Here is a 57,671-nt window from a genome sequence, read left to right on the forward strand (position 1 = left end):
TAATAGTTTTCCAAACTTATTACCAAATAGCATACAAACACTTTCATACATATCTGCATCAGGGAATCGTTTTAAGAAAAGCCACATTAGTAAAATAATAAGCTGAATCGCAAGCCCGGCGATGAGCGCGGAAATCCATCCACCACCTTTTGCTATTGGGTGAAGACGGTTAGGCAGGGAAAGTATACCCACTCCAATTTGGCATTGAATAACGAAAAAGGTAAATTGAACGAGCGAAATTTTACTTTGCGTGTTTGTCACCGTCCTCATCCTCTCTCGTTACATGTTGGCGCTGCATTTTTTTCGGTTTTGGATCATGTGGTCGTTCCCAAAATGACCAAATTGGTAGTCTTACAAAAGAATCTTTCATATCTTTAATCCGCATTGGTGCAACAGGAGAAAGATATGGTGTATGAAAAGAATGAAGCTGACATAGGTGAACGAAAGTTATAATTAGACCGAATGATATTCCGACGTATCCGAATATAGCAGCAAGAATCATTAATGGAAAACGAAGAATTCGAACTGCTGAACTCATATCGTTTGATGGAACGAGAAAAGATGAGATGGCAGTTAAAGCTACAACGATAATCATTGTGTAAGAAACGAGTCCAGCTTTTACAATCGCATCACCAATTACTAAACCACCTACAATACCGATTGTTTGTCCAACTCGGCTTGGCAAGCGAATACCAGCTTCCCGTAATAACTCGAAAATTAGCTCCATTAAGAGAGCTTCAAAAATAGGAGGAAGTGGTACTTTCTCTAATGAAGCTTTAATTGTATACACAAGTTCAAGCGGCAATACATCAGGATGAAAGGCTACGGTTGCGATATATATAGCTGGTAAGAGAAAAGCAATTAAGAAACTCACTAAGCGAATCATTCGGACGAAAGATCCAACAATCCAGCGGTTATTATAATCATCTGGTGATTGATAGAAAGCGAATAACGTAACAGGAACGATAAGCGCTGTGGGATCTCCATCAGATAAAATAGCAACTCGTCCTTCCATTAAATTTGCAGCGGTCCTATCTGGACGCTCTGTATTTAATTGCTGCGGAAATGGTGAGAAAGACGTATCCTCTATAAATTCTTGTATATATCCTGGAGGCATAAGTGCATCTGTCTTAATCGTTTCTAACCTTCTTTTTACTTCTGTAACTAAATCGTCATTCGCTATGTTTTGCATATAAGCAATTGCCACTTTCGTATGCATTTCTTCACCAAGTGTGAAATATTTAACGACGATATTTGGACTTTTTATGAGCTTACGAATGGAAGCTAAATTAGTTGCTAGATCCTCTACAAAACCAGTATGTGGACCGCGCACAATCCCTTCATTATCAGGCTCTGCTATATCTCGCTTTAAAGATAAAGCTGTTTCGAAAATAAAAAAACTGTCGACGTGTTCATGAAAATATAAGGATTTACCTTGTAATAAAAGCTGCACACCATAATTTAAATTCGTTTCTTTTTTCATATTTAATGTGGCAAAAGCTTTATCTAAAGCCAAATCCGACCGAGTTAATAAAGGCTCAAGAGCTAATTGGTGAATCAAATTTGGGTCTGCTAAAGATTCGATATATAAGATTGTTCCTTTTCCGTTTTGAAATGGGACATCTAATTTTTTTATATCATCTGAGTGACATAGCTTATTTTCAATGTAATTAATATTTTCCGGAAGTGATGGAAACATATGCTTTTGGCCCGTACTCTCTTGTTGTTCTTTTTTCTCTGTCATAATTTCCACCTCTTTTAGATAAAGTTACTTCTGTTAATTTTTGCTTTTTGTGAGAAATTTATGCTTGGATTATTTTTGACAAAGTAGCTTGAAAGTTACGTTACGTCATCTTTTATACTATAGAAAATAGGGTATAGGGGATGATATAAATGACTTTGAGGGATATGTGGGGATGGAAAGAAATTTTATATTTATTTATGTTTGTATTTGTTATTGTTCCAGTAACTGTTGAATCTCTTTTTTATAAATATATTTTAGAAATAATAGGTAACTCACTATATGCTGGAGTATTAATGGGCTTTATAATGGCAGTGATATTTACTACTGTAGTTTATCTTTTTTGTATCAAAAGATATAAACTCTCGTGGAAAGATATTGGAATTCGGAAGCTTTCATGGAAAGATCTTTTATGGACAGTTGGAGCGGTTATTTTCTTAATTGTAGCTAGTATTGCTGTATTAGTGATAATGGAGAAAATGGGTATTTCCTTTGAAAATAGTAAGACGGAGACGGTCCAAAATGATAAATCAATCTATTCATTCTGTATCGTGGTAATTGGAGCAGCAATTATATCACCAATCTATGAAGAGATTTTATATCGAGGTGTTTTTTATACATTTTTTCGTGATAGATATGGCATGTGGGGCGGTATGTTTATTAGTTCCATAATATTTACCGTTGTCCATATCCCTACATATAACACATTACTGGTGAATTTTTTGAGTGGGGTAGTATTTGCATGGTTATATGAGAAAACAAATTCTATTTTATCAGCTATGATTGCCCACGCATTATTCAATTTCATAGCAGTACTTCTAACATTTGTGTCGAATTAAGAAGATATATAGGAGGGATATATATGGAAATAGCTGTAGAACGTGTTTTTACGAAAGAGATTTTAAAAAGAGCAGCGAATTTGTTTCATGTAACAGTAGAAGAAAAGCCACTTGGAGATTTTGAGAATTATATTTTTAAGGCGAAGGGTGATAATGATGAAGATTATGTATTACGTTTAACACATTCTTCTCATCGTTCTAAACAAGAGGTAGAGGCTGAACTAGATTTTTTACGATATGTTGCGGAGAATGGGGCAAAGGTAGCAGGACCTCTTTATTCAACGTCTCGAAATCTCGTAGAAGAAATCGTAGCAGAGGATGGGACTTTCTTTTTCGCTTCTTTATTTATATATGCAAAAGGTGAGCAAGTAAAAGGAGAGGAATCACCATATTGGGGAGAGGCTTACTTTGAAGCATGGGGAAAAGCGATTGGACAACTGCATCGTCTAACAATGAACTATCCTAAAACGGATCATCGTGATATGTGGGAAGAAGATGAGAGTGGGATTGTTAATGAATTAGAGGATAATCAAGTGAAAAAGATTGCTGCGGTATTAATGGATGAGATAAAGGCTCTTCCAATTGAAAGAGAAACATTCGGCCTTATGCATGGTGATATTCATCCAGGTAATTTTCATTATGATGGAAAAGAGCTAACAATCTTTGATTTTGATGATGCGGCTTATAATTACTTTATACACGATTTAGCAATGGTTCTTTATTACTCTGTTCTATTTACAACGTGGACAGCGGAAGAGAAGACAGACTTTGCTCGTAAACAGTTACAAGTGTTACGGAAAGGCTATGAGTATGAGCACAGACTGGCGGATAGCTGGTATGAATCATTACCACTATTTTTACGTTTGCGTGACATAGGTCTATACGGCACGCTCCAAAAGAAATTTAAAGGGAAAGATATGCCAGATAACTTCTTGAAATTATCAGAAGAGCTATACGAAAGAATTATAAAAAGAGAAGCAATTGTGAATATATAATACATTTAGTTCAAAACAAAGTATATAAAACAAATATATACTTTGTTTTTTTATACAAAAATATGTTTACTTTATTAAAATAATATTGTCCTAGATTCGGTATACACTTATAATTTTATATATATTCTGAATATTCTTTATAAAAGAGGAGGGGGAATGTTGGAAGCTTTCGTAAATTGGTTAAATAATATTGTTTGGAGTCCAGCACTTGTTTATTTATGTTTAGGAGTAGGTTTATATTTTTCTATTCGAACGAAGTTTTTACAAGTAAGACATGTAGGAGAAATGGTGAAGCTGACATTTCAAGGAGAAAAATCAGAAGCTGGTGTTTCTTCATTCCAAGCGTTAGCACTTTCGTTATCAGGACGTGTTGGAACAGGGAATATCGCTGGGGTAGCAACAGCGGTTGCATTCGGTGGACCAGGAGCTGTATTTTGGATGTGGGCAGTAGCCTTTTTAGGAGCAGGATCAGCTTATGTAGAATCAACACTCGCGCAAATATATAAGACGAAACATCAAGGGCAGTTTCGTGGTGGACCTGCTTATTACATTGAAAAAGGTTTAGGTGTGAAATGGTATGCTTTAGTATTCGTTGCAGCGACAATTCTTGCAACAGGACTTTTACTACCAGGTGTACAAGCAAATAGTATTGCTGTAAGTTTAGAAACTGCTTTTGGTATTAATACTACCGTATCAGGGGCTATATTAGTTGTCGTATTAGCTCTTATCATTTTCGGTGGAGTAAAGCGAATTGTTAACGTAGCGCAAGTTGTCGTACCGTTTATGGCAATAGGCTATATTTTAGTAGCTTGCGTCATTGTTGCTATGAATATTGAAAAATTGCCAGAAGCATTTATGTTAATTATAAGAAGTGCATTTGCATTAGAAGCTGCTTTCGGTGGTATTATCGGTTTAGCAATCTCTTGGGGGGTAAAACGTGGTATTTATTCCAATGAAGCAGGACAAGGGACTGGACCACACGCAGCAGCTGCAGCCGAAGTATCACATCCAGCTAAGCAAGGTTTAGTACAAGCATTTTCCGTTTACATTGATACATTATTTGTTTGTTCAGCAACAGCATTTATGATGATTATTACAGGCATGTATAACGTATTTGATGCAAGCGGAAAAAACTTTATCGTTAATAAACTAAACGGCGCTCAGCCAGGACCAGGATATACACAGGCGGCGGTAGAATCTGTTTTCCCTGGATTTGGAAACGGTTTCGTTGCAATCTCGTTATTATTCTTCGCGTTTACAACAATTATGGCGTATTACTACATTGCAGAAACGAATATCGCGTACTTAAATCGTGATAAAGATCGCCCTTGGATGTCCATGGTACTAAAGTTTGTATTTTTAGGAGCTGTATTCTACGGCTGTATAAAAACAGCAGCAACGGCTTGGGCTTTAGGCGACATTGGGGTAGGAATTATGGCATGGGTAAATATCATTGCGATTTTATTGTTACAAAAACCTGCATTAGTCGCATTAAAGGATTATGAAAAACAGAAAAAAGAAGGAAAAGATCCAGTATTCGATCCAGGGCCATTAGGAATTAAAAATGCTGATTTTTGGGAGCATGAATACGGGAAAGATAAGAAAGAAGAAGTATCTTAACTTAATAGAATAGAAATGAAAAAGCAAAGGGAAAATGCCTTTGCTTTTTTTTATGGACAAAATGAGGCTGGAAGTTATTTTTTTGCCTATTTTTGAATATAAAAAGAATGTACATGCATTGTTAGGGGAAGGGGGAGTATGTTGATAGAATTTCGTAATGTAAATAAATATTATGGTAGCTTTCAAGTTTTGAAAAATATTAATATGCAAGTGAAAAAAGGCGAAGTGGTGGTAGTTGTCGGGCCTTCAGGATCAGGAAAAAGTACATTGCTTCGATGTATAAATCAATTAGAGGCAATTACAGATGGAGAATTAATTGTACAAAATACAGAGGTACACAATAAAAAAACGGACATGAATGAATTGCGGCGAAATATTGGGATGGTCTTTCAACATTTTTATTTATATCCACATAAAACGGTTCTTCAAAATATTACATTAGCACCGATTAAAGTAAATAAAGTTTCCAAAGAAGAAGCAGAGAAAACAGCAATGTTTTATTTAGAGAAAGTAGGAATCCCGGAGAAGGCTAACGTATATCCACATCAATTATCCGGAGGACAACAGCAACGGGTGGCAATTGCTAGAGGACTTGCAATGCAGCCGGAAATTATGCTATTCGATGAGCCTACGTCTGCTCTTGATCCAGAGATGATTGGAGAGGTACTTGATGTTATGAAAGCACTGGCTAAAGAAGGGATGACAATGGTCGTTGTCACGCATGAAATGGGATTTGCGCGAGAAGTAGCAGATCGGATTTTATTTATGGATGATGGTCAAATTATTGAAGATACAACACCAGCGCACTTTTTTGCAAACCCTGAACAAGAAAGAGCTCGTTTATTTTTAAGTCGGGTGCTAAATCATTAGAGGAGGAATTTCATGCTTAAAATGAAAAAGTTATTTACTTTAATCGTATTTTCATGTTTATTCGTGCTTGTTGTTGCTGGATGCGGAAGTAAGAAAGATGAGGCAAAGGAAACAAATACGAAGCAAGGCGGGGCTGTTGAGCAAATTAAGAAACGAGGGAAATTAGTAGTTGGGGTGAAGAATGATACGAATTTATTTGGATTAAAAAATCCTTCAACAGGGCAGGTAGAAGGATTCGATGTTGATGTCGCGAAGGCACTGGCGAAAAAGATTCTTGGAGATGAAAAGAAGCTAGAGCTGAAAGAAGTAACGTCTAAAACACGCATTCCAATGCTGAAAAATGGTGATATTGATGCAATTATTGCAACAATGACAATTACGGAAGAACGCAAAAAAGAAGTGGATTTTTCAGATGTATATTTTAAAGCAGGACAATCGTTACTTGTGAAAAAAGGAAGCAATATTAAGAGCGTCGATGATATAAAACAAGGCATTAAAGTATTAGCTGTAAAAGGATCAACATCTACAAATAACATTCGTCAAAAGTCACCAGAAGCGACTGTATTAGAGTTTGAAAATTATAGTGAGGCATTTACAGCGTTAAAGGCAGGTAAAGGTGATGTGTTAACGACAGATAATGCGATCCTTTACGGAATGGCAAAACAAGATTCTAATTATGAAGTAGTAGGAAAAATTTTCACAGATGAACCGTATGGAATTGCAGTGCAAAAAGGGGCAGATGATTTAACGAAAGAGATTAATACTTTAATTAAAGACATGAAAGCAAGCGGGGAGTATGACAAATTATATGAGAAGTGGATTGGACAAAAACCAGAAAAGTAGATAGTAAAAGTGAGAGGATGAGAGTACTCATCCTCTTCTTGTAAAGAAAGAGGGGAGAATATGTGCCTGATTTTTCTATATTAACGAATAACATTGATATGTATTTAGAAGGGTTTAAATATACAGTTATGTCTAGTGTAATTGCATTGATAGGTAGTTTTATTTTAGGAGTAATTTTGGCAGTAATGCGTATTGCACCTATTCGCATTTTAAATTGGATAGGATCAGCTTTTGTGGAGTTTGTAAGAAATATTCCACTTGTATTAATTGCATTTATATTCTATTTTGCTTTACCTGTAATAGGAATTACTTTAAATGGTTTTATAGCAGGAACAGTTACGCTTACGGTATACACGGCAGCTTTTATTGCAGAAGTAATTCGCGCTGGTATTTTATCAGTTGCGAAAGGGCAGATGGAAGCTGCTCGCTCTTCAGGGCTAACGTATGTGCAGGCGATGTATTATGTTGTCTTACCCCAAGCAGTGAAAATTGTAATTCCCCCTTTAGGAAACCAGTTTCTCAATTTAGTTAAAAACTCCTCAATACTTGGAATTATTGCTGGTGCTGATTTAATGTATCAAGGAGATTTAATTTCAACGAAGACGTTTGTTACGTTTGATGTTTATATATTTGTCGGGATGTTTTATTTAATATTAACAATTCCGCTCAGTATGCTAGTGCGTTATTTAGAAAAACGCTTGGCAAAGGAGGCGGTGTAAATGGATTTCAAGGGAGCAATTACAGGAGATCATATTCTATTTTTATTAAAAGGATTACTTATAACATTAGAGGTAGCGCTCATAGCAATTGTACTTAGTTTTATTATTGGAAGTGTAATCGGTATATTGCGCTACACGAAAATACCTGTCGTCTCACAAGTATTAGGAGTTATAGTTGAAGTGATTCGAAACTTACCACTACTGTTAATTATATTTTTTACGTATTTTGCACTTCCAGAAGCAGGCTTGAAATTAGAAATTATAACAGCTGCAATTGTTGCTTTAACAATATTTGAGGCAGCAATGATATCTGAAATTGTTAGAAGTGGTCTATTGTCTATTGAAAAAGGGCAGGTTGAAGCTGCAAGATCTTCGGGATTAACGTATGTTCAAGCGCTTTGGCATATTATTTTGCCACAAGCATTAAGGAGAATGGTTCCGCCGCTTGTCAGTCAATTTATTTCATTGCTGAAGGATACGTCGCTAGCGGTTGTTATATCACTCCCTGAGCTTATGCATAATGCTCAAATTATTAGCGGGCAAAATGTGAATTACATGATTCCGACGTTTATAGTAGTAGCTTGTATGTACTTTATCGTAAATTATAGTTTATCAATTTTATCGAGAAGATTAGAACTCCGTTGACTCTTACAATATATGTAAGGGTTTTTTCCTTGTTTCTCCTTATTTTCCTCTAAATAGAATCTAAATCTTGCAATAATTCGATTTTTATATTGTTTTATCAGAAAAGTTTTAATTTTATATAGAAAATGTAATCGCTTTCGTGTATATTTTTATTATCAGAAAATTTTAACAGGATATAGGGGTATGGTAGGGGGAGGATTTAGATGCAGCAACCAACGAATGAGAAATTACATCGTACGATGAAGAGTAGACATTTATTTATGATCGCACTTGGTGGTGTAATCGGAACTGGTTTCTTCTTAGGTTCAGGTTACACCATTAATCAGGCTGGACCAGGGGGAGCCATCCTTTCATATTTAGTAGGCGGATTTATTATGTATTTAACAATGCTTTGTCTTGGAGAGTTAACGGTAGCGATGCCGGTTTCAGGATCTTTCCAAAAGTATGCGACGAAGTTTATTGGACCAGGAACGGGCTTTATGATTGGCTGGTTATACTGGCTCGGCTGGGCAGTAACAGTGGGTCTAGAATTAACGTCAATCGGTTTAATGATGAAAAGATGGTTTCCAAATGTTGATGTTTGGGTATGGTGCCTTGTATTCGGCGTTATTTTATATGCTTCAAACGCAATTTCGGCGAAAAGTTATGCTGAATTAGAATTTTGGTTCTCTAGTATTAAAGTAATTACAATTCTTGCATTTGTTGTGCTTGGTGGTAGTGCATTATTAGGATTTATATCATATGACGGAAAAGAAGCAGCACCTCTTTTCTCTAACTTTGTAAGCGATGGTGGACTTTTCCCGAATGGACTAGCTGCCGTATTACTTACAATGATTACAGTTAACTTCTCGTTCCAAGGAACAGAGTTAATCGGAATTGCAGCGGGAGAAAGTGAAAATCCAGAAAAAACAATTCCACGTGCGATTCGTAATACAGTATGGCGCATTATGTTATTCTTCATTTTAACAATGACGATTTTAGTAGGATTAATTTCTTGGAAAGAAGCAGGCGTAATTGAAAGTCCATTCGTAGTCGTATTTGATAAAATTGGTATTCCATACGCAGCTGATATTATGAACTTCGTTATTATTACTGCGTTATTATCTGTAGCGAACTCTGGATTATATGCAGCGACGCGTATACTATGGTCACTTGCAAATGAGGGAATGGCACCAACTTCCTTCCAGAAAGTAAATAAGCGTGGTATTCCAATTACAGCGCTAGTCGTAACGATTGCGGTAGCTGGATTATCTCTATTCACAAGTTTCCTTGCAGAAGATACAGTATACATGTATTTATTATCGATAGCTGGTTTATCGGCTGTTTCAAGTTGGATCATTATTGCTCTATCGCAACTTCGCTTTAGAAGTCAGTATATAAAAGGCGGAGGAAAGTTAGAGGACTTAAAGTATAGAACACCACTATACCCAATTGTCCCGATTTTAGCCTTAATTACAAATAGCATTGTTGTTATTAGTTTAGCGTTTATTCCTGAACAAAGAATGGCGTTATACTGTGGTATTCCATTTATCATTTTCTGCTATATATATTATTATATTAGTAAGAAACGGCAGAAACCGATGAAAGTGGAGATGGAAAAAACAAATGAAACTAACAATCAAACACGATGATATAGAAGCAGATTTATCGTATGGTCAATTAGCGATTGGAAAAGAAAACGGGTATTCACCGTTACAATTACTCATTTCTTCTATCGCAGGATGTAGTGCAATTGTCTTTCGAACAATTTTAGAAAAGAAACGTATTACATATGATACGTTTACAATCGAAACTGAAATTGGTAGAAGTGAAGCTTTATCGAAGCCAGTTGAAAGTGTTCATTTGCACTATAAAATTAAAGCAGAAAACATTACAGAAGAGCAGCTGGACAAGGCGCTGCAACTTGCAGTGAAAAATTGTACGATTGTTCAATCTGTAAAAGATAGTATAAAGGTTACGGAAACAATTGAACTAATAAAATGAAACATAAAAACGTGAGAATACGGCTCTCACGTTTTTATGTTTTTAATAAAGGGAGAAAGTATGATGGAATGTTTAGGTTGTAAATTAGCAAATGAAGAGGAAAAAATATATAAAATATATGAAGATGACTATGTAACATGTTTTTTAGATCATGAACCTTTCTATACAGGACATACTTTAATTGTGCCAAAGCAACATGTTGTAGAAGTAGACGAATTAGATGATGTTGTAGCAAAATCCATTATGGATGCTTCTAAGCTGATTGCAAAAGCGATTAAGGTATTATATAAACCTGACGGAATTACGATTTGTCAAAATGGTGGAATCTTTAATGAACTTACGCACTATCATATGCATGTTGTACCGAGATATAAAGAGCGTTCATTTGCTGAGTTTTATACGGTACAATCGGGAGAAAAGAAGAATCATAATTTGGAAGAAATAAAGACGTTGTTAAAAGAAGAGATAGAGCAAGTGTTGCTGACTGAAAAGGCATAAGAGGAATGTTCTTTATGAAACAGTCAGGAAAATTCGAATAAACAAAAGCCCGATTTCTTAGTTAAAATAGAGAAATTGGGCTTTTGCTTATTCTATTATTAAATTTTATCTATAAAAAGATTTTGCAGTGTCACAAAGTATAGCGCTCATTCGTTATATAGAGTGAGAGGAGGAATTATATGAAAGTTACAAACAACGATTATGAAAAGATGGAAGAGCTATATGAGTTGTATGAACAAAAGATTTATTATGTAGCGTATTCTATTTTAAATAATATTCAGCAGGCCGAAGATTCGGTTCAAGAGACGTTTATTACTCTTTATAAGAACTTGGAAAAGCTCTATAGCTTGAGTACTGAAGAGCTTAAACGCTACATTTTGAGGGTTGCGAAAAACAAGGCGATTGATAGTTACCGGAAAAATAAACGACATGAAACGTTTTTAGAAGAATATGAAAGAGAATCAACAGAAACAGTAGATGAAAATATTGAAGAGTGGGAAAAACGTGTAATGTCCGAGTTTCAAATTGATGCATTGTTAAAAGAGTTAAATGAGTCTAATAGACAGGTGTTTAAGTATAAAGTCTTCTATAACTTAACGTATCAAGAAATTTCAAGTGTCATGGGGATAACGGAGGCCAATGTCCGCAAGCAGTTTGAGCGTGCTCGAAAACGAGTCCAAAATATGATAGGAGGTATACAACATGACGAATTCAAAGAACTCCAAAGAAATATATGAACTTGCTGAAAAAATTGCTTTAGATGATTTTGATAAACTCGAAGAACAACATGAATTTTCACATACATATACGCGCAAAAAGAAATTGTTTATGGAAGAAATGAAGCTGAGAGGCGAGCGACCACAGAAAAAGCGTAAAAGACATCGTATGTTAATCGCTGCTGCCTGTTTATTAATTGGTATGCCAACAACTGTTTTTGGTGCAGTAAAAGTCTATAATATGATTGTTCAAAAACAAAATTACGAAGTAAATGTTTCCTTAACAAATAAGGATTCGAAAAAGAGTGATCAGTGGTATAAGTTGAAGATTGGTAAATTGCCAGAAAATATGGAAGCAATTGATGATAGTGCTATGAAATATTCATTTAAAGATAACTATGCAAATGGAGGCTTTTCATTCGTTCTTTGGAGAGTAGGGGGAAATTCAGATTTTCCAACTCTGTACTCGAAAAGTTATGAAGAAAAAGAGATAAATGGTAAGAAGGCAGTAATTGTCCATAGAGAAAATGGTAATAAAGATTTAATGTTTAATAGAGTAATTTTTCTCTATTTTGAGGAAGAAGGAATTATGTTACAAAGTTATATTGGAAATGATATAAACGAAGAACAAATGATAGATGTGCTAGGGAGCATTTCACTTGAGCCCACGTCAAAAGAAAAGTCATCATATATAAGCGATTATGATAAAAAGTATTTTAGCCAAGAAAGTAAAACAACTAAGGTAATTCCTTTGAAGAAGGATAGCAAACGACTATTTCATATAGGGCAAAAGGTTCCAGTAACGATATCTATGGATAACAGTCAAATTGAATATGTGATAGAAAAAGTTGAAGCCTTTGATTCAATCAAAGATTTTAAACAAGAGAACTTTAATGAAATGGGCTTAGGAATACTAAGCAGGAATCAAGCTTTGGATCAAGCTGGACAATTGATACCATATAGAAGGGATAAATATAAAATTGGAAATGGTAAAGATTCAATTGATCAATTAGTAGAATCAAAATTAATTCATCCTAAATTTGTCTACCTGACAACAAAAGTGAAAAATATAGGTAAACAGGCGACAGAAGAAATCTATATGACTCCATCTATAAAAGTTCTTGAAGATAAAGGAAATGCATGGCAGTATGCTGGGAAAGATGGAATCGCAGAAAAAAATATTATGACAGGCGAAGTTGATTATCTAGAGCCTCATGGAGATGGAAAAAGCTTTTACAATATTGGCAGTATCACACCAGGAGAAACGGTAAAAGTTAATTTAGGTTATTTTGTAGATGAAGATAAATTAGATTCAATCTTTTTGGATGCTTTCAATTACAGAGGGATTGGTGACACTGAAAATATGAATTCGAAAAATCGTTGGTGGTTTGATATTCGTCAATAATAAAACAATAGGAACAACAGGACAAAGAAGCTGCTTATATTTAGCAGCTTTTTTCGTCTTCATACATATGTAAAATTTCTTTCGCACGCATACGTAAACCATCTATCAATTCTTTCGGTTCTAAAACTTTTGCATCTTTTCCGAGTCTATAAAATAAAGGCGTAATAAAATTAATTTCACCTTTATCAATTGTTGAATTTATATATCCTGTCCCATCCTCGTTTACTATAACGAATTCCTCAAGATAAGGAACGCTTTTACATTGGCGTACGCCTTCTGTTGTCAGTAAAACATGTAACTGAGTAGGGATGTGTACTACGTTAGAGTTAGAGGCAAACCACTCTTCTAAATTCATGAATGTATCCTCATTTTCTTCCGTTGATAATATGGAAAGAATACGATCGATGCGATACAGTAATACTTTTTTCCTGCCATAGTCATAGGACGGTAAGTACCATAGCCCGTCATGAGCATATACACCGATAGGATGAACATGTTTTGTTTTTATCCCCGTTTTAGATTCGTATTGAAAGTGTAAATTTTTATTTTCAATAGCCGCTGTTAACACTTCGTTTAAAAGAGGTGTATCAATTGTGCGCTTCGGATTCCAAAAAGCGATGTAAGAACGTATTTTATCAACTTTCGTTTTTGCATCATGTTGTAGGGAGCTATACAGTTTATGTGTAACGGAATTGATTTCTGTGTTAAAAGGTAAGTCGCGATAGTAACTTAAAGATTGAAAAGCAAAAAAGATAGAGACTGCTTCTTCTTCCGTAAATAAAATAGGCGGAATTACTCTATTCGTTAATACTTTATAGCCGCCGTTACGACCTTGTTCTGCGTAAATGGGCAACCCCATATCACTTAAATCTAAAATGTATCTATGGACAGTACGAACGGAGATATTAAATTCATCAGCTATTTCTTGCGCTGTAAATGTCTTTTTGGCAGAAGCAAATATAAGAATATCTAATAAGCGTTTAGCTTTTGACAAATGTATCACCTTTTTTCTTTTTAAACATGACATAAATTGTCGTGTTTTATTGTTAGTATATTGTTTACATCATATGTTATCAAGATGAGATGCAAGGAGGAAAAGATATGTCACGTGAAATAGTTTTATTTATTGCGGCGAGCTTAGATGGATATATTGCGAAAGAAAATGATGATTTAGAGTGGTTAATGGAAACGGAAGGAGAGGGAGATAACGGTTATACAGAAATGTACGAAACGATTGATACAATAATTATGGGAAAAAGAACGTACGATTATGTAGTAGAGCATACGGAAACATTCCCGTACTTAGATAAAGCATGTTATGTTTTTTCTCGTTCAGAAAAAGGTTCAGACGGAAACGTAGAATTTGTAAATGAAGAGGTAGTGGAGTTTACGAAAAGGTTGAAAGAGCAAGAAGGATCTAAAATATGGATGGTCGGTGGAGGGAGTCTACTGAGAGAATTCTTTAAGAATAATCTAATTGATGAATATGTTGTCACGATTACCCCTCACATATTAGGTTCTGGAGTCCCATTATTTCAAGACAAGAACCCAGAAATTAATTTAACTTTAACGGATACGAAACGTTTTGGGCAATTTGTAAATTTATATTATAAAGTAAAATGATAAAGTGAAACTTTAATCAGTGGGGGTTTTGTTCATCTCCCACTGATTATTAGTTGAACCAATCGGGCTTTTACGGGCAGTTGATCCCCCACCTAACTTCTTTGCTTCCGCTGAATTTTGATGTAGGGGTCTTACTGCCCGTTAATGCGGGATAAAGAAACACGACTACTGATGGTAGTCGTGTTTCTTTACAGATGGTAATGAAATGATAAAACAAGATCCATGATCAACTTCACTCGTGACAGTAATCGTCCCGCCGTGTAGCTCTACAATTTCTTTCACGATAGATAGTCCTAAACCAGTTCCACCTGTAGCTCGTGATCTTGCTTTATCAACTCGATAAAAGCGTTCGAAAATGTGAGGGAGGTCTTCAAGCGGAATACCTTCGCCTTCATCTTCAATTGCAATGGAAATATGTTTATGTTCTTCTGTAACAGAAATGTTTATATGAGAATGCTCTTTTGAATGTCTATAAGCGTTATTTAAAATATTCACAACAACTTGTTCGAATCGTTGTTCATCTAAGTTTACTAGCAGTGTAGGAGGACAAGAGAAAGAAACTTTAATGTACCTTTCTTTATACATGGCGTTTACTTTTTCACATATACGCGTAAGGAAGGTGTGTAAATGCACTTCCTTTACTTGAATAGAAAAGTTATGTTGTTCCATTTGTGCAAGTGAAAATAAATCTTGAACTAAGTTTGTAATGTAATCAGACTCATCTTTTATAATTGATAAATATCGCAAACGTTGTTCAGAAGGGGTGCTTTCTTTTAATGCAATGTCAGCATAACCTCTTACGTATGTTAACGGTGTTCGTAATTCGTGAGCAACACTTGCTAGAAATTCACTTCGCTCTGTTTTCATATAATGTAGATCATTTGCGAGCGTCTGAATAGATGATGCTAGTTCACCAATTTCATCATTTCGAGTAGTTGTTAATGAAACAGATAAATCACCTTTACTCATTTTTTCAGTGGCATGTTTCATGTGTAACAATGGTTTTGTTAATAATCGAGATAATAGGAAAATTGTGATGACTGTGAGTAGAAACGTGATGGCACCAGCAATAATGAATTGTTTCGTTAATCCATTAACTAACTTTTCAATTGATTCTGTTCCAAGAAACATGTACACATAGCCTTCATGTTTTCCATCTACTACAATGGGGCTAACTGTACATATATAATTAGATGTTTTCCAATGATTTTCTATAATCGCTCCATTATGGTCTGTTCGAGTTTGCATTTTACTAATATGATCGTTTATAGTCGTGTTTATTTCGTTAGATTTAGCTAGTATTTCTTTATTTGCATTTGTAATAACGACAGTTGTTTCAGCTTCAGATTCCATTAATGCTACGTGAGAGATGGTTTGCTCATCGTAATATTTTTCAAGTACATCTCGATGACTATTTCCTCGCTTTAATAAAGCTGTCATTTCTTCATTTACTCTAGTGTTTACAAGACTATAATAGAGCAAAATAAAGAGAACACTTTCAATTAAAAGTGTAACAATTAAAAAATAAAATCCGAATTGAATTGAAATTCGTTTCATCGTTTTGCCCCTTACTGTTCAGTATTAATCCATCGATAACCTACTCCATACACGGTTTTTAAATGATGATCAATAGGGAAATTTGCTTTTCGCAATTTATCACGTAAATTACGAATATGTGAATCGACTGTGCGATCTTCTGTATTTGTGTTTAACCCCCAAATTCGTTCGATGAGCTGATCACGGTTTAATACGTAGTTCACATGGCGTAAAAATAATCCGAGTAAAGAAAATTCAATTGGTGTGAGAAGGAGTTCTTCATTATGGACAGAAACGAAGTGTTTTGTTTCATCCCATACAATACCGTGATATTGGATTTGTTTATGTTCATTTGTACGTCTTAAAACGGCTTCAATTCTTGCGAAAAGTTCTTCTTCATGGAAAGGTTTCGTTACGTAATCATCGGCTCCAATTTTTAATCCTTGAACGACATCTACTGTTTGATCACGAGCTGTAACCATAATAATAGGAATGTTACTAAAAGATCGGATTTTTTTGCACGTTTCCCATCCGTCCATCTTTGGCATCATAATATCGAGTAAAACAAATTTAAAGTTTCGATTTTCTATATGTAAAATAGCTTCTTCTCCTGAAGTCGCACATACGCAGTTATATCCAATTGGTGTAAGATAAAGCGTTAATAATTCAAGCATTCTCGGTTCATCGTCTACGAGCAGTATATCAATCATAGAGAGCCCTCCATATTTATAATCGTTACTTAAAGTGTAATGCAAAATCATGAAGAAATGGTGCAGATTATGATGTGTCTGCATAATTTCTTCAGAATTGCTTGTTATTGTGGAGTTGAAATTACATTTTAGGTAATCATATTGGCTCAAAAATGATTAATACGGAGGCGGTATAGTGAAAAAAATGACCCGAATTTTTGGGATAACAATAATTACAGCAGTTGGTCTTGCTGCATGCGGACAAACGAATACAGACCATAAAAACCATGAATCTACAAAAGAGAAGAAAATAGAGCAAAAGGAAATGAAAATGAATCAGGAGGTAACGGCGCCAAAAGAAATGAACCAAGGTGCATCTAATGATTTATTAACGACAAGTTTAAAAAATGTAACGAGATTAAACACAAACGACCCTTTGCAAATGGCAGTATTAACTTCACAAACGATATGGCCAGCAACTCATAAGGAGAACCAGCCAGGTGCTGTTATTTTAGTACCAGCAAGCGAGTGGCAATTAGGTATTGCGAGTGCAGACCTTATTCATCATCCGAATAACGGGCCGATTTTATTTATAGAAAAAGAAAAGATACCGGAAATGACGTTAAAAGAAATAAAACGATTAAATCCAATCGGAACGAAAGATGGAACACAAATTATGGTGATGGGGGATGTAGGTACTAGCGCGCTTGAGCAATTAAAAGGTTATAAAGTAAAACAAATAAAAGAAACAGATCCAGCTATATTTGCGAAGGATGTTGATAAGGAGTATGCCGATATAACAGGAAGCTACCCAAATAGTGTTATTATCGGTTCGTCTGAAGAAGAAGGACGTTTATATACAACACCAGCTGTAAACTGGATTTCTCATATGCCAGAACCGCTTTTATATACAGAAAAAGATAAGGTGTCAGAAGCGACAATAGAGGCATTAAAAATGAGAAAAGATAAAGCAAATATATATGTATTAGGGCCAGAAAAAATTGTTTCAAAAGAAGTAGAAAAAGAGCTCAGCAAATACGGGAAAGTAACGCGTATTAGTGGAGAGACCCCTACAGAAAACTCGATTGTGTTCGCTAAGTTTAAAGATGAAAAAACAAAATTTGGCTGGGGATTCACAAAACCTGGTCACGGTTTATCATTTGTTTCAAGCAAAACACCAGATTTAGCAGTTGCTGGGGCACCTTTTTCACATATGGGTAAACATGCACCTGTTGTATTATTAGAAGAAGGTAAAGCTTCACAACCAGTGTATGACTTCCTTGCAAGCATTCAGCCGAAGTTCAAAGATGATCCAACACTTGGACCATATAATCACGGTTTCTTATTAGGAAGTACGAGTGATATTTCATTTGAAACACAAGGAATACTAGATGAGAGGTTAGAAATTGTTCAGGAAAGTGGTCAAGGACACGGTGGACATTAATGAAATGAGAAAAGATGCTACTGATATAGCGTCTTTTTTTATTTTCCTCGACAAAATATGACAAAAAAGTTGTAACTGTTTCTGTTATGATAGTTTCGAAAATCTTACATTTTACATAATCGGAGGAAAAAGAATGTATAAAAAATTGGGTACTATTGCTTTAACAGGTGCACTTGCTTTTAGTTTATCTGCTTGTGGTGAAACTGAAGTTAAAGAAGTGAGTAAAAACGATGCTCCTAAACAGGCTGAAAAGAAAGATAAAAAGGAAAAAGCTGAAAGCAAGATTTATAAAATTGGAGATACTGTAGAAGTTAATGGTCTACAACTTACTTTCAGTTCAGCTAAATTCGTTGAGCCTAACGAATACGTAAAAGCTGAAAAAGGGAAAGTACTAGAAATCGCTTTTAACGCTAAAAATAATGGCAAAAAAGATATATATTTTGGAACTTCTGAATTAAAAATTGCTGATACTAACGGCAACCAATTCAAAGAGTACTTTGGTGGGGAAAATACGTTTATAAATGAAAATATTGCGCCAGGTAACCAAATTACAAACAAAATGTTATTTGATGTACCAGAAGGCGATAAGTTTGTTGGTACATTTAAACCTACATTTACATTTGACGAGAAATCAGTGAAATTTGAATTTGAAGTTGCTAAATAAGGAGAGATTGAAATGAAAAGAACAGCTGAATTTGTATTAGGTCTTATTGGAGGTATTTTTGGTATTATTTGTGCATTTGTTGCTTTATTGATCGGCGGTATGGGAGCTGCTTTTGAAGCTGATGGAGCAAATACTGTTATTGGTTTAGGTTGGGGAGCTGTGGCTCTATCAATCTTAGGAATTGTTGGATCTGTTATGGTAAGAAGTAAAGCGAAGGTTGGCGGTATTATGATGACTGTGGCTGCTATCGGTGGATTTATTTGTATTTCTATAATTTACTTATTACCAGGCGTATTACTATTAATCGGTGGGTTAATGGGTATATTCCGTAAGGATAAAGCAACTGTATCTGCATAAAATGAGCACTCGAAAGAGTGCTCTTACTATTTTCATTAAATTAGTATAAACTCCTCTAACCCTAAACTATCCAAACTAAACCTCATATATGAAGTGGAAATATCTATAGAACTTTAAATGAACTAAATTACATGTGCATTTTTCATCCATCCAAACAAAGTTTTCTTCATTTGACATACTGTAGAATCCGAAATCATTGTACGTTAAATCAACAATAGGTGATAGTATATTTAAAGTTTCCTAAAAAAGAAGCTACGAAGGTAACATCATTTTTAGGAAACTTTTACATAGCAAAAAATCTTCTACTCGTTATATAATAGCTTTCGTGCAGTCGGCTAGATTTTCTTATGGAGAAAATCAAATTATAAAGGAGTAGAGGAGTGATATTTTGTTTCAAACGATAAAAAATGACTGGTTTTCTAATGTGAAAGGGGACGTGTTATCAGGAATTGTCGTTGCTTTAGCGTTAATCCCTGAAGCGATAGCCTTCTCTGTTATTGCAGGCGTGGATCCGACAGTTGGACTATACGCAGCCTTTTGTATTGCAGTTACCATTTCATTTGTTGGCGGAAGAACTGGAATGATTTCAGCTGCAACAGGTGCAATGGCATTATTAATGGTAACGCTTGTTAAAGATCATGGTTTGCAATATTTATTTGCTACAACAATATTAACAGGTATTGTCCAGATTATTTTTGGCGTGTTCAAACTGAGCTCATTTATGAAGTTTGTTCCGAAATCTGTTATGAGTGGTTTTTTAAATTCACTTGGAATTTTAGTTTTTACAGCGCAATTGCCACATTTTAAAAATGCAACTTGGCAAATGTATGCACTCGTTGTATTAGGACTTGCAATTATATATTTATTTCCACGTATTACAACGGCTGTACCTTCTACGCTTATTTCAATTATTATTGTGACGAGTATTGCACTTATGAGCGGATTACAGTTGAAAACAGTAGGAGATATGGGAAGCCTGCCGAAAGAATTACCGTTCTTTAGTATTCCTGACGTGCCTTTTACACTTGAGACATTAGGGATTATTTTACCTTATGCAGTTATGCTTGCAATTATCGGTTTACTAGAATCATTATTAACAGCTTCAGTTTTAGATGATATGACGCATACGGAAAGTAATAAGCATAAAGAGGCACGCGGACAAGGGATCGCAAACATTGTTGCTGGTTTCTTCGGAGGAATGGCAGGTTGTGCAATGATCGGTCAATCTGTTATTAATATTAAATCAGGTGGACGAGGTCGCCTATCAACATTTGTAGCGGGCGGATTTTTAATCGTATTACTATTCGTTTTAGGAGATTATGTCGTTCATATTCCGATGGCAGCTTTAGTTGCAGTTATGATTATGGTTTCAATCGGAACGTTTGATTGGAACTCTGTAACAACAATTCATAAAGTACCAAAAGGAAACTCATTTGTTATGATCGTAACAGTTGTGATTGTCCTAATTACACATAATTTAGCATTAGGTGTAATTATCGGAACAGTAATTAGTGCGGTGTTATTTGCATTCAATATGGCAAAGATTCACGTGAAACATTTATATATTGAAAATAAGAAAATATACGAAATTCACGGTCAACTTTTCTTTGCATCTACAGCCGATTTCATAACTAATTTTTCATTTAATGAAGATGTAAAAGAAATCGAAATGAACTTTACTCATGCGCACGTATGGGATGATTCGGCAGTGGCATCAATTGATAAAGTTATTATGAAATATGAACAAAGTGGCGTGAAAGTAAGTATAACAGGATTAAATGAACGTAGCTCAAAACTTGTTGCAAATTTAGCTACTTATAATAAAAGAATTGCTAGTTAAAAGCCTCCTTTTTAGGGGGCTTTATTATATAATACGAGTAGGATAACGAAAAGGGGATTCAGCATATGTACAAACAAATTATATTAGCATGTGACGGTTCTGAACATGCACTTCGAGCAGCGGAACATGCAACATATATTGCAAAATGTAGCGAAGAAACAAATGTTGAAGTTGTGTACGTAGTAGATAATAGAACGGCAAAATCAGATATTATACAAGGTCAAACAGATTTAGAAACAATATCAGCTAGTCGAAAAGATAAATTAAAAGAGATTGAAGGTTTATTAAAGAAAGAGAACATTTCTTATACAATTACGATATTACATGGTGATCCTGGAGATACAATTGTTCAATATGTGAATACAGGAGATATAGATCTTGTCATTGCTGGAAGTAGAGGGCTCAATACACTGCAAGAAATGGTGCTGGGAAGTGTAAGTCATAAAATAGCAAAGCGTGTGAAATGTCCAGTGATGATTGTAAAATGAAATAGAATGTAACGAAGACCTTAGTATAACTGAGGTCTTTTTTTATGTATAAATGACTCTTATTTGTGGAAATACTAGATATATAAGTTGAAAAGATGTTAACTTACAAATTTGTAAGTTAGTTGTTAGAGAAATCGATGTTATGAAATTTTTCCCATTGGTAAAATAAAAGTATCAAAGGGGAGATAGGGAGGATGGAAGTAATGAAATCATTTCAAAATTTGTCATATAGCCAAGGTGTCAGTCTTATTTGTTTAGGGGGATTTGCTGCATCTGTTACGTTAGCCGTTTTAATAAAGGTGTTTCATCAAATCTTTTAATCTTATAGTAGGGAAGGAATGGGTTGTTATCATTAGTAGGAACAGCAATGAAAATAAAAAATAGCTCTTAGCATGTATGTAAATGCTAAGAGCTATTTTTATGCTTGTTATATATTATTTAAGCTTGTTTTGATTTTACTGACCCTGTATTTAAAGTAAGAGCAAGGAAGAACATTGCAAGTATGCAAGATGCAAGTAATAAGATAAATCCGCCATCCCATCCGAATGCATCTACGATAAAGCCCATAGCGGCACTAGCGAAAGCAGCTCCGCCTAAGTAACCGAAGAATCCAGTTAAGCCTGCTGCAGTTCCAGCAGCTTTCTTTGGTGCTAAATCTAGAGCGTGTAGACCAATTAACATAACCGGTCCGTAAATTAAAAATCCAATTGCGACAAGTGCGATACTATCAACCATTGGATTACCAGGAGGGTTTAACCAGTAAACAAGAACTGCGATAAATACACCAACCATAAATAAAATACCAGCAGGTGCACGACGTCCTTTAAATAGTTTATCACTCATCCATCCGCAAAGAAGTGTACCTGGAATACCAGCCCATTCATATAGAGCGTAAGCAGTACGTGAGCTACTATGAGTAAAGCTTTTTTCTTCTACTAAATAAGTAGGAGCCCAGTCTACAACGCCGTAACGTACGAAATATACGAAAACGTTCGCAATAGCGATGTACCATAAAAACTTATTGTTTAGTACGTATTTAAATAAAATTTCTTTTGCCGAAAGTTCGCGTTCGCGATCTTTTATTTTCTCATCTGGTGGATATTCTCCAGTATGCTCTTCAATAGAAGGTAGTCCACAAGATTGAGGCGTATCTTTCATCGTAATTAATACATAAATACCAACTAAAATTGAAAGAATACCTGGGAAGTAAAAAATACTTTTCCAGTCATTTGCAAAGAAGTATAAGCCTAATGTTACAAGAGAAGGCATAAGCGCGCCGCCGACATTATGAGCGACGTTCCAAATAGACATTTTTGTACCACGTTCGCTAATAGAGAACCAGTGAACCATCGTACGACCACAAGGAGGCCATCCCATACCTTGTACCCATCCATTTAAAAACTGAAGTACAAACATAAGTATAATGCTCGTTGTAATGAAAGAAAATGAGCCGAAAATAATATTAATGATACCTGATAAAAATAGCCCAGCTGCTAAAAAGTAGCGAGGATTACAACGATCGGATACGATACCCATCAAGAATTTACTTAATCCGTAAGCGATAGATACTGCTGAAAGGATAACCCCAAGTTCCCCTTTACTAAAGCCTTGTTCGATTAAGTATGGCATTGCTAGTGAAAAGTTTTTTCGAACAAAGTAGTAACCTGCATAACCGATGAAGATACCTAAGAATACTTGTAAACGTAATTTACGGTATTCGCTATCAACGCGATCAGCTGGTAAGCGTTCCGCGTGGGGCGCAGGTTTAAATAATTGTGTGAAAAACATAAAATGAAAATCCTCCCCTAATTAATTCGAAGCGTTTTAAGACAGAGAATATAAAAAGGCCATGAAATATAAAAAAGTTTCCTTTTTTATGATTCATAGCCGTGTACTCCGTTTCTCCGTGACTGTCAATATTAACTTCGTCGAAAATTATACAACTTTGTGACAAAAATGTAAACGTTTTTATGAATAAAAGTATTGACGGATTTTGTTCGTGGGATTAATATTTAAATACGTTAAATATTTTATTGTTTAAATAAGAGGTGGATAACATGCCAAATGATATGACGCATATCGATAAAATTCAAGCTCTTGCCTTTTCGATTGGAAAGAAAATGCAGACGGAGTTATTAGAACAAATGCAAGCAACAGGACTTACACCACCGCAGTTTTATATTTTAAAGATTTTAGATCATTATGGGGCTTCAAGAGCGACAACATTAGCAAAAAAGATGTATGTGAAGCCTAGCGCGATTACAGTGATGATTGATCGGCTAATCGATCAAGAACTTGTAGAACGCTATCACGACAAAGATGACCGTCGCGTTGTCATCATCGAGTTAACGAAAAAGGGGAAAGCTAGAGTAGAAGAGGCAATGACAGCTCGCAACGAGCATATTGCAAAATACTTTTCACATTTAGAGTTGCAAGAAAGAGAAGATTTATTACGTCTCTTTGAGAAGTTAGAAACCATTATTTGCGGGACACAAGAGAAAAAAGAGAATAACTAAGAGGAATTGAGGAGATTACATGGAGCAACAAGAAAATCAAAATAGAAAGTTGTTGTTAATCGGTTTAGTAATCGCGATGCTATTTGCTGCATTAGATGGAACAATTGTTGGTACAGCAATGCCACGTATCGTCGGTGACCTAGGCGGATTAAGTTTAATGACATGGTTAACGACAGCTTATATGTTAACATCAACGACAGTTGTACCAATTGCAGGTAAATTAGCGGATTTACTTGGTCGTCGTAACGTATATATAACAGGGCTAGTTATTTTCATGATTGGTTCGGCGTTATGTGGTATGGCGAATGGTATGACAGAATTAATTATTTTCCGTGGTATTCAAGGTCTTGGTGGCGGTATTATGATGCCAATGGCTATGATTATTATTGGAGATATGTTCACGGGAAAAGAACGTGCGAAATGGCAAGGTATTTTTGGTGCGTTATACGGTCTTGCTTCTGTAATTGGACCGCAAGTTGGTGGTTGGATTGTAGATGCAGTGAACTGGAGATGGGTATTCTACATTAACTTACCGGTTGGTATTTTAGCAACAATCTTTATTGCAATGGGATTAAAATCACATAAACAAACAGGACCAATTAAAATTGATATCGCTGGAATCTTTACGATGATTCTAGGTGTTGTAAGTTTATTACTTGCGCTAACGTTTGGCGGAAAAGATTATGCATGGGATTCTTGGCAAATTATCGGTTTATTCGCACTAGCTGTAATTGGTATCGTTAGCTTTGTTATTGTTGAAACGAAAGCTGAAGAGCCGATTTTACCAATGCATTTCTTTAAAAATCGCACATTTACAATACTGAATGCGATTGGATTCTTTATGAGTATTGGAATGTTCGGCGCGATTATGTTCGTACCATTCTTCATGCAAGGTATTGTAGGAGTAAGTGCTGCTGAATCAGGAACAATTATGACTCCAATGATGATTACAATGATTGTAATGAGTATTATCGGTGGGCAACTTGTATTAAAAGTTGGTGTAAAACCACAAATTATCGCAGGTATGCTTATTATGGCCGGTGGTTTCTGGTTATTAACAACGATGGATATGCACACAACGAAGCTTACAGCTACTTCTTATATGATGGTTATCGGTTTAGGAATGGGTCTTGTAATGCCGACATTAACATTAGCGTTACAAGAAAGCTTCCCGAAAAAAGACCTTGGTGTCGTAACGTCATCAAGTCAGTTCTTCCGTCAAATTGGTGGAACATTTGGTATTACAATTTTAGGATCAATTATGAATAACACTTCAGGTACAACGTTAACAAATAAATTAGTACCTGTATTAGATACATTCCCGAAAGAAGCGGGACAAATGGTAACGAAATTTAAAGATATGATTCACACAGATCCACAAGGTTTATATTCGATGCTATTTAGCCCAGAGGCATTAAAACAAATGCCAGAAGCGTTTGCTAACAGCATTGTACCTATTTTGAAAAACTCTTTAGTAGACTCGCTTCATACTGTATTCTTAACAGGATTAGTATTTATCGTAGTAGGTGCCATCTTTACGATTTTCTTACAAAAAATTAAACTATCAGATCGTAAAAAAGATGCTGAAGAGCCTGCTGTTGAAGAAAAAGAAAAAACTGTATCATACTCGTAATGAAGAAGCATCGCCTTATGGCGGTGCTTTTTTGAGTATAACCTTAAAAGCTTTTTAGTGAGAAATGATTGACGTATTTTTAGAAATACGTTATATTATTTTCTGTAAACGGTTACATTAAATGAGGAGAAAAGAGAATGAGTACGATTAAAGACGTTGCGAAATTAGCGGGAGTATCTGTTGCGACCGTTTCCAGAGTTCTAAATAAAAATGGATATGTTCATGAAGATACATTAAAAAAGGTAGAGCGTGCAATAGAGATGTTAGATTATAAGCCTAGTACAGTAGCGCGTTCACTGTATAATAAAAAGTCTCGTTTAATTGGCTTAGTTGTTCCGAATATCGTGAATCCGTTCTTTCCAGAAGTTGCACGTGCCGTAGAAGATGTAGCACATAAACAAGGTTACACAGTTGTTCTTTGTAACTCTGATGAAAGTTTAGAAAAAGAGAAACAATACATTGATGTACTTAGACAAAATAATGTAGATGGATTTATTGTAGCAACGAATCCACAAAATAGTGTTAATTACATGAATTTATCTGTTCCGGTTGTTGCGATTGACCGTATGTTTAATGAGCGTATTCCTACTGTATATGCAGATAACTATGCAGGAAGTCAGGCTGCGACAAAGTTGTTACTAGATAAAGGATGTAAACATATTGCACATATTCGCGGACCACGTGATGTGAGTACTGCAAATGAACGTTTTGAAGGTTTTGTAGACGTTATTACGCAAAATAATCTTTCGTATATGATTGCGGAGAGTACGTTTGAGCCAGCAAATAGTGAGCGTGTAGCGATGGAATTATTAGAAGAATACCCGCATATTGATGGTATTGTTGCTGGGAATGATTTAATTGCGATTGGTATTGTAAAGGCTGCACTTCAAAAGGGGATTGCCATTCCAGATGATTTACAAATTATCGGATTTGATGGCATTTCTTTAACGGAAATGATGTATCCATCTATTACAACAGTTGCACAACCGATATATGAAATGGGGAAAATTGCAACAGAGTTGTTGTTAGAGCAAATGGAAGGAAATACATTAGAAGAGAAACACTATCGTTTGCCAATTGAAATTATAGAACGAAATACAACGAAGTAAGGAGATGAAACAGATGCCAAATATTGCAGTAGTAGGAAGCATTTCAATGGACTTAGTGGCTGTTTCAAAAAAACGGCCGAAAGCAGGAGAAACAGTAATTGGTGAAGCGTTTCATACAATCCCAGGAGGGAAAGGGGCAAACCAAGCAGTTGCTGCAGCTAGGTTAGGAGCAAATGTAGCAATGGTTGGAGCGGTAGGAAATGATGATTATGGAACAGTAGTTAGAAAAAATTTAGAGAACGAACGCATTTTTATCGATTATGTGGTACCGGTTACAGATAGAACGACAGGAATTGCTCATATCGTTTTAGCAGAAGAAGATAACAGTATTGTTGTCGTACAAGGGGCAAATGCTCTTGTAAATAAGTCAGTTGTAGATCGCTCCAAAGACCTTCTTGTAAAAGCGGATATGGTTGTTCTTCAACTAGAAATTCCACTTGAAACAGTAAAATATGTATTGGCTATTTGTGAGGAACATAATATTCCTGTTATGTTGAATCCAGCGCCAGCACAAGTTTTATCAGAAGAAATTTTAGAAAAAGCAACTTATATTACGCCAAATGAACATGAGTGCCGCATCGTATTAGATGATTTTACATCACCAATTGAAGATTTATTGGCGAAGTATCCAAATAAATTATTGATGACAGAAGGTTCTAACGGTGTTCGTTTCCATAATGGAACAGAGATTGTACATGTTCCTAGCATTGCTGTTGATGTAGTGGATACAACTGGAGCTGGTGATACATTTAATGGTGCGTTAGCAGTTGCACTTTCTGAAGGAGAGACACTTCAAAAAGCAATTCGTTTCGCGAATATTGCCGGTGGTCTTTCTGTAACGAAACTTGGGGCACAGGGCGGTATGCCAACGAGAGATCGAGTACGTGAAGTGCAGGTGATTGTTGGATGAAAAAGCATGGTGTATTAAACAGTGAAATCGCGGCAGTCCTTGCTTCACTTGGGCATACAGATACGGTTGTAATTGCTGATTGCGGTTTACCAATTCCTGACGGAGTAAAACGAATTGATTTAGCTGTTGAGATTGGAAAACCGAGTTTTTTAGAGGTGTTACAAGTTGTAGCTGATGATATGGCAATCGAAAAAGTGACGTTAGCAGAAGAAGTCATTATAAATAATGCGGAAGTAAATAAAGAGATCGAACGGAAATTAATAGAGCCAGCATTTGAGTATGTATCTCATGAACAATTTAAAGAGCATACAAAGAAAGCGAAGGCAATTATTCGTACAGGCGAGGCTACGCCTTATGCAAATGTAATTTTACATGCAGGCGTGATTTTTTAATAAAGGGAAGTGATGGGAATGCATATTGAAATGAAAAACATTTCAAAGGCGTTCAATGGCAATCCTGTTTTGAAGAATGCACAGTTTATGATTGAAACAGGAGAAGTCCATGCATTGATGGGGGAAAATGGAGCGGGTAAATCAACGCTCATGAAGATTTTAACAGGTGTATACAAAAAAGATGGTGGGACAATCAAGATTGATGGGCAAGAGCGCACCTTTAAAAATGCGAAAGAAGCTGAAGAGTACGGCATCGCATTTATACATCAAGAACTAAACATATTGCCGAATTTAACAGTAGCTGAAAATATGTTTCTCGGTAAAGAGTTAATGTATGGGAAAACAGGTATTTTACGCACTCGACAAATGAACGCGATTGCGCAGCAGCAACTAGCAGAGCTAGGGCTGCATGTAAGAGGCGCTATGTTAGCAGAGGAATTATCGGTTGGACAACAGCAAATTATCGAAATTGCGAAAGCATTAATGACAAACGCGAGCGTTATTATTATGGATGAACCTACTGCGGCACTGACGGATCGTGAAATCGAAACGCTCTTTACAGTAATCAATAAGTTACGTAAAGAAGGTGTTTCATTCGTGTACATTTCGCATCGTATGGAAGAGATTTTCTCAATATGTGATGCTATTACGATTTTGCGTGATGGAGAATACGTAGGAAAGAGATTAATTCCAGAAACATCATTTGATGAAGTAGTGAGTATGATGGTGGGGCGCAGCATTGGTGAACGTTACCCAGAGCGAAATAGTCAAATTGGTGATGTCATTTTTGAAATGCGTAATGGAACGAAGAAAGGGAAATTTGAAAATGTTTCGTTTCAAGTGAGGAAAGGTGAAATCCTTGGTGTAGCTGGTTTGATGGGGGCTGGTCGCACTGATATTATGAAAGCGATATTTGGTTATGAACCTTTAGACTCTGGACAAATTTTTATAAATAGACAAGAAGTAAAGATTGATAGTCCAATAGATGCAATTAGACAAAGAATTGCTTTCATTACAGAAGATAGAAAGTCTGAAGGATTAGTGTTAGATTTTTCAATTCGAGAAAATTTAGCTTTACCGAATTTAGAAAATCTTTCAAAGGGAAGTGTTCTAAGCAATGAGCTAGAACAACAGTTTACAGAGGATATGATGAAGCTTCTTAATGTGAAAGCATCTAGCGGAGAGCAGGCAGTGAAATCTCTTTCTGGTGGAAATCAGCAAAAGATTGTAATCGCAAAATGGCTAGGCATTCATCCGCAATTACTCATTTTAGATGAGCCAACAAGAGGTGTCGATGTTGGAGCGAAAAAAGAAATTTACTCTATTATGAATAAGCTTACAGAGCAAGGCGATGCCGTTATTATGGTATCATCTGAGCTTCCGGAAGTTTTAGGGATGAGTGATCGAGTTCTTGTTATTCATGAAGGAAAAGTCGGCGGAATTTTAGGGAAAGATGAGGCATCACAAGAGTCTATTATGGCACTAGCTACAGGGGGAGAGTAAGGATGGCTAAGAAGGGGAATGTATTACAACAACTCGGTTCTTTAATCGGTTTAGTATTAATTATCGTCGTAATTACAGCTTTAAATCCAGCGTTCATTGAAATTCCAAATTTATTTAATATACTGCGTCAAGTATCGATTAATGCGCTTATTGCATTTGGAATGACCTTCGTAATTTTAACAGGGGGTATTGACTTATCGGTAGGTTCTATTTTAGCATTATCAAGTGCACTTGTTGCTGGAATGATGGCAAGTGGCATGGATCCGTTCCTTGCAATGGTAGTTGGACTATTAGCAGGTCTTGTAATGGGAATTGTAAACGGTATCATCATTGCGAAAGGAAAAGTAGCTCCATTTATTGCAACTTTAGCAACAATGACTATTTTTCGTGGGTTGACGCTTGTTTATATGGACGGACGTCCGATCACTGGTCTTGGTGATCATTTAATGTTCCAAATGTTTGGCCGCGGTTATTTTCTTGGTATTCCGGTACCCGCTGTTACAATGATGATCGCTTTCGCAGTACTGTACTTCATTTTGAAGAAAACGACATTTGGTCGCCGTACATTTGCAATTGGTGGAAATGAAGAAGCAGCAGCACTATCAGGTATTAATGTTACGAGAATTAAAGTAATGATTTACGGTCTTTCCGGAATTTTGGCAGCGCTTGCAGGTATTGTCTTAACATCACGATTAGATTCTGCACAGCCGACTGCAGGTACTTCTTATGAATTAGATGCAATTGCAGCAGTTGTATTAGGTGGAACAAGTCTTTCTGGGGGAAGAGGATGGATTGTTGGTACATTCATCGGTGTACTTATTATCGGTGTACTAAATAACGGTTTAAATTTATTAGGTGTATCTTCTTTCTTCCAACAAGTTGTAAAAGGACTTGTAATCTTATTAGCTGTATTAATTGATCGTAGAAAAGAAGCGTAATGGAGGGACAGTTCATGAAGAAATGGTTACTTATACTCGTTGCATGTATTATGGTCATTACTGCTGGTTGTTCAATGGAACCGCCAGAATGGGCAAAGGATTCTAGCGATAAAGGTCGAAATAAAACTATTAAAGTTGGATTCTCTGTTTCAACTTTAAATAATCCCTTCTTTGTAACTTTGAAAAAGGGGGCAGAAAAGAAAGCGAAAGATAGTGGCATCGAATTGATTGCTGTTGATGCGCAAAATGATGCAGCAAAGCAAACGAACGATGTTGAAGATTTAATTCAAAAGGGTGTCGATGTAGTTGTTATTAATCCGACCGATTCAGATGCTGTTGCTTCAGCAGTAAGTGCAGCAAACGCAGCAAATGTTCCTGTTATTACAGTAGACCGCGTTGCGAATTCAGGTAAGGTTGTTTCTCACATTGCATCTAATAATATCGAAGGTGGTCAAATGGCTAGTGATTACATTCGTGAATTAGTCGGCGAAGGAGCAAACGTTGCTGAGTTAGAAGGAATCCCTGGATCGTCTGCTGCTCGTGAACGTGGGAAAGGATTCCATAACGTAGCCGATAAGTCTTTAAAAGTAGTTGCCAAACAAGCGGCTGATTTTGATAGAGCGAAAGGATTATCTGTTATGGAAAACATTTTGCAAGCAAATAGCGATATTAAAGCCGTGTTTGCTCATAACGACGAGATGGCATTAGGTGCACTTGAAGCATTGAAGTCTGCTGGAAAAACAGATGTAGTAGTTGTTGGATTTGATGCAACAGAAGATGCTGTGAAAGCGGTTAACGATGGGCGTATGGCTGCAACAGTCGCTCAAAAACCAGAATTAATCGGAGAGAAGGCGATGCAAACAGCAAAAGAGATAACACAAGGTAAAAAAGTGGACAAATCTATTCCGATTGAATTAGAGCTTATTAAGAAAAATAAATAAATATAAAATGAAAATTAGGAAGGAAGAACAACAAATGAAATTCTTTATTGATACAGCAAACATTAACGAAATTAAAGAGGCAAATGAATTAGGCGTATTAGCTGGAGTAACGACAAATCCATCACTTGTAGCAAAAGAAGGCGTAGATTTCCACGAGCGCATTCGTGAAATTTGCAACGTTGTAGAAGGACCTGTAAGTGCAGAAGTAATTAGCTTAGAAGCTGATAAAATGATTGAAGAAGGAAAAGAATTAGCGAAGATTGCTCCAAACGTTGTTGTAAAAGTTCCAATGACAACAGAAGGTTTAAAAGCAGTAAAAGCGTTCTCTGATTTAGGAATTCGTACAAACGTTACATTAGTATTCTCAGCAGTTCAAGCATTACTTGCTGCTCGTGCTGGTGCAACGTACGTTTCACCATTCTTAGGTCGTTTAGATGATATCGGTCATAACGGTATGGATTTAATTCGTCAAATCGCAGAAATCTTTGCAATTCATGGTATCGAAACAGAAATCATCGCAGCATCTGTACGTCACAGCGTTCACGTAACTGACGCAGCATTAAACGGTGCACATATTGCAACAATCCCAGCAAACGTAATTGCTTCATTAGTGAAGCACCCATTAACAGATCAAGGAATTGAGAAATTCTTAGCTGATTGGGAAAAAACACAAGAGAAATAATAGAAAAGCAAGAATCCTAGTTTAATTGACTAGGATTCTTTTTTATTTAAAAGAATTTTCATGCAATTTTGCATATTGTCTTTTAAATTTGTTATATAAGATATTTAATATATATCACATAACTCTTTATTTTTAATATTTCGACATAAAGTGAAACTTTAATCAGTGGGGGCTTTGTTCATCCCCCCACTGATTATTAATTGAACCAAGGGATAAAAAGATAGAGGGTCTGACCAGAAAACTGGAGGGCATGATTCTATAACAAAAAGCTTAATGTTTATAGAATTATGTCTTTTTATATAGGGAGGGTAGTAAACAGAGATTTGGACAAAAATGCACCGATTTATCTGAATTTTAAGTTTTATAAAGGGGAGAAATGGAATGAGAAGAAAAGCACCATTTAAAGTGTTGTCATCATTAGCAATTGCGGCAATTATCGGATGTACATCTGTAATGAGTGCTCCGTTAGCATATGCAGAAACGGTAGCAAAAGAGAAAGATAGTGTATCTACAACACCAATTGATTACAATTTAATTCAAGAAGATCGTTTAGCGGAAGCTCTGAAAGAAAGAGGAACAATTAATCCAGCATCTTCTAAAGAAGAGACGAAAAAAGCTGTTGAGCAATATATTGAAAAGAAACAAGGAGATCAGGCGAATAAAGAAATTCTTCCAGATGCTCACTCACAAGAAACATCTGATTTCACAAAAAAAGTAAAAGAGAAAAAGATGGAAGAAAAGGAAAATGTAAAAAAGGCTGAAAAAAATGTTAGCCTTGAGCAAAAGCCAGAACCAAATAAAAAGCAATTGAATGGGCAAGTTCCAACTTCAAAAGCAAAGCAAGCTCCATATAAGGGATCTGTTCGATCGGATAAAGTATTAGTGTTACTCGTTGAATTTAGTGATTATAAACATAATAATATTGATCAAACACCAGGTTATATGTATTCGAAAGACTTTAGTAGAGAACATTATCAAAAGATGTTGTTCGGTAATGAGCCGTATACTTTATTTGATGGTTCAAAAGTAAAAACGTTTAAACAATACTATGAAGAGCAGTCTGGTGGTAGTTATACGACAGATGGATATGTAACGGAGTGGCTAACTGTTCCAGGAAAAGCATCTGATTATGGAGCTGATGGTAGCAGTGGTCACGATAATAAAGGTCCAAAGGGTGCACGTGATTTAGTGAAAGAAGCTTTGCATGCAGCTGCTGAGAAAGGACTAGATTTATCTCAGTTTGATCAATTTGATAGATATGATACAAACGGGGACGGGAATCAAAATGAACCTGACGGTGTAATTGATCATTTAATGGTAATCCATGCTGGTGTTGGTCAAGAAGCTGGTGGCGGTAAATTAGGTGATGATGCGATCTGGTCACATCGTTCAAAATTAGCAGTAGATCCAGTAGCGATTGAAGGTACGAAATCAAAGGTAGATTACTTTGGTGGTAAAGTAGCAGCACATGATTACACAATTGAACCAGAAGATGGAGCTGTAGGTGTGTTTGCACATGAATTTGGACATGATCTTGGATTACCAGATGAATATGACACGAAATATACTGGAAATGGTTCACCAGTCGAAGCTTGGTCATTAATGAGTGGAGGTAGTTGGACAGGGAAAATCGCAGGAACAGAGCCGACTAGTTTTTCACCACAAAATAAAGACTTCTTACAAAAGAATATGGGTGGCAACTGGGCAAAAATATTAGAAGTAGATTACGATAAAATTAAGAGTGGTGTGGGAGTTCCTACCTATATTGATCAAAGTGTTACGAAATCAAATCGTCCAGGCGTTGTACGTGTTAACTTACCAGGTAAAAGTGTTGAAACGATTAAACCGGAGTTTGGAAAGCATGCATATTATAGTACAAGAGGCGATGATATGCATACAACGTTAGAGACACCATTCTTTGATTTAACAAAGGGAACAAATGCAAAATTCGATTATAAAGCAAATTATGAGTTAGAAGCAGAGTGCGATTTCGTCGAAGTACATGCAGTAACAGAAGATGGAACGAAAACATTAATTGATAGACTTGGGGAAAAAGTAGTCCAAGGAGATAAAGATACAACAGATGGGAAATGGATTGATAAATCATATGATTTAAGTCAATTTAAAGGCAAAAAAGTGAAACTACAATTCGACTATATTACAGATCCGGCTGTAACATATAAAGGTTTTGCGATGGACAATGTAAATGTAACTGTTGATGGACAAGTTGTATTTTCTGATGATGCAGAAGGACAGTCTAAAATGAATTTAAATGGTTTTGTTGTTTCTGATGGGACAGAGAAGAAAGCTCATTATTACTACTTAGAGTGGAGAAATTATGCGGGATCAGATAATGGTTTAAAAGCAGGAAAAGGTCCAGTGTATAATACAGGTCTTGTCGTTTGGTATGCAGATGATAGTTTCAAAGATAACTGGGTTGGGGTGCATCCAGGTGAAGGATTCCTTGGTGTTGTAGATTCTCATCCAGAAGCGCTAGTTGGTAATTTAAACGGAAAACCAGCATACGGTAATACAGGCATGCAAATTGCAGATGCAGCATTTTCATTTGATAAAACACCAGCATGGAGTGTAAATTCATTAACACGTGGTCAGTTTAACTATTCTGGATTACAAGGTGTTACAACTTTTGATGATTCAAAAGTATATAGTAACAAGCAAATTGCAGACGCAGGAAGAAAAGTTCCAAACCTTGGACTTAAATTCCAAGTTGTTGGACAGGCAGAAGATAAATCGGCAGGCGCTGTTTGGATTAAACGTTAATAACATAAAAGCACATTCTTCATATGAAGAGTGTGCTTTTTAATTTGTACAGTAAGTTATTATTTTAGTTTATCCCGCATTAACGGTCAGTAAGATCCCCACCTCAAAATTCAGTGGAAGTAAAGAAGTTAGTTGGGAGATCAACTGCCCGTAAAAGCCCGATTGGTTCAACTAATAATCAGTGGGGAGGAACAAAACCCCCACTGATTAAAGTTTCACTTTATGTAATACAAGTGTTTATTCATGTGTAGTGTATCAAATTATGTGGGGAAAGGAAATATTTCCGAGGAAATTGTCGAAGTATCGTCAGTATTTATAAACTTTCTGTTTAAAAGAAGAGATCTATTATTGCCTTTACGGCTCAATTTATTTACATTGTTATTTGGTTATACACAAAAGTAATATATTGGGCAAAAAGAGTTCTATTCGATAGGGGTCTTTGGTTTTGTATTTGATATACAAATATTAACCTCAATTGTTTGGAAATGTATCTTCTTGTTTAGCATCATTTGGACTTTAACTGCAGTTTTTGTTTTTCGTTTATATGAAGAGCGAGATGAGCCATTACCTTTTATATTTAAATTAATTGGCATTATTCCAACGCTTCCATTGTATTATGGATTATATAAATATGCATTTTAAAAAAGACAACGATGGATTATCCCATCATTGTCTTTTTTACTTTGCTTCTTACATAAATCATCCCAGCAAATGTTAATAAAAATGCTGTCCCGATAATGAAGCTGATGCTAGGTGATGCTCCAATTGCGCCGACTGTAAAGGAGCCAGCAACAACTCCTAATGAGAAGAAGGCATAAAATAATCCGAATGCCTTTCCGCGATTATCGTCTGTAGTATTTTCAACAAGTAAAGCGTTAATAGACGGAAAGAGGATTGCGAATCCAATTCCATAAATCATCATTACGATAAAGAGCATACCTTTTGTAGCAAATAATCCGAGTAAAGATAATGCGAATGCCATAACTGCAATTCCGATTAGCATTAGTTTCGAACGATTAAATCGATCATAAATACGATTTGTTGGAAGCAAGAAGAAGAGGATAGCAGTTATACCAAATACACTTAACATCATGCCTGTTGTAGATGCTTTAAGCGCTAATGCCTCAACTTTTACTGGTAACATATAAGTGACAATTCCTTGTGAAAACATTAATGTGAAAGCACCAATATATGCTTGTAATAACGGTTCTGATTTTAAAAGTTCAACCATATCTTCTTTGTTCATCATTTGCGTTCTTGATGTATCTTTTCTTGATACGTTATTTGGTAAGAAGAATAGAGATACGATCGTACCAAGAGCCATTAAAATAGAAATAGTAATGAAGACCCACTCTACGCCAGCTGTTGCTTTCATAATACCGCTGAAAGCAGGTCCTACGATTGCGGCTGTTCCAACAGCAGCACCAGATAGAGCCATTGCTTTTCCTTGTCTTTTTGCATTTGTTTGTTTTGATAAAAATGTAAAGGCAGCAGGAATTAAAAAGCCATCACTAAATCCATGCATAAAGCGCACAACTAATAGTTGTTCACCACTTTGAACAACGGTGTATAACAAGACTATGAAACTCGTAATTCCCATGCTTATATAAAGGATTTTTTTTGCACCAAATTTATCGACAGCGGCTCCAGCAATAATATTACCGATCATATTAGCAAATGAGTACATACCGACAACTAGCCCGATAATAAGAGGAGTTCCTCCAAGGCTTTGAGCGAAAGTACTCATAATAGGTAATTGTGAAAATGTATCTAAAAATGCCACGATAACGATAAAGTAAATAAAATATTTCAAGCGATATTCACCTCTCCTATGCTATTATGGCACAATGCTAATTTCACCTGCAATGAAATTGAATTAACAGATGTGGAAAAAAGTACAAAGTGACAAAATATTGAACGTTATTTGTAAAAAATTAGTGGGGATGTGATTGTTTTTTTGAAATATATGGATAGAAGTATTATAATAGAATTGTAAACTTCACCAGGTTAAGTATATACATAGAGAGGGATGTATAAAATGAAAGCACTACTTTGGCATAATCAACGTGATGTACGAGTAGAAGAAGTACCAGAACCAACAGTAAAACCAGGAACAGTGAAAATCAAAGTTAAATGGTGTGGTATTTGTGGGACAGACTTGCATGAATATTTAGCAGGGCCTATTTTTATTCCAACAGAAGAACATCCATTAACACATGTGAAAGCACCTGTTATTTTAGGTCATGAGTTTAGTGGTGAGGTAATAGAGATTGGTGAAGGAGTTACATCTCATAAAGTGGGAGACCGCGTTGTTGTAGAGCCAATTTATTCTTGTGGTAAATGTGAAGCTTGTAAACATGGACATTACAATGTTTGTGAACAACTTGTTTTCCACGGTCTTGGCGGAGAAGGCGGCGGTTTCTCTGAATATACAGTAGTACCAGAAGATATGGTTCATCACATTCCAGATGAAATGACGTATGAACAAGGTGCGCTTGTAGAACCAGCAGCAGTAGCGGTTCATGCAGTACGTCAAAGTAAATTAAAAGAAGGGGAAGCTGTAGCGGTATTTGGTTGCGGTCCAATTGGACTTCTTGTTATCCAAGCAGCTAAAGCAGCAGGAGCAACTCCTGTTATTGCAGTTGAACTTTCTAAAGAACGTCAAGAGTTAGCGAAATTAGCAGGTGCGGATTATGTATTAAATCCAGCAACTCAAGATGTGTTAGCTGAAATTCGTAACTTAACAAATGGTTTAGGGGTAAATGTTAGCTTTGAAGTAACAGGTGTTGAAGTTGTACTACGTCAAGCGATTGAAAGTACAAGCTTCGAAGGACAAACTGTAATTGTTAGTGTATGGGAAAAAGACGCAACAATTACTCCAAATAATTTAGTATTAAAAGAAAAAGAAGTTATTGGTATTTTAGGATACCGTCACATCTTCCCAGCCGTTATTAAATTAATTAGCTCTGGTCAAATTCAAGCAGAGAAATTAATTACGAAAAAAATTACAGTCGATCAAGTTGTTGAAGAAGGATTTGAAGCACTTGTAAAAGATAAAACACAAGTGAAAATTCTTGTTTCACCTAAATAAGATAGAATCGAATAAAGTAGCCCTTTTCTAGAAATAGAAGAGGGCTACTTTTTTTCTATACTGAAAGGTGATAGACTTTCCTTTGACTCAATGTATTTTTGTTTGGAAGGGAGAATCTAATGCTTTCATTTTTGTTAACTTTAAAGCGAATGTTAAGAGCCTGTTTACGAGCGTGGAAAGATAAAGAATTTCAAGTATTATTTGTATTAACAATTTTGACTTTAATATCGGGTACGATTTTTTATAGTACAGTTGAAGGATTACGTCCTATTGACGCTTTATATTTTAGTGTGGTCACGTTGACGACTGTCGGTGATGGGAATTTTAGTCCGCAAACTGATTTCGGAAAGATATTTACAATCTTATACATATTTATTGGGATTGGACTAGTGTTTGGATTTATTCATAAGTTAGCAGTTAATGTACAATTGCCAAGTATATTATCGAATAGAAAAAAAGAGTAAAGCATTCAGATGCTTTACTTTTTTTTTACATTAGTTTAGACAAGCCTTAATAATAGTTTATTAAAATGAAAGTGTATTCATTCATTATATTCACTGTGTATAAAGTTATAATGATATGAACATTTGCATATTTTAATTTAGTGATAGAAATTTCGTGAAAGGTGGGATATTCTAGTCATAGGTTAACCGGACGACATCATAGGATCCTAACAAAATGTTTACAATAATTCAATTATAAAATGGAGGATTTTATATGAAAAAGAAAGTACTTGCTTTAGCAGCAGCTATTACATTAGTTGCTCCATTACAAAGTGTTGCATTTGCTCATGAAAATGATGGGGCACAGAGATTTGGAGTTATTCCGCGCTGGTCTGCTGAAGATAAACATAAAGAAGGCGTGAATTCTCATTTATGGATTGTAAACCGTGCAATTGATATTATGTCTCGTAATACAACACTTGTAAAACAAGATCGAGTTGCACTATTAAATGAATGGCGTACTGAGTTAGAGAACGGTATTTATGCTGCTGACTATGAAAATCCTTATTATGATAATAGCACATTTGCTTCACATTTCTATGACCCTGACAATGGGAAAACTTATATTCCGTATGCAAAGCAAGCAAAGGAAACAGGAGCTAAATATTTTAAATTAGCTGGTGAGTCTTATAAAAATAAAGATATGAAACAAGCGTTCTTCTATTTAGGATTATCTCTTCATTATTTAGGGGATGTAAACCAACCGATGCATGCGGCAAACTTTACGAATCTATCGTATCCACAAGGATTCCATTCTAAATATGAAAACTTTGTAGATACGATAAAAGATAATTATAAAGTAACGGATGGAAATGGATATTGGAACTGGAAAGGTACGAATCCAGAAGATTGGATTCATGGAGCGGCAGTAGTTGCGAAACAAGATTACGCTGGCATTGTAAATGATAATACGAAAGATTGGTTCGTGAGAGCTGCTGTATCACAAGAATATGCAGATAAATGGCGCGCTGAAGTTACACCAATGACAGGTAAGCGTTTAATGGATGCACAACGTGTTACTGCTGGATATATTCAGCTTTGGTTTGATACGTACGGAAATCGTTAAGTATTTAAAAAAGGTCAAATCTCAGAATAGAGTATTTGGCCTTTTTATCACTATACAATACATGGAGGTATGAAACGTGAAAGGTAAATTGCTAAAAGGTGTACTTAGCTTAGGTGTTGGTTTAGGAGCTTTATATAGCGGAACGTCAGCTCAAGCAGAAGTGCCTACAAATCAAAATGATACATTAAAAGTGATGACGCATAATGTATATATGCTATCAACAAACTTATATCCGAACTGGGGACAAACTGAGCGTGCTGATTTAATCGGGGCGGCAGATTATATAAAGAATCAAGATGTAGTTATATTAAATGAAGTGTTTGATAATAGCGCTTCAGATCGTTTATTAGGGAATTTGAAGAAAGAATATCCAAATCAAACAGCAGTATTAGGTCGTAGTAGTGGAAGTGAATGGGATAAAACGTTAGGAAACTATTCATCTTCAACTCCTGAAGATGGTGGCGTTGCGATTGTGAGCAAATGGCCAATCGCTGAAAAGATTCAATATGTATTTGCAAAAGGATGCGGGCCAGATAATTTATCGAATAAAGGATTTGTATACACGAAAATTAAGAAAAATGATCGTTTCGTTCACGTGATTGGGACGCATTTGCAGGCTGAAGATAGTATGTGCGGAAAAACTTCACCAGCATCTGTACGTACGAACCAATTAAAAGAAATTCAAGATTTTATTAAAAATAAAAATATACCAAATAATGAGTATGTGTTAATTGGTGGTGATATGAACGTAAATAAGATAAATGCAGAGAACAATAATGATTCAGAGTATGCATCTATGTTTAAAACATTGAACGCTTCTGTACCATCTTATACTGGACATACAGCGACTTGGGATGCAACGACAAACAGTATTGCAAAATATAATTTCCCTGATAGTCCTGCCGAATATTTAGATTATATTATTGCAAGCAAAGACCATGCGAACCCATCGTATATAGAGAATAAGGTGTTACAGCCGAAATCTCCACAATGGACTGTTACATCGTGGTTCCAAAAATATACGTATAATGATTACTCTGATCATTATCCAGTAGAGGCGACTATTTCTATGAAGTAGTTTCAAAAAGTTTCTTCGTAAAGAAGAAACTTTTTTTATTTGCAAACAGGAAAATCATACTTTCTTTCCAATATGTATAAGACATATTGAAAAGAGGAGAGAAAAATGTGGATCGAGGAATTTTTAAAGAAGTTCCATTACCGTGTGCATTTTTGGATGAAATGGCTTTAGATAGAAATATTCAATCGATTATAGAGTTAAGTGGAAATAAGAAGATTCGTATAGCGAGTAAATCGTTACGCTCTGTTCCGATTATGCAAAAGATTTTAGCTGCAAATGATCGATTTCAAGGTGTTATGTGCTTTTCACCTAGAGAGATTTTATTTTTAATAGAACAAGGATTTAATGATTTATTGCTTGGATATCCTGCTTATGATGAGAGAGCTTTGTATGAAATTAGTTTGTTAACAAAGAAAGGTTTCATTATAACTTGTATGGTGGATTGTGAAGAGCATATTGTGTATTTAGAAAGCATTGCTGAGAAATCTAAAGGATGTTTTCGTGTTTGTTTGGATGTTGATATGAGTAGTCGTTTCTTTCAATTTCATTTTGGTGTACAAAGATCCCCAGTAAAAAATGTGCAGGATGCGTTGAAAGTAGTAGAAAAGGTGAGAAGGTCATCATATTTAATGTTAGATGGTGTAATGGGTTATGAAGCTCAAATTGCTGGGGTGGGAGATCATATACCGAATCAATGGTTGAAAAGTAAAGTAATTTCGTATTTAAAGCAGAAATCAGTGCTAGAAGTGAAAGAAAGAAGAGAACATATTGTAAAAGCAATACAAAAACTTGGTATTGAGCTAAGGTTTGTAAATGGAGGCGGAACAGGAAGCATAAAAACAACTGAGAAAGATAATTCAGTTTCAGAGATTACAATAGGTTCTGCTTTTTATTCTCCGAAGCTGTTTGATTATTATAAAGAGGTGAAATTTCATCCAGCGGTCGGATTTGCTTTACCAGTTGTGCGTAAACCAGTCCCGTTTATTTACACTTGCCTAGGTGGTGGATATATTGCTTCAGGAGCAGTTGGAAAAGATAAAGAGCCTGAAGTTTGGAGACCGAAGGGTGCAAAACTATTAGCTTTAGAAGGTGCTGGCGAGGTACAAACGCCAATTTTTTATAACGGCGAGGAACGAGTGGATATAGGAGAGTCCATTTTGTTTCGTCATAGTAAGGCTGGTGAATTATGTGAGCGCTTTCCTTTTTTGTATCGTGTTAAAAAAGGAGAGATTGTTGGGGAGTATTCAACATATCGGGGGGATGGCCAATGCTTTCTATAAAGGGGAAAAAGTGGAGAAATTGGACAGGGAATGTAGAAGGAACGCCGCATTATACGATGTATCCAGAAAGTATACAAGATGTAGTAGAAGTTGTGGGGCTTGTGCGAAAAAAGGGAAAGAAAATTCGTGTTGTTGGTTCAGGACACTCGTTTACACCCCTTGTGCAAACCGAAGAAGTTTTAGTTTCTTTAGATGAATTGAAGGGCATTGTGAATATTGATGAAGAGAAGATGGTCGCTGAAGTGTGGGCAGGAACAAAGTTATATGATTTAGGGAAGTTACTTGAGGAAAAAGGCTATGCGCAAGAAAATTTAGGGGATATTGATTCGCAATCTATTGCAGGAGCGATTAGTACGGGGACTCATGGAACGGGTATTACCTTTGGGAGCTTATCAACACAAGTTATAGAGATTACGGCAGTTCTATCTAATGGTGAGAGTATAGTTTGTTCGGAAGCTGAGAACGTAGAATATTGGAGAGCGTTTCAGTTGTCACTTGGAATGTTAGGTATCATTGTAAAGATAAAATTGAAGGTTATTCCAGCGTATTCACTCGTTTATGAAAGTGAAAAACAGTCATTATCCACTGTAATGAACAAACTAGAAGAATATAAGAAGCATCGTCATTTTGAATTTTTCGTTTTTCCTTATTCTGATGAAGTACAAGTAAAACTTACGAACGAAACAACGAATCAAGGCAGTGATTTGAAATGGCATAAACTAAAGGTGGAGTTACTTGAAAATAGGATGTTCTCTTTACTATCTAAAGGGTGTAAATGGTTTCCTTCTATAAGTAAAGGAGTGAGTCGATTATCAGCTAAAGCTGTACCAAACACAAAAATAATTGGCCCGAGCTATGAAGTATTTGCTACATCACGTACGGTACCATTTTATGAAATGGAGTATAGCATTCCTTCAAAGTATATGAGGACGGTGGTAGAAGAAATCTCAAATCTTATTGAAAAGAAAAAGTATAAGGTGCACTTCCCGATCGAATGCCGCTATGTGAAAGGTGATGATATATGGCTTAGTCCAGCCTATGGAAGAGATTCAGCGTATATTGCTGTTCATATGTATAAAGGTATGAAATATGCTGCTTACTTTGGCGAAGTGGAAAAAATTTTTCTGAAGTATGAAGGGCGTCCGCATTGGGGGAAAATGCATACATTATCATATGAGCAATTACAAGATATATATCCAGAGTTTCATTCGTTTTTACAGGTGAGGAAATCTCTAGATGAACTTGGAATGTTTTTTAATCCTTATGCAGAAAAGTTATTTATCCCGCTATTTGCCGGGCAGTAAGACCCCCACTGATTAAAGTTTCACATTATGTATATAAAAAAGCTGACAAATAATTATTTGTCAGCTTTTTTTAGTGTAATTGCATTTCTTGTATGACTAATATGTTCATAAAATAGTAGTTTATCACGGCTAAATACATGCAGTAAAACATGAATAATGAATAGGCCGTTAATGATAAATAGGAATAACAATGTAACGAGTAATACTAAAGGTTCTGTATGATTTAACATAGAGCTACTAGAAAGAATATAATTGATTCCGCCTAACGCAAAATAAAATATACCGTAGCGAATAAATAGTTCTTTTAATGTAATACGATCTGATTTTCCTTTTAGATGAATGCGAAGCAATGCTTTCCCAATTGTTTTTCCATTTGTAAAGTATGGAATAAGAATAAAATAAATAAGGATTGAACACGTAATGAAAATGAGTTCATACATATTCGTGTAAGATTGCATATTAGAAACGAAAAAAGAATTTCCTTTGTTTTTAACGACAGGTACGACGATAGATAAGAAAATCCAATCAATTTGCATCGCGATAAGGCGACGAATGAATCCGACTGGTTTCGTTTCCAAATCAATATGACTATCTAACTCGTTTGTCTTCGGAAGGAAGTACGTAAATATTGGTGCAATGATAAAACCAATTACGCCACCTAATGTATTTAAAAACAAATCATCGATATCAAATAATCGGTATGCACAATTGTATATACCGTATAATCCAGTCACTTGTGTTAGCTCGAAAAATAGTGAAAGGAAAAAGGAAATGCAAATTGTTTGTAAGAAACTACGTCGGAAATAATAACGTAAGTAAATACCGAATGGAACAGTTAATAGAACATTAAATGCAACTTGTAAAAACGCAGACTCTTTTAATAAGTAGAAATAAGTAGCTGGTTTCGTTAAAACTGCCGATGTATGACTACTAATCTCTTGTATGAAATAAAATGGTGAGAGTTGCATGTGTTGTGTATTAGCTGGTTGTAGGCTACAAGTATCAAACGTTTGTGGTAACGGCAAAATAACAAGAAAATAGGCATTTAATAAGTAAAGTAATAATGAGTATAAAATAAATGAGCGCCATTTATTTAAATAACCGTATTTTCGATAATTAAATATTAAAAAAGGGATTAAAAGAAACATTGCTAAAAAGGGGAATAAAATAAATGCTGTTTTTACTGGAAATAAATATGCAGTCAAAGTAAAACTCCTTTCAATGAAAATTCGTTTATCATTATAGCGCTAAAAATATTTAAATACAAAGTTAAAATCTTTCGAAATAGAAATAATTACTAATTTTATAGGAATTAAGTTATAATAAATTTAATATGAGGATATTATGATTATGTAAGTTGAGAGAGGGTACAAGAGATGCGATATGAACTTTTTTCTGTAAGTGGGGATCATATTACGACTTTTGAAAGTGCATGGCGTTTTCAGGAGGGAGAACAGATTTTTGTTCATGATGATCAAACAAAAAGAAACTTTATTATTATTCGTCTGACGCATGATGTATTTCAACAAAATAAACATGTTATTCGTTTGTATTGTCAAGAGAAGAAAGTGTATGCATAAGAGAAGCCCTCTTACAGTATGAAAAGTAAGAGGGTCCTTATCTTGTTATTTGTGAACAGCCCGATTGATGAGGGCTGATTAAAGTTTCACTTTATCATTTTGCCCCTCGTAAGGAATAAAAAGAGAAGGGTTAATGCACATAGGTAGCATTTGATTTGGAAGAAAGAATATAGCCTTGTATTTTGTGCTTCAAAGTTTCATTGCCTTCTCTTTGAGAAAGCCATGTATGGTAATCTTGTTGTGTTTTCCATAACATACGAATCATATATTCTGCCTTATCATTTGTACGATGAACATGTGAAAACTCTATGTTAATACAACCGTTCGTTCCAGGGGAAGGATAATATTGTTTAAGCCCATAAAGTAGCTCATTTTCATATTCGTACTTAATGTGAATGAGTTTAGTAACTATAAACATATAAACACCTCTTTTACGATAATAGTAGGAAAGATAGAATTACTGTAATAGTGAACTTAAATAATATTATACTATTCAGAAAATTCTAAGTAAATAATAGGTTTTAACTTAATAGAGGTATAAAAAAGCGAGTCATTCTATTACACTAGATGACTCGCTTTCAATTTGTAAGTTTTACTTTATAAGAAAATAAGAGTAAGTACACCTACGATAATACAATAGAAAGAGAAATATTTTAAATTTCCTTTTGCCATAATGTTCATAAACCATTTTAGTGAAATATACGTCATGATAAATGTTGCGATGAATGCAACGACATATGGTACGAATAATGTGTCTAGGTTTGGATCATTTGCAATGTCTGTAATGCTTAACAATAAGCCACCTAAGCTAACAGGAATGTATAGTAAGAATGAGAAGCGAAGAGCTGTTTCTTGCTTCATACCAAGTAACATTGCTGCTACGATTGTGGCACCAGATCGGCTTATTCCGGGAATCAGTGCGCAAGCTTGTGCTAATCCGACGATGATTGCATCTTTCATAGAAAGGTCGCCATCATTTTTACGACCGCGTAAATTTCTAATAATCCAAAGGCCGACAGCAGTAATAAGAAGGGAAATCCCAACCATCTTCACACCTTTTAAGTACTGATCGATGTAATCTTTAAATAAAACACCAATAACACCTGCTGGAATGGTTGCAATAACAAGATAAATAATAAAGAAGAAATCTGATTTTGCGTCTTCTGCTCTTGTAAATATATAAGAGAGACCATTCTTCGTTAGACGAATTAAATCATTTCTATAAATAAGTAATACAGCTAATAATGAAGCTGAATTAACAAGTAGTTCGAAGCTAAACCCTTCTATTTTTAGTCCTAGCAAATGTTGTGCTAAAACGAGATGACCACTTGAAGAAATCGGAATTGGTTCTGTTAGTCCTTGGAACAGACCGAGAATTAAATATTTTAAAACGTAGTAAAATTGTTCCATAATAACCTCCTTGTTTATTAGTTGAAAGAAACAACTTTTCCATTATAACAAAGATATGGATGAATATTGAAAAGAAATAAATATTCGAAATAAAATAAAAATCCCTTATAGCAGTATAAGGGATTTTTATTTTTAATTAAGAAGTTACTGTTCCTTGAAGACTTTTAGACAATTGAACATCGACTTTTTCAGCATCATGAATATGATTCATAATAGTAGTATTTAATTTTTTGAACATTTGTTGCGTGTTAGCGAATTCTCGTAATATGTCATCATTACAAGATTTTTGGTTTTCGATAGCTTTAATAACATTTGTAGCACCATTTTGTAACGTTTGAATCATAACTAAAATATTTTCAATTCTAGCATTTGTATCGGCGCTCATTTCTACACCTTCATCAACTAAATGTAAATTATCTTTTGTGTTATCATATGCTTTTTCAATTTCTTCTTGAATTTTTTTCGTTAAGTTGCCGATGTTTTTTGTACTTTCTGCTGTACTTTCCGCTAGTTTTCTTACTTCATTGGCAACGACAGCGAATCCCTTACCATGCTCTCCAGCACGCGCGGCTTCAATACTCGCATTTAAAGCAAGTAAATTTGTTTGTGCTGCAATGTTTTGAATGACTTCTACAATTTGCTCGATTTCCTTTGAGCGTTCGCTTAGATGATTCATACTATTAGACGTGCGTTGAGATTGTTCACCTAATTTATTAATTACAATAAGTAAGCGGTGAACGGATTCTTTTCCTTCATTAGAGCAGTCAATAATTTCTGCAATAGACTGAATTAAGCTTTGTTCCTTTTGTAACATTTCATTATTTAACTCATTGGAATGTGTCGTACGTGTTGAAACATTTTCGAAACATGAACTTAATTGTTGAACTAAGCTTTGAAGTGTATTGTGTTGGTTATTTACAAGTTGATGCTCTTGGACAACGCTTTGTACACGATCGTGGATAGTAGAAATAGTCTCTTGTTTTTCAATATCTTTTTGTTTTAATTCTAATTCTAATTCTTGTATACGCTCTTCTAATTGAGAAATTGTATGTTGGAGTGATTTTTTTTGAGTAAACATGTATTTATTTCAACCGCCTTCGAAAGTTATATTTTCTCTATATTTGGATTTTAGCATCTTTTGTATTTTTTAAATATAGGAATTGTTAAATATTTAAGAATCTATTACATTTTATTCATAATTCTCTTTTTTTCGTCACGAAAAATAAACTGTATTTAATCGTTTTGTAAACAAACTGTAAAATAAATCATGTATAACTGTATAAGAAGGGAGTCGGATTATGAACTATTTTAAGCGAATCAGCTGTCTAGTATTAGCAGGAATTATCGGTCTTTCTAGTACAGTCGCTGTTAAAGCAGAGTCAAACGACGAGAAACTTAACAACATGCAACAGCAATTGCAACAAAACGATGCAGAAATGCAAAAGAAAGAGCAAGAAAAGCAAGCTGTTAGTAAAGAAATTAAAGGTATCGAAAACGAACTACATAATTTAAATAATACAATTGCAAAAAATAAAGAGGATCAAGCTGCTATTCAACGTAAAATTGATGAAACACATAAGCAGATTGAACAAAAAAAGGAAGAAATTGTCGTTTTAGAGGATAAAGTCCTTGCTCGTAAAGATATTATGAGAAAACGTATGGTTTCTGTTCAAAACAGTTCAAATACAAGTTTAGTAGTAGAAGTTGTAGTAGAGTCAAAAAACTTTGCAGACTTCTTACAACGTATGAACGCAGTTTCTACTATTCTAGAAGCTGATAAAGAAATTTTACGTCTACAAGAACAAGATCTTCGTCAAATTGAAGAGGACAAGAAAACAATTGACGAAAAAGAAGCATCTTTAGTAGTAGACAAACAAAAATTAGCAAAAGCGCAAGCTGAACTGCAAGATAACTTGAAAAAACGTCAAGATAACTTGCAAACAGTTCAAGCTAAATATAATGAAGTGGCAAGCCAACTTAATTTAGCAGCGGAAGAGAAAGCTAAAATTGAATCAAATATGAAGGCAGTACAAGAAACAATTGCTCGTGAACAAGAAGCAGCAAGAATTGCGGCAGAAGAGCGTGCAAAAGCAGAAGCGGCTGCAAAAGCAGAGCAAGAAGCTTTAGCGAAAGCGCAAGCGGAAATTGCTGAAAAGCAAAAGCAAGAAAAAGCTAGTAAACCGGCTGAACCAGTTGCTAATAATAATTCGAAGGTAGAACCTGCACAACCTGCACAACCTGAACCATCTTCTAAGCCAACTGTTGGTGGGAAAGAAATTTATGTAGAAGCTACAGCTTATACAGCTGATCCAGCGGAAAATGGTTATGCACCAGGTCAACAAGTATTTTCTGCATGGGGACACTATAACTTAACTGCAAACCCAGGAATGAAATTAATTGCTGTAGATCCAAAAGTTATTCCATTAGGCAAAACTGTAAATGTTGAAGGGTATGGAGTCGCAATTGCAGCAGATACTGGTGGAGCGATTAAAGGTAACAGAATTGATGTGTTAATGCCTGATAAAGGGTCTTCTAGTCAATGGGGAAGAAAAATTGTTAAAGTTACAATTTTAAACTAAAACGTAATCCAACTTTACAATACGTAGAGTTGGATTTTTTTATAATAATAATGTTAAGTTGAGTTTACATTTTGTTAAGGATAGCATACAATAATGGTGAGAGGTGGTAAATTTGACCATTTTAAACAGAGTAAAAGAATTAAGAGCTCGTTTTAACTTTACGCAAAGTGTATTAGCAGAAAAGGTTGGAGTAACGAGACAAACAATTGCTGCAATTGAAAAAGGGGATTACGTTCCTTCTTTGTTATTAGCACTTACGATTTGTGATGTGTTCCAGTTAAAGATGGAAGACGTGTTTGTTTTAAATAAGGAGGGGGAAGAGGATGAATAGAATTGTTTTTTCTTATATCATAAACGTGCTTTATACTGCTTTAGCATGCTGGACATTTGTTGAATTTTATAGTGTTATTACAGAGTTAGCAGATATAATTAAAAACGAGAAATTCCCATTTGAAGTATGGTTTAATGGAGTACCATTCATTTTATTATTTATTGGAGCAATTATAGTTACAATTTTTTATAGAATTCAAAAGAAAAAATATAAGAATTTATCTTTTTGGATGTATCCATTATTATTTCCGCTAGAAGATGAACGTGAAAAAGCGATTACGGATAAAGCTTGTCGAACAACATTTGTATCGTTATGGTTTGTGTTACCTTGTGCAGTTGGATTTTTAACTTTTTCGCCTATTATTAATGAATATCTTCCTGGATACCCATTATATATTCTATTTTCTATTTTCTTTATTCAAATGACAGTATTTCACGTATCACTATACAGAAATAAATTAGCTTAAAAAGAAACCTTCTTGCATCGGCAAGAAGGTTTCTTTTTAAGCTAATACTTGTACATATAGCGATATTATTTTATCATTTTATATAGAGTAAGATTTTGTAAGGGAAAGGAACTGTGTATGAATAAGCAAAGAATTTATAGTATAGTAGCAATTCTGCTATTTGTTGTAGGTGGCGTGTTAATTGGAAAGCCATTTTATGATGGATATCAGGCTGAAAAGAAACAGACTGAAAATGTGCAGGCTGTTCAAAAGATGGATTATGAAAAGCATGAGACGGAATTTGTAGATGCTTCCAAAATTAATCAACCAGACTTGGCGGAAGTAGCGAATGCATCATTAGATAAGAAACAAGTAATTGGTCGTATTTCGATTCCAAGTGTTTCAGTAGAACTGCCTGTTTTAAAAGCTTCTACTGAAAAAAACTTATTATCAGGTGCAGCGACAGTAAAAGAGAATCAAGTTATGGGAAAAGGAAATTACGCATTAGCAGGACATAACATGTCTAAAAAAGGTGTTTTATTTAGTGATATAGCTTCTTTGAAAAAAGGCGATAAAATTTATTTGTATGACAATGAAAATGAATATGAGTATGCGGTTACTGGTGTATCTGAAGTGACTCCTGATAAGTGGGAAGTTGTAGAGGATCATGGGAAAGATGAGATAACGCTTATTACATGTGTATCTGTAAAGGATAATTCTAAGCGTTATGTTGTTGCTGGTGATTTAGTAGGAACGAAGGCGAAGAAGTAAAAAAGAAGGTGAACTCTTTAAAGAGTTCACCTTCTTTTTTACTAATGTTGAGAAATAATAGAATATTTTGGTTTGTATTCAAATATTATTCTATTTATGTATAATAAAGTTAGGATTCTATATTTTGGGAGGAACAAGAGTGAGACAACAGGTGAAGAAACTTCTTTTAACAACGAGTATAGCGTTATTGGTAGCTCCGATTTCAGCTTATGCACATCCAGGGCGTACAGATGCTAATGGAGGACATACGTGTCGTACAAATTGTGAGAAATGGGGATTACAGTACGGGGAATATCATTATCATAATAAACCAGCTTCTAGTAGTGGTGCAACGAGCCCAGCTCCTAGCCAGAATAATAATAGTGCTGTAGAAGCTGAGAGACAAGCAGAAGCACAGCGCAATACCGAGGCGGAAAAACAACGTGCTGCAGAAGCACAGCGTAAAGCTGAAGAAGAGAGACAACGTGTAGCCGAGGAACAAAGAAAAGCTGAAGAGGCACGTAAACAAGAGGAAGCGCAGCGCCAAGCTGATATGGAAAAAGGTCAACTTGAAGGTCAAAAGAATGGAGAAACTGATTTTAAGGCAGGAAAAAATGATGTAGAAGTGCATGTAGCTGGAAAATCTGATGCATATAAACAAGCGTTTAAAGCGACTTATGCAGCCACATGGTCTTTAGAAGAGCAGAAGAAAACGCATTTTGAAAAAGGAAAAGCACAAGGTTTAGCACAAGAGACGATGGACGATAGTCAAGTTGCTTCAGAGTTTAAGGTAAACTTTGCAGACGGATTCAAAGTAGGGAATAAAGAAAGAACAGAAAAAATTGAAAAAGAGCAAGCTGAGTTAGGGGAAAAGACAGGGAAAGAACTAGCTGAAAAGAATCCTGGAAATAGAGAGAAAGAAGTATACGTGAAGGCATATGAAACAGCGTATGAAAAAGGCTATAAATCTACAAAAAAGGCAGTAGAAAAAGCTGGCTATAAGTATGCATTTGAAAACTATGATTTAAAAGTTCCTGCTAAGTATGAAAGAAATGAATTGTTAAAGAAATGGTTTACTGAAGGATTTAAATCGAATAAAAAAGCAGCGAAAATTCGAGAAGAAGGGTATAAAAAGGGAGACAGCTGGTTCTCATTCTTCTATAAGAGTTTCGTACCAAGTGAATATAAAGAACATAAAGAGCTGTACGAACAAGCAATAGAACAAGGGAAAACAGCATAAAAAAAGATGAGGAGAAATTCCTCATCTTTTTTAATCCATCCATTTCACTAATTTCTTAGAAATTAATAATAAAACACAACCTAGTACAATTGCCACAGCGCCAATAACTGTGAATACTTCAGCGTATCCAAGTGAAGTTGTGAAGCTTGCAAGTTGTCCGCCTAAAATGTTGGCGATACCTGAACTTGCTAGCCATACACCCATTAGTAAAGATGCTAATTTTACCGGTGCAAGCGCACTAACCATTGATAGTCCGACAGGTGATAAGAATAGCTCACCTAACGTATGGAAAAGATACGTAAAGACGATAAACAGTAAGTTTGCTTTTTCTGTAATGTTATGTTCATCACTACCTGTTTTTAATGTAGCGATAACGAGAATGATATAACCAATACCGAGCAAAATCATACCAAGTCCCATTTTAGTTGGGATTTTTAAATCACCCTGCTTGCGAGTTGCAAGTTTTGCCCATAATGCAGAAATGACTGGAGCAAGTAAAATAATAAATAATGGATTGACCGATTGGAACCAAGATGTTGGAACTTCCCATCCGAACACAGAGCGGTCTACAAATTTGTTTGTATATAATGTTAATGAGCTACCGGCTTGTTCAAAGCCAGCCCAGAAGAAGACAACGAAGCATGTTAAAATGACGATAACTGCGGTACGTTGTTTTTCTTTTTTTGTTAACGGTGTATCTCCTACTGATGGTTGTCCAGCAGCTGTTTGTAAATCGCGAGTTGGTTTTTTACCGATATTACCAAGGAAGCGATTTGATAGTGTTGTAAATAAAATTTGTCCAATGATCATTCCGATTGAAGCGGCTAAGAAACCGTAACGGAATCCGTAATGTACAACGCCATCAACTGTTGTTTTGAATAAATTTTCTGATAAAAATCCGCAAACGAGTGGAGCTAAAAATGAACCGACGTTAATACCCATATAGAAAATGGTAAATGCACTATCACGTTTTGGATCGTTCTCTTCGTATAATTCTCCAACCAGTGTAGAGATGTTCGGTTTGAAGAATCCGTTACCGATAATAATAAGCGCTAATCCGAGGTATAGGCCTAATTGGTTTTGCAAGGCAAATAGTGTAAGGTTACCGATTGCCATTGTTATACCACCAATTGTGATTGCTTTTCGTCTACCTAGAAAACGGTCTGTTAAGTATCCACCAATCATTGGTGTGAAATAACAGGCTCCAGTATAAAATCCGTAAATAGAGAGTGCCCATGCGGGACTAAACCCAAGACCACCGCTTACTAAAGCTGTCGTTAAATATAATGTTAATAATCCTCGTAATCCATAGTAACTAAATCTTTCCCACATTTCTGTAAAGAAGAGTAAGTATAAACCTGGAGGATGTTTCTTTTTTCTTTGTTGTTCTCTTTCTAGTTGTATCGCTGATTCCATGTTATTTTCCTCCTGACACAAACAAAAACAAAGTTAATAATTTTGTACATTTAATATTTTACTTTATTAACTATTATAAGTCAATAAAGGTTGATTTTTCAGAAGAAATTGGAAAAGAGGAATAGCTATAGAATGGGTGTTTCTTTTGTGATAGACTATGGACTATGTTTTCTTTGTAAGGAAGCGGGTTATTGTACTTTTTTATATGTGAAATTGATTTCATAAAAGATGAAATTAAAGAAGGAGAAAGAAATGAAATTGTTACAGAAAAAAGAAATTTTACTTATTAGTCTTATGTTATTCTCTATGTTCTTTGGAGCAGGGAATCTTATATTTCCACCTTTCCTTGGGTATGAAGCAGGAGAACATGTTTGGATTTCATTAGTAGGGTTTATTATATCAGCAACAGGTCTTCCTATATTAGGTGTTATCTCCATTGCAAAAGCAGGAAGTTTTCAAACGTTAGCGGGTAGGGTTCATTCTTCATTTGCAATTATTTTTCCATGTAGCGTGTATGTATTTATTGGACCTGGGCTTGGTATACCACGTGCGGGAAGTTTAGCTTTTGAAATGGGGCCAGGTCAGTTATTCCCTGAAGCAGGAAACGGATTATTATTGTTTTACACAGTTATTTTCTTTAGTATTGTTTACTGGTTAAGCTTATCCCCATCTAAATTAATGGGGTTGTTTGGAAAAGTATTGACGCCGTTATTATTATGTATGATTGCACTCATTTTTATAAAGAGTATGTTTACAACAGTAGGAGATATGAAAGAACCAATAGGGAACTATGGCCAAGCTCCTATGTTTCAAGGATTTTTAGATGGATATTTAACAATGGATGCGTTAGCTGCTTTAATCTTTGGAATTGTTATTGCAAATGCATTACGTGCAAAGGGTATTGAAGATGATAAAGGTTTAGCGAAATATATGAGTATTGCTGGAATTGGGGCAGGACTATTATTATCTATTATTTATGTCATCCTTGGATATGTGGGGGCAATTAGTGGCTCATTAGGAACATTTGATAACGGTGCGAAAGTGTTAGCACAAGTTATGATTACATTATTTGGACAGGGCGGAGTCGTTTTATTAGGCCTTATTTTTACTATCGCGTGTTTATGTGTTTCAATTGGACTTGTTACGTCTTGTAGTCAATTTTTTGCGAGTGCATTTCCGAAAGTATCTTATAAATTGTGGGCATTTATAGTAAGCGTTGTTAGTATGATTTTAGCTAATTTAGGGTTAACGCAAATTTTAAAAGTATCAGTACCAATTCTTGGATTTATTTATCCAATTGCGTTAACGCTTATTATTCTAGGGTTATTCCATCAGTATATTGGAAAGTATACATACGTATATGCAGTAACTGTTTTGGTTGTAGCGATATTTAGTGCAATTGACATTTTAAATAAAAATGTAATGATGAATCAGTGGACGTCAGCATTAAAATACATCCCGTTTTATACAGAAGGTGTTGGGTGGATTGTTCCAGCTATTGTAGGCATGTGTCTTGGTTTTATCATTAGCATTTTTCTAAATAAGAATAAATGAGTAAAAAGGTGTTTTCCTATTTTGGGAAGACACCTTTCTTTTTTTGGAAAAATACTATTGAAAATGAATAGACTAAGAGTATGATAAAGATAATTGGTAATATATAGGTTCAATGAGAGTTACGAATAAGGGGGGAGCGTATGAAGAAGGATTTGGATAAGAAAATAGAAGCACTCGAAACGGCAATTGAAACAATTCAAGAAGCACTTGCTGAATTAAAAGTAAAGCAAAGGGAAATAGAAGTAGAAAACGCTCAGCAACATGTTAGTAAGAACAAGAAAGAATATATTGAAACGGTAATGGAGGAAAAGCCAAAAGAAGAAATAGTTAAGATAAAAGAGCCTTTGCAAGAACCTGAGGTAAAACAAGTAGATATATCGGCTTTTAAACCAGAGCCATTTAATATTATTAAGTTTTGTCAGACGTGGTTACCGCGTGTATTTGTCGGTATTATGTTGCTTGGAGTGATCTGGTTATTTAAAGCAGGGGTAGATGCTGGTTTATTAACACCAGCGATACGAATTGTGTTTGGTATCGCATTATCTATCGGGTTGTATTATATAGGAGATATTCAAATTAAAAGAGAGCGGCAAGCGTTAGGATTAGTATTAGCTGGAGGAAGTATTACCGGGATTGTTCTAACGACGTTTGCAGCACATTATTTATATGGATTTATTCCGGCAAGTGTCGCGTTTCTCTGTAATATTGCATGGGTTATTTTAGGTATTTATTTAGCGAAAAGATATCAATCGGAATATCTCACTATTTTCGTAGCGGTCGGTGCGTTCTTCGTACCATTCTTGTTAAATAGTACGACTCCTAATCCTTATATTTTCTTTGGATATGAGACAGTATTAACACTTAGTTTATTATGGTATGCGTTGAAAAATCGTTATAAATACTTATATATGATTTCTTACGCTGTTGCTGCCATTGTCCTTTTCGTTTTCTTTGCTGTTATGTCAATGTTAGTAGAGAACTTGCAAATACAGTTAACGATTGTATATGGTTTGATTCATTTACTATTATTTTGGCATATGTTTACGGAGAGAAGTTTTATACTAGAACCACGTTTGGCGATATTTAGTGCGAATGCAGTGTTCTTTATACTAGCTATTTCAAAAATACCTGATTTTACAACATGGGGATTAATTATTAGTGCACTCGTGCATGCCGCTATGTTCGTATGTGAATATAGGAAAAATAGACATTCTACATTTACAAATCTCTTATTTGGTTTCGCAATGGGAGCATTTAGTTTAGCAATTTTATATGAGTATAGTTTAGTGAATGCAGCGATTGTACTATTGTTACAAGGTTTCCTCGGCATGGTCACTTCTATTAAAGTAAAACAACAGATAAAATTGTATGTTAGTGCGACGGTTTACGCAATTGGAATGATACAGACTATTTTTAGCCCGTTTGATCAATTTATTTCGGCAGGCTTTGTTGCTCATCTTATTTTAATAGGAACGTTCTATTATTGCATGAGAGAAGCGAAAGAAGTATTAGCGAGCTTCGGCAAATATATGTATTCTATAGTGCTCTATTGGTTTATGATAATTGTATTTATTACAATTACGAGAATCGGTGAAGTTTTATCTACAGATGGAAGCGTAATTAGTGTATCAGTATCGTTATTATGGATGGTATATGCATTATTTGCGGTTTGGTTTGGAAGAAATAGAAATATGAATGAAATATTATATGCTGGTTTAGTCGTTTTAGTCGTAACGGTAGGGAAGTTATTCTTACTTGACTTACCAGAGGTATCGATGATGATTAGGGCAGTGTTATTCCTAATCGTCGGTAGTATAGGTATCGTTATTTCAAGAATGTTTTTCTCGAAGGAAGAGAAGTGAGAAGAAGGCAATCCATGTATGGATTGCCTTTTTTATTATTTCTTATTAATCGTTACAGTTTCATTATATTTCGTTGTTGTATTTTGGCGTAGACGAAGCGTTGCTTGTCCAGTTGTATTTGAATCAATCTGTACATTTACAACTTTCTCAGCAGAGCCTAAGCTGTTTGTTGTGAAAGAAAATGCACTACTATATCCGAAAGTAGATGGCCAAGTGCCGTTTGCATTTTGTACTTTAGCCACTTGTGTTCCACCAGTAGTGAAGATACCTAAAGAATAGTTGTTATACGTTGTATTAGGTAGTAAGTTATTTACTTGAATCTTCATTTGGAAAATTTCATTGTTTGGTAGAATGCTAGGGTGTGTAACGACGTAGTCGCTTGTTGTTACCGCACCGTTATAACCGTATGAACCTGGTTTAAAAGTATTTGTATTAAACCATTGATAACCTGCATTTGGTGCACTCCAAGGTTCAGGTTGTGGTTCTGTTGATAAGCTTGGCTGTTCAAATGTTTGTAGAGCTGTAGGTGAATCAAGTTGTAAACCATTTACTTGATCTAAACTTGTAAATGTCTCTTTATTTGATAACCAATTTACGATGTTTTCTAATAAAATCGCATCGTTTTCTTCTTTATAACCATCGTAAGTTTTCTTTGTTTGGCCAGAATCTTCACGAACGTATTTTGGCGTAGCATCTTCAACAGGAGAAGAGTCACCAATAAAGGCAGCTTTTCCAAGTCCTACTTTTGCGATAGCAGCATATGGGCCTTCTGCAATACCACCGCCATTATAAACGCCACTATCAACAGCGTTATTCCATTTTGATGGATTTTCTGGAAGGTAAACAAGTCCTTTTGCTAGTTTTGGGTTTGTAATTGCTAGAGTAGAACCAGCATGCATTGCTACAGACGAAACACCTTTTGTAATTCCGAAAGATTGTTCAGGCGATACAATTGTTTTCGCTGAAACATCACCAAGTGCATTGTAGCGGAAGCGAATACCGAAGTTGTCAGAGAGCCAATCAGAGCTTTCTACTCCTTGCATAGCTTGTGAATTAGCTTCTTCATTAGACATTCCTTTTGCTGGATTATCCCAAGCACCGCGTCTATATCCATTAAATACTTCAGAAGAGTCCCAGCGATTTTTATTACGATCTGCATTGTAATGATCAGCAATAAAGAAGATACTACCGCCATTTTTTACATATTGTAACATAGCGTCCTGCTCAGATTTTTTGTAAGGAATATTAGCTTCTGGAACGAT

The 57,671-nt window shown here is 35.3% G+C and carries 55 protein-coding genes and 2 pseudogenes (2 of these 57 running past the window's edge); 44 read left to right on the forward strand and 13 right to left on the reverse strand.

The features are described from left to right. Positions 1-261, reverse strand: partial view of a GerAB/ArcD/ProY family transporter gene (locus tag ACTFSL_RS14000; protein ID WP_059304153.1) — the 5' portion only. The gene continues 846 nt to the left of window position 1, outside the view; 261 of the gene's 1,107 nt are visible here — the first part of the coding sequence; it begins with the start codon at positions 259-261; its stop codon lies beyond the left edge, outside the window. Continuing rightward, positions 242-1,744 (reverse strand): spore germination protein GerKA, encoded by a 1,503-nt coding sequence (gene gerKA / locus ACTFSL_RS14005; RefSeq protein WP_000136669.1) that lies wholly within the window; start codon positions 1,742-1,744, stop codon positions 242-244. The genes ACTFSL_RS14000 and gerKA overlap by 20 nt, the downstream gene beginning before the upstream one ends. 149 nt (positions 1,745-1,893) lie before the next feature. Between gerKA and ACTFSL_RS14010 the strand changes: the two genes are divergently transcribed. The 12 genes from ACTFSL_RS14010 to ACTFSL_RS14065 all read left to right on the forward strand — a co-directional run bounded on the left by ACTFSL_RS14010 (position 1,894) and on the right by ACTFSL_RS14065 (position 12,874). Next, positions 1,894-2,580: a CPBP family intramembrane glutamic endopeptidase gene (locus ACTFSL_RS14010; protein WP_000175182.1), complete on the forward strand. Its 687-nt coding sequence runs from the start codon at positions 1,894-1,896 to the stop codon at positions 2,578-2,580. 23 nt (positions 2,581-2,603) lie between these two features. Then, complete coding sequence (locus tag ACTFSL_RS14015) at positions 2,604-3,575, forward strand: phosphotransferase enzyme family protein (protein ID WP_059304151.1); 972 nt, start codon at positions 2,604-2,606, stop codon at positions 3,573-3,575. A 159-nt stretch (positions 3,576-3,734) separates the two neighbouring features. Continuing rightward, the gene (locus ACTFSL_RS14020) at positions 3,735-5,195 is read left to right on the forward strand and encodes an alanine/glycine:cation symporter family protein (protein WP_000387160.1); all 1,461 of its coding nucleotides are present in this window, start codon (positions 3,735-3,737) and stop codon (positions 5,193-5,195) included. Between the two features lie 138 nt (positions 5,196-5,333). Then, a complete protein-coding gene (locus tag ACTFSL_RS14025) occupies positions 5,334-6,065 on the forward strand; it encodes an amino acid ABC transporter ATP-binding protein (RefSeq protein WP_059304150.1) in 732 nt (243 codons plus the stop codon). 12 nt (positions 6,066-6,077) lie between these two features. Further along, positions 6,078-6,908 (forward strand): glutamine ABC transporter substrate-binding protein GlnH, encoded by an 831-nt coding sequence (gene glnH / locus ACTFSL_RS14030; RefSeq protein ID WP_059304149.1) that lies wholly within the window; start codon positions 6,078-6,080, stop codon positions 6,906-6,908. A 62-nt stretch (positions 6,909-6,970) separates the two neighbouring features. Beyond that, a complete protein-coding gene (locus ACTFSL_RS14035) occupies positions 6,971-7,627 on the forward strand; it encodes an amino acid ABC transporter permease (RefSeq protein WP_001112665.1) in 657 nt (218 codons plus the stop codon). Continuing rightward, the gene (locus tag ACTFSL_RS14040) at positions 7,628-8,272 is read left to right on the forward strand and encodes an amino acid ABC transporter permease (protein WP_000345960.1); all 645 of its coding nucleotides are present in this window, start codon (positions 7,628-7,630) and stop codon (positions 8,270-8,272) included. A 203-nt stretch (positions 8,273-8,475) separates the two neighbouring features. After that, a complete protein-coding gene (locus ACTFSL_RS14045) occupies positions 8,476-9,903 on the forward strand; it encodes an amino acid permease (RefSeq protein ID WP_001187097.1) in 1,428 nt (475 codons plus the stop codon). Beyond that, positions 9,878-10,255, forward strand: a complete 378-nt coding sequence (locus ACTFSL_RS14050) for an OsmC family protein (RefSeq protein WP_000778831.1) — start codon at positions 9,878-9,880, stop codon at positions 10,253-10,255. Before ACTFSL_RS14045 ends, ACTFSL_RS14050 begins: the two co-directional genes overlap by 26 nt. A 36-nt stretch (positions 10,256-10,291) precedes the next feature. Beyond that, positions 10,292-10,753 carry an HIT family protein gene (locus ACTFSL_RS14055; RefSeq protein WP_171287438.1) on the forward strand — a complete coding sequence of 154 codons (462 nt, stop codon included), beginning with the start codon at positions 10,292-10,294 and terminating at the stop codon, positions 10,751-10,753. Between the two features lie 179 nt (positions 10,754-10,932). Then, positions 10,933-11,490, forward strand: a complete 558-nt coding sequence (locus ACTFSL_RS14060; RefSeq protein ID WP_059304148.1) for an RNA polymerase sigma factor — start codon at positions 10,933-10,935, stop codon at positions 11,488-11,490. Then, entirely contained in the window at positions 11,456-12,874 is a 1,419-nt protein-coding gene (locus tag ACTFSL_RS14065) for an anti-sigma factor (RefSeq protein ID WP_059304147.1), read from the forward strand. Before ACTFSL_RS14060 ends, ACTFSL_RS14065 begins: the two co-directional genes overlap by 35 nt. Positions 12,875-12,914: 40 nt before the next feature. Here ACTFSL_RS14065 and ACTFSL_RS14070 read toward each other — a convergent pair whose 3' ends face one another. Continuing rightward, positions 12,915-13,901, reverse strand: a complete 987-nt coding sequence (locus tag ACTFSL_RS14070) for a helix-turn-helix transcriptional regulator (RefSeq protein ID WP_154609159.1) — start codon at positions 13,899-13,901, stop codon at positions 12,915-12,917. Positions 13,902-13,975: 74 nt separating this feature from the next. Between ACTFSL_RS14070 and ACTFSL_RS14075 the strand changes: the two genes are divergently transcribed. Next, a complete protein-coding gene (locus ACTFSL_RS14075) occupies positions 13,976-14,497 on the forward strand; it encodes a dihydrofolate reductase family protein (protein ID WP_059304145.1) in 522 nt (173 codons plus the stop codon). Positions 14,498-14,662: 165 nt separating this feature from the next. Here ACTFSL_RS14075 and ACTFSL_RS14080 read toward each other — a convergent pair whose 3' ends face one another. Together ACTFSL_RS14080 and ACTFSL_RS14085 are read right to left on the reverse strand one after the other, a co-directional pair. Next, the gene (locus ACTFSL_RS14080) at positions 14,663-16,054 is read right to left on the reverse strand and encodes a sensor histidine kinase (RefSeq protein WP_000822528.1); all 1,392 of its coding nucleotides are present in this window, start codon (positions 16,052-16,054) and stop codon (positions 14,663-14,665) included. Positions 16,055-16,065: 11 nt separating this feature from the next. Continuing rightward, positions 16,066-16,743: a response regulator transcription factor gene (locus tag ACTFSL_RS14085; protein ID WP_000565476.1), complete on the reverse strand. Its 678-nt coding sequence runs from the start codon at positions 16,741-16,743 to the stop codon at positions 16,066-16,068. 175 nt (positions 16,744-16,918) lie between these two features. Between ACTFSL_RS14085 and ACTFSL_RS14090 the strand changes: the two genes are divergently transcribed. The 6 genes from ACTFSL_RS14090 (at position 16,919) to ACTFSL_RS14115 (ending at position 21,835) form a co-directional block, all read left to right on the forward strand. Beyond that, on the forward strand, positions 16,919-18,166 hold the full coding sequence (locus ACTFSL_RS14090; protein WP_059304144.1) for a cell wall-binding repeat-containing protein: 1,248 nt from the start codon (positions 16,919-16,921) through the stop codon (positions 18,164-18,166). Positions 18,167-18,299: 133 nt separating this feature from the next. Continuing rightward, a complete protein-coding gene (locus tag ACTFSL_RS14095) occupies positions 18,300-18,830 on the forward strand; it encodes a DUF4352 domain-containing protein (RefSeq protein WP_000277062.1) in 531 nt (176 codons plus the stop codon). 12 nt (positions 18,831-18,842) lie between these two features. After that, positions 18,843-19,187 (forward strand): DUF4064 domain-containing protein, encoded by a 345-nt coding sequence (locus ACTFSL_RS14100; RefSeq protein ID WP_000831286.1) that lies wholly within the window; start codon positions 18,843-18,845, stop codon positions 19,185-19,187. Between the two features lie 388 nt (positions 19,188-19,575). Continuing rightward, positions 19,576-21,027 (forward strand): SulP family inorganic anion transporter, encoded by a 1,452-nt coding sequence (locus ACTFSL_RS14105; RefSeq protein ID WP_059304143.1) that lies wholly within the window; start codon positions 19,576-19,578, stop codon positions 21,025-21,027. 65 nt (positions 21,028-21,092) lie between these two features. Next, on the forward strand, positions 21,093-21,515 hold the full coding sequence (locus ACTFSL_RS14110) for a universal stress protein (RefSeq protein ID WP_000277999.1): 423 nt from the start codon (positions 21,093-21,095) through the stop codon (positions 21,513-21,515). A gap of 203 nt (positions 21,516-21,718) precedes the next feature. Continuing rightward, positions 21,719-21,835 carry a DUF4027 family protein gene (locus tag ACTFSL_RS14115; protein WP_000834733.1) on the forward strand — a complete coding sequence of 39 codons (117 nt, stop codon included), beginning with the start codon at positions 21,719-21,721 and terminating at the stop codon, positions 21,833-21,835. A gap of 118 nt (positions 21,836-21,953) precedes the next feature. Here ACTFSL_RS14115 and glpT read toward each other — a convergent pair whose 3' ends face one another. After that, complete coding sequence (glpT, locus tag ACTFSL_RS14120) at positions 21,954-23,303, reverse strand: glycerol-3-phosphate transporter (protein ID WP_059304142.1); 1,350 nt, start codon at positions 23,301-23,303, stop codon at positions 21,954-21,956. A 269-nt stretch (positions 23,304-23,572) separates the two neighbouring features. On the opposite strand from glpT, the gene ACTFSL_RS14125 reads away from it, so the two are divergent. From ACTFSL_RS14125 to ACTFSL_RS14175, 11 genes and pseudogenes are all read left to right on the forward strand, one after another. Further along, the gene (locus tag ACTFSL_RS14125; protein ID WP_001132365.1) at positions 23,573-24,031 is read left to right on the forward strand and encodes a MarR family winged helix-turn-helix transcriptional regulator; all 459 of its coding nucleotides are present in this window, start codon (positions 23,573-23,575) and stop codon (positions 24,029-24,031) included. 19 nt (positions 24,032-24,050) lie between these two features. Then, on the forward strand, positions 24,051-25,664 hold the full coding sequence (locus ACTFSL_RS14130) for an MDR family MFS transporter (protein ID WP_000437647.1): 1,614 nt from the start codon (positions 24,051-24,053) through the stop codon (positions 25,662-25,664). A gap of 137 nt (positions 25,665-25,801) precedes the next feature. Continuing rightward, positions 25,802-26,773: a ribose operon transcriptional repressor RbsR gene (rbsR, locus tag ACTFSL_RS14135; protein ID WP_000104051.1), complete on the forward strand. Its 972-nt coding sequence runs from the start codon at positions 25,802-25,804 to the stop codon at positions 26,771-26,773. A gap of 13 nt (positions 26,774-26,786) precedes the next feature. Next, positions 26,787-27,683 carry a ribokinase gene (gene rbsK, locus ACTFSL_RS14140; RefSeq protein WP_001132865.1) on the forward strand — a complete coding sequence of 299 codons (897 nt, stop codon included), beginning with the start codon at positions 26,787-26,789 and terminating at the stop codon, positions 27,681-27,683. Further along, positions 27,680-28,075: a D-ribose pyranase gene (rbsD, locus tag ACTFSL_RS14145; RefSeq protein ID WP_000716152.1), complete on the forward strand. Its 396-nt coding sequence runs from the start codon at positions 27,680-27,682 to the stop codon at positions 28,073-28,075. The genes rbsK and rbsD overlap by 4 nt, the downstream gene beginning before the upstream one ends. A gap of 18 nt (positions 28,076-28,093) precedes the next feature. Beyond that, entirely contained in the window at positions 28,094-29,578 is a 1,485-nt protein-coding gene (rbsA, locus tag ACTFSL_RS14150) for a ribose ABC transporter ATP-binding protein RbsA (protein ID WP_440041875.1), read from the forward strand. A gap of 2 nt (positions 29,579-29,580) precedes the next feature. After that, positions 29,581-30,516, forward strand: coding sequence for an ABC transporter permease subunit (locus tag ACTFSL_RS14155; RefSeq protein WP_001074646.1), 936 nt, complete (start codon positions 29,581-29,583; stop codon positions 30,514-30,516). A 14-nt stretch (positions 30,517-30,530) separates the two neighbouring features. Further along, positions 30,531-31,457: a ribose ABC transporter substrate-binding protein RbsB gene (rbsB, locus tag ACTFSL_RS14160; RefSeq protein ID WP_000758976.1), complete on the forward strand. Its 927-nt coding sequence runs from the start codon at positions 30,531-30,533 to the stop codon at positions 31,455-31,457. Between the two features lie 34 nt (positions 31,458-31,491). Further along, positions 31,492-32,139: a fructose-6-phosphate aldolase gene (gene fsa, locus ACTFSL_RS14165; protein ID WP_000667670.1), complete on the forward strand. Its 648-nt coding sequence runs from the start codon at positions 31,492-31,494 to the stop codon at positions 32,137-32,139. Positions 32,140-32,520: 381 nt separating this feature from the next. Next, the gene (gene inhA2, locus ACTFSL_RS14170) at positions 32,521-34,920 is read left to right on the forward strand and encodes a M6 family metalloprotease immune inhibitor InhA2 (RefSeq protein WP_001252986.1); all 2,400 of its coding nucleotides are present in this window, start codon (positions 32,521-32,523) and stop codon (positions 34,918-34,920) included. A gap of 429 nt (positions 34,921-35,349) precedes the next feature. Further along, positions 35,350-35,562: pseudogene (locus tag ACTFSL_RS14175) on the forward strand (hypothetical protein); the annotation flags it as partial. 16 nt (positions 35,563-35,578) lie between these two features. Here ACTFSL_RS14175 and ACTFSL_RS14180 read toward each other — a convergent pair. Then, positions 35,579-36,733 (reverse strand): MFS transporter, encoded by a 1,155-nt coding sequence (locus ACTFSL_RS14180; protein ID WP_000873271.1) that lies wholly within the window; start codon positions 36,731-36,733, stop codon positions 35,579-35,581. Positions 36,734-36,958: 225 nt separating this feature from the next. Here ACTFSL_RS14180 and bdhA point away from each other — a divergent pair, with 225 nt between their 5' ends. The 6 genes from bdhA (at position 36,959) to ACTFSL_RS14210 (ending at position 43,242) form a co-directional block, all read left to right on the forward strand. Further along, entirely contained in the window at positions 36,959-38,011 is a 1,053-nt protein-coding gene (gene bdhA / locus ACTFSL_RS14185; RefSeq protein ID WP_000645827.1) for a (R,R)-butanediol dehydrogenase, read from the forward strand. Between the two features lie 119 nt (positions 38,012-38,130). Further along, entirely contained in the window at positions 38,131-38,475 is a 345-nt protein-coding gene (locus ACTFSL_RS14190) for a potassium channel family protein (RefSeq protein ID WP_000948210.1), read from the forward strand. 253 nt (positions 38,476-38,728) lie between these two features. Beyond that, positions 38,729-39,580: a phospholipase CerA gene (gene cerA / locus ACTFSL_RS14195; RefSeq protein WP_000730995.1), complete on the forward strand. Its 852-nt coding sequence runs from the start codon at positions 38,729-38,731 to the stop codon at positions 39,578-39,580. A 76-nt stretch (positions 39,581-39,656) separates the two neighbouring features. Then, the gene (gene sph, locus ACTFSL_RS14200) at positions 39,657-40,658 is read left to right on the forward strand and encodes a sphingomyelinase C (RefSeq protein ID WP_440041878.1); all 1,002 of its coding nucleotides are present in this window, start codon (positions 39,657-39,659) and stop codon (positions 40,656-40,658) included. A gap of 107 nt (positions 40,659-40,765) precedes the next feature. Beyond that, the gene (locus ACTFSL_RS14205) at positions 40,766-41,938 is read left to right on the forward strand and encodes an amino acid deaminase/aldolase (RefSeq protein ID WP_440041879.1); all 1,173 of its coding nucleotides are present in this window, start codon (positions 40,766-40,768) and stop codon (positions 41,936-41,938) included. Further along, complete coding sequence (locus ACTFSL_RS14210) at positions 41,926-43,242, forward strand: D-arabinono-1,4-lactone oxidase (protein ID WP_440041880.1); 1,317 nt, start codon at positions 41,926-41,928, stop codon at positions 43,240-43,242. Before ACTFSL_RS14205 ends, ACTFSL_RS14210 begins: the two co-directional genes overlap by 13 nt. 53 nt (positions 43,243-43,295) lie before the next feature. Here ACTFSL_RS14210 and ACTFSL_RS14215 read toward each other — a convergent pair whose 3' ends face one another. Next, positions 43,296-44,447 (reverse strand): VanZ family protein, encoded by a 1,152-nt coding sequence (locus ACTFSL_RS14215; protein ID WP_000128025.1) that lies wholly within the window; start codon positions 44,445-44,447, stop codon positions 43,296-43,298. Positions 44,448-44,618: 171 nt separating this feature from the next. Here ACTFSL_RS14215 and ACTFSL_RS14220 point away from each other — a divergent pair, with 171 nt between their 5' ends. Next, on the forward strand, positions 44,619-44,822 hold the full coding sequence (locus ACTFSL_RS14220) for a hypothetical protein (protein WP_001268332.1): 204 nt from the start codon (positions 44,619-44,621) through the stop codon (positions 44,820-44,822). Between the two features lie 130 nt (positions 44,823-44,952). On the opposite strand, the gene ACTFSL_RS14225 is transcribed toward ACTFSL_RS14220, so the two are convergent. The 3 genes and pseudogenes from ACTFSL_RS14225 to ACTFSL_RS14235 all read right to left on the reverse strand — a co-directional run. Next, complete coding sequence (locus ACTFSL_RS14225) at positions 44,953-45,240, reverse strand: hypothetical protein (RefSeq protein WP_440041882.1); 288 nt, start codon at positions 45,238-45,240, stop codon at positions 44,953-44,955. A 179-nt stretch (positions 45,241-45,419) separates the two neighbouring features. Then, positions 45,420-46,232, reverse strand: a complete 813-nt coding sequence (locus ACTFSL_RS14230) for an undecaprenyl-diphosphate phosphatase (protein ID WP_000434794.1) — start codon at positions 46,230-46,232, stop codon at positions 45,420-45,422. Positions 46,233-46,368: 136 nt separating this feature from the next. Then, positions 46,369-46,899, reverse strand: a pseudogene (locus ACTFSL_RS14235) (methyl-accepting chemotaxis protein); the annotation flags it as partial. 631 nt (positions 46,900-47,530) lie between these two features. Here ACTFSL_RS14235 and ACTFSL_RS14240 point away from each other — a divergent pair. From ACTFSL_RS14240 to ACTFSL_RS14260, 5 genes are all read left to right on the forward strand, one after another. Then, positions 47,531-48,811, forward strand: coding sequence for a 3D domain-containing protein (locus ACTFSL_RS14240; protein WP_440041883.1), 1,281 nt, complete (start codon positions 47,531-47,533; stop codon positions 48,809-48,811). A 112-nt stretch (positions 48,812-48,923) separates the two neighbouring features. Continuing rightward, positions 48,924-49,142 carry a helix-turn-helix transcriptional regulator gene (locus tag ACTFSL_RS14245; protein WP_000154019.1) on the forward strand — a complete coding sequence of 73 codons (219 nt, stop codon included), beginning with the start codon at positions 48,924-48,926 and terminating at the stop codon, positions 49,140-49,142. Further along, a complete protein-coding gene (locus ACTFSL_RS14250; RefSeq protein ID WP_001080043.1) occupies positions 49,135-49,608 on the forward strand; it encodes a hypothetical protein in 474 nt (157 codons plus the stop codon). The genes ACTFSL_RS14245 and ACTFSL_RS14250 overlap by 8 nt, the downstream gene beginning before the upstream one ends. Before the next feature lie 117 nt (positions 49,609-49,725). Continuing rightward, positions 49,726-50,358 carry a class A sortase gene (locus ACTFSL_RS14255; RefSeq protein WP_001041724.1) on the forward strand — a complete coding sequence of 211 codons (633 nt, stop codon included), beginning with the start codon at positions 49,726-49,728 and terminating at the stop codon, positions 50,356-50,358. A gap of 139 nt (positions 50,359-50,497) precedes the next feature. Beyond that, positions 50,498-51,577 (forward strand): YHYH domain-containing protein, encoded by a 1,080-nt coding sequence (locus ACTFSL_RS14260; protein ID WP_440041885.1) that lies wholly within the window; start codon positions 50,498-50,500, stop codon positions 51,575-51,577. Positions 51,578-51,607: 30 nt separating this feature from the next. Here the strand turns inward: ACTFSL_RS14260 and ACTFSL_RS14265 are convergent, their stop codons facing one another. Beyond that, positions 51,608-52,993, reverse strand: a complete 1,386-nt coding sequence (locus ACTFSL_RS14265; RefSeq protein WP_000443143.1) for a peptide MFS transporter — start codon at positions 52,991-52,993, stop codon at positions 51,608-51,610. A gap of 252 nt (positions 52,994-53,245) precedes the next feature. Here ACTFSL_RS14265 and brnQ1 point away from each other — a divergent pair, with 252 nt between their 5' ends. Continuing rightward, positions 53,246-54,547 carry a branched-chain amino acid transport system II carrier protein BrnQ1 gene (gene brnQ1, locus ACTFSL_RS14270; RefSeq protein WP_440041886.1) on the forward strand — a complete coding sequence of 434 codons (1,302 nt, stop codon included), beginning with the start codon at positions 53,246-53,248 and terminating at the stop codon, positions 54,545-54,547. A 140-nt stretch (positions 54,548-54,687) separates the two neighbouring features. After that, a complete protein-coding gene (locus ACTFSL_RS14275; protein ID WP_102956321.1) occupies positions 54,688-56,409 on the forward strand; it encodes a DUF2339 domain-containing protein in 1,722 nt (573 codons plus the stop codon). Between the two features lie 35 nt (positions 56,410-56,444). On the opposite strand, the gene ACTFSL_RS14280 is transcribed toward ACTFSL_RS14275, so the two are convergent. Next, positions 56,445-57,671, reverse strand: partial view of a DNA-binding protein gene (locus ACTFSL_RS14280; RefSeq protein WP_000791509.1) — the 3' portion only. It continues 321 nt past the right edge of the window; the window shows 1,227 of its 1,548 coding nt (coding positions 322-1,548); its start codon lies off the right edge, out of view; its stop codon occupies positions 56,445-56,447.

The sequence above is a fragment of the Bacillus cereus group sp. MYBK108-1 genome, from assembly GCF_051917185.1.
Lineage (GTDB): Bacteria > Bacillota > Bacilli > Bacillales > Bacillaceae_G > Bacillus_A > Bacillus_A cereus.

What these genes read in the sequence shown, in the direction of transcription:
- gerKA (WP_000136669.1), bottom strand. Translation starts at nt 1,744, where the DNA reads ATGACAGAGAAAAAAGAACAACAAGAGAGTACGGGCCAAAAGCATATG.
- ACTFSL_RS14010 (WP_000175182.1), top strand. Translation starts at nt 1,894, where the DNA reads ATGACTTTGAGGGATATGTGGGGATGGAAAGAAATTTTATATTTATTT.
- ACTFSL_RS14015 (WP_059304151.1), top strand. Translation starts at nt 2,604, where the DNA reads ATGGAAATAGCTGTAGAACGTGTTTTTACGAAAGAGATTTTAAAAAGA.
- ACTFSL_RS14025 (WP_059304150.1), top strand. Translation starts at nt 5,334, where the DNA reads ATGTTGATAGAATTTCGTAATGTAAATAAATATTATGGTAGCTTTCAA.
- glnH (WP_059304149.1), top strand. Translation starts at nt 6,078, where the DNA reads ATGCTTAAAATGAAAAAGTTATTTACTTTAATCGTATTTTCATGTTTA.
- ACTFSL_RS14040 (WP_000345960.1), top strand. Translation starts at nt 7,628, where the DNA reads ATGGATTTCAAGGGAGCAATTACAGGAGATCATATTCTATTTTTATTA.
- ACTFSL_RS14045 (WP_001187097.1), top strand. Translation starts at nt 8,476, where the DNA reads ATGCAGCAACCAACGAATGAGAAATTACATCGTACGATGAAGAGTAGA.
- ACTFSL_RS14050 (WP_000778831.1), top strand. Translation starts at nt 9,878, where the DNA reads ATGAAACTAACAATCAAACACGATGATATAGAAGCAGATTTATCGTAT.
- ACTFSL_RS14055 (WP_171287438.1), top strand. Translation starts at nt 10,292, where the DNA reads ATGTTTTTAATAAAGGGAGAAAGTATGATGGAATGTTTAGGTTGTAAA.
- ACTFSL_RS14060 (WP_059304148.1), top strand. Translation starts at nt 10,933, where the DNA reads ATGAAAGTTACAAACAACGATTATGAAAAGATGGAAGAGCTATATGAG.
- ACTFSL_RS14065 (WP_059304147.1), top strand. Translation starts at nt 11,456, where the DNA reads ATGACGAATTCAAAGAACTCCAAAGAAATATATGAACTTGCTGAAAAA.
- ACTFSL_RS14070 (WP_154609159.1), bottom strand. Translation starts at nt 13,901, where the DNA reads ATGTCATGTTTAAAAAGAAAAAAGGTGATACATTTGTCAAAAGCTAAA.
- ACTFSL_RS14075 (WP_059304145.1), top strand. Translation starts at nt 13,976, where the DNA reads ATGTCACGTGAAATAGTTTTATTTATTGCGGCGAGCTTAGATGGATAT.
- ACTFSL_RS14080 (WP_000822528.1), bottom strand. Translation starts at nt 16,054, where the DNA reads ATGAAACGAATTTCAATTCAATTCGGATTTTATTTTTTAATTGTTACA.
- ACTFSL_RS14085 (WP_000565476.1), bottom strand. Translation starts at nt 16,743, where the DNA reads ATGATTGATATACTGCTCGTAGACGATGAACCGAGAATGCTTGAATTA.
- ACTFSL_RS14095 (WP_000277062.1), top strand. Translation starts at nt 18,300, where the DNA reads ATGTATAAAAAATTGGGTACTATTGCTTTAACAGGTGCACTTGCTTTT.
- ACTFSL_RS14100 (WP_000831286.1), top strand. Translation starts at nt 18,843, where the DNA reads ATGAAAAGAACAGCTGAATTTGTATTAGGTCTTATTGGAGGTATTTTT.
- ACTFSL_RS14110 (WP_000277999.1), top strand. Translation starts at nt 21,093, where the DNA reads ATGTACAAACAAATTATATTAGCATGTGACGGTTCTGAACATGCACTT.
- ACTFSL_RS14115 (WP_000834733.1), top strand. Translation starts at nt 21,719, where the DNA reads ATGAAATCATTTCAAAATTTGTCATATAGCCAAGGTGTCAGTCTTATT.
- glpT (WP_059304142.1), bottom strand. Translation starts at nt 23,303, where the DNA reads ATGTTTTTCACACAATTATTTAAACCTGCGCCCCACGCGGAACGCTTA.
- ACTFSL_RS14125 (WP_001132365.1), top strand. Translation starts at nt 23,573, where the DNA reads ATGCCAAATGATATGACGCATATCGATAAAATTCAAGCTCTTGCCTTT.
- ACTFSL_RS14130 (WP_000437647.1), top strand. Translation starts at nt 24,051, where the DNA reads ATGGAGCAACAAGAAAATCAAAATAGAAAGTTGTTGTTAATCGGTTTA.
- rbsR (WP_000104051.1), top strand. Translation starts at nt 25,802, where the DNA reads ATGAGTACGATTAAAGACGTTGCGAAATTAGCGGGAGTATCTGTTGCG.
- rbsK (WP_001132865.1), top strand. Translation starts at nt 26,787, where the DNA reads ATGCCAAATATTGCAGTAGTAGGAAGCATTTCAATGGACTTAGTGGCT.
- rbsD (WP_000716152.1), top strand. Translation starts at nt 27,680, where the DNA reads ATGAAAAAGCATGGTGTATTAAACAGTGAAATCGCGGCAGTCCTTGCT.
- rbsA (WP_440041875.1), top strand. Translation starts at nt 28,094, where the DNA reads ATGCATATTGAAATGAAAAACATTTCAAAGGCGTTCAATGGCAATCCT.
- ACTFSL_RS14155 (WP_001074646.1), top strand. Translation starts at nt 29,581, where the DNA reads ATGGCTAAGAAGGGGAATGTATTACAACAACTCGGTTCTTTAATCGGT.
- rbsB (WP_000758976.1), top strand. Translation starts at nt 30,531, where the DNA reads ATGAAGAAATGGTTACTTATACTCGTTGCATGTATTATGGTCATTACT.
- fsa (WP_000667670.1), top strand. Translation starts at nt 31,492, where the DNA reads ATGAAATTCTTTATTGATACAGCAAACATTAACGAAATTAAAGAGGCA.
- inhA2 (WP_001252986.1), top strand. Translation starts at nt 32,521, where the DNA reads ATGAGAAGAAAAGCACCATTTAAAGTGTTGTCATCATTAGCAATTGCG.
- bdhA (WP_000645827.1), top strand. Translation starts at nt 36,959, where the DNA reads ATGAAAGCACTACTTTGGCATAATCAACGTGATGTACGAGTAGAAGAA.
- ACTFSL_RS14190 (WP_000948210.1), top strand. Translation starts at nt 38,131, where the DNA reads ATGCTTTCATTTTTGTTAACTTTAAAGCGAATGTTAAGAGCCTGTTTA.
- cerA (WP_000730995.1), top strand. Translation starts at nt 38,729, where the DNA reads ATGAAAAAGAAAGTACTTGCTTTAGCAGCAGCTATTACATTAGTTGCT.
- ACTFSL_RS14210 (WP_440041880.1), top strand. Translation starts at nt 41,926, where the DNA reads ATGCTTTCTATAAAGGGGAAAAAGTGGAGAAATTGGACAGGGAATGTA.
- ACTFSL_RS14220 (WP_001268332.1), top strand. Translation starts at nt 44,619, where the DNA reads ATGCGATATGAACTTTTTTCTGTAAGTGGGGATCATATTACGACTTTT.
- ACTFSL_RS14225 (WP_440041882.1), bottom strand. Translation starts at nt 45,240, where the DNA reads ATGTTTATAGTTACTAAACTCATTCACATTAAGTACGAATATGAAAAT.
- ACTFSL_RS14230 (WP_000434794.1), bottom strand. Translation starts at nt 46,232, where the DNA reads ATGGAACAATTTTACTACGTTTTAAAATATTTAATTCTCGGTCTGTTC.
- ACTFSL_RS14240 (WP_440041883.1), top strand. Translation starts at nt 47,531, where the DNA reads ATGAACTATTTTAAGCGAATCAGCTGTCTAGTATTAGCAGGAATTATC.
- ACTFSL_RS14250 (WP_001080043.1), top strand. Translation starts at nt 49,135, where the DNA reads ATGAATAGAATTGTTTTTTCTTATATCATAAACGTGCTTTATACTGCT.
- ACTFSL_RS14255 (WP_001041724.1), top strand. Translation starts at nt 49,726, where the DNA reads ATGAATAAGCAAAGAATTTATAGTATAGTAGCAATTCTGCTATTTGTT.
- ACTFSL_RS14265 (WP_000443143.1), bottom strand. Translation starts at nt 52,993, where the DNA reads ATGGAATCAGCGATACAACTAGAAAGAGAACAACAAAGAAAAAAGAAA.
- brnQ1 (WP_440041886.1), top strand. Translation starts at nt 53,246, where the DNA reads ATGAAATTGTTACAGAAAAAAGAAATTTTACTTATTAGTCTTATGTTA.
- ACTFSL_RS14275 (WP_102956321.1), top strand. Translation starts at nt 54,688, where the DNA reads ATGAAGAAGGATTTGGATAAGAAAATAGAAGCACTCGAAACGGCAATT.